Origin of the sequence: Pseudomonas sp. W22_MBD1_FP4, from assembly GCF_052113765.1 — a bacterium.
GTDB lineage: Bacteria > Pseudomonadota > Gammaproteobacteria > Pseudomonadales > Pseudomonadaceae > Aquipseudomonas > Aquipseudomonas sivasensis.
Map to the genome: position 1 here is coordinate 55,439 of NZ_JBGQOI010000023.1, position 55,602 is coordinate 111,040.

The following is a 55,602-nucleotide window of genomic DNA, read 5'->3' on the forward strand; positions in this document are numbered from 1 at the left end:
ACGCCTGACCCAGGAATTGCTGGACCTGGTGATGAGCAATGAATCGGTGCTGTACGCCGAGGTCGAAGTGGATAAGCCCCATGCGCTGCGCTTTGCCGAATCGGTTTCGATTACCCTGGCGGCCAGCCGCTGACATTGAAGTGGACCCTATGAACGATCAACAACGCCTCGAACTCGAAGCCGCCGCTTTTCGCCGGCTGGTAGCACATCTGGACAGCCGCAAGGATGTACAGAACATCGACCTGATGAACCTCTCCGGTTTCTGCCGTAATTGCCTGTCCAAGTGGTACAAAGCCGAGGCCGACGAGCGCCAGATCGAGTTAAGCCTCGATGACGCTCGTGAAGTGGTGTACGGCATGCCGTACGCCGAGTGGAAAGCCCAATACCAGAAAGAAGCCAGCGCTGACCAACAGGCAGCGTTCGCCAAAGGAAAAACCCATGACTGATTTGAACACCCTGCGCGCCAGCCTCAACAGCGGCGAACACGTCTTTGCCGACACCCTGGCATTTGTCGCGGCCGGTTACGATTACCAACCGCAGGCCTTCACCAATGGCACCGTGGAAAACGCGGCCGGGCAGAATGAAGGGTCATGCAAGACCTTGGGCTTGGCGGTGCTGGAAGGCTTGAGCGACCAAGAAGCGCTGCTGGCGTTTGGTGAGCATTACCGCTCGGTGGTGGCGACGCCTGAGGGCAGCGACCACGGCAATATTCGGGCGTTGATTGCCCATGGGTTGGCCGGTGTGAAATTCACCGCGCAGCCCCTGACCCGCAAATCCTGAGTCAGACGCGGATCAAAATGTGGGAGGGGACTTGCCCCTCCCACATTTAAATTGCACTCATAAAAAAACCGGCCTCGCAGCCGGTTTTTTATTCCAACGATTTAGAACGAAGCGTCCTTCAAACCGTCCAGGTAACGCTCGGCATCCAGTGCTGCCATGCAACCGGCACCAGCCGAGGTAATGGCCTGGCGGTACACGTGGTCAGCCACATCACCGGCAGCAAAGATGCCTTCGATATTGGTGGCAGTCGCATTGCCTTCACGGCCGCCCTGCACCACCAGATAACCGTCTTTGGCTTCCAGCACGCCTTCGAACAACGAGGTGTTCGGAGTGTGGCCGATGGCGATAAACACGCCGTCGACTTTCAGCTCGTCGAAGCTGCCGTCGTTGTTTTTCAGGCGCGCACCGGTCACGCCCATGTTGTCGCCCAGGACTTCGTCCAGGGTGGCGTTGAGCTTGAGGATGATCTTGCCTTCAGCGACACGGGCGTGCAGCTTGTCGATCAGGATCTTCTCGGCGCGGAAAGTCTCGCGGCGGTGAACCAGGGTCACGGTGCTGGCGATGTTGGCCAGGTACAGCGCCTCTTCAACGGCAGTGTTACCGCCGCCGACTACAGCGACCGGCTTGTTGCGGTAGAAGAAACCGTCGCAGGTCGCGCAGGCGGAAACGCCCTTGCCCATGAACGCTTCTTCCGATGGCAGGCCCAGGTAACGGGCGCTGGCGCCAGTGGCGATGATCAGCGCGTCACAGGTGTAGACGCCGCTGTCGCCGGTCAGGCTGTAAGGCTTTTTCGAGAAGTCGACTTGGTTGATGTGATCAAAAACGATCTCGGTTTCAAAGCGCTCGGCGTGTTCTTTCATACGCTCCATCAGCACCGGGCCAGTCAGGCCGTGGACGTCGCCAGGCCAGTTGTCGACTTCCGTGGTGGTGGTCAACTGACCGCCCGCCTGCATGCCGGTGATCAGCAGCGGCTTGAGGTTGGCCCGGGCAGCATAGACAGCAGCGCTGTAACCGGCAGGGCCGGAACCGAGAATAATCACTCGCGAATGACGGGTATCAGACATGACTCACTCCTATCGACCGCCCGGACTACAAGGCGGCTGGAATAAAAAAGGACTGCGAAGCACTTGGGGAAGGCTTTAACTCGCAGATCCTGAAAATAATGGGTGCAGCGTATAGAGGGGGGCAAGATTAAGGAAATACGGTTTAACAATCCAGCTCATAGGCGGTCTCTATGCTGTCAGACCAGCTAATCGAGGCGTTTGTTACTGTTGATGTCGCCGCTTTCGCCTCGGATACAAAGTCGGTAAGGTCGGCGCGTTCGTCATCCTGCTCGGAGTTCTCCATGCCTGCCCCTGTTCTTTCCGGCCCGCAATACCTGCGTGAAGGCCTCAAACTGGTGTTGAGCCCTGGCCTACGCCTGTTTGTGCTGCTGCCGCTGATGATCAACCTGGTGCTGTTCGTCGGATTGATTTACTTCGCCGGCCATCAGTTCAGCTTGTGGGTCGAGCACTTAATGCCGACGCTGCCGAGTTGGCTGAGCTTTTTGAATTACCTGCTATGGCCGCTCTTTGTCGTGTTGGTGGTGCTGATGGTGTTTTTCACCTTCACCATGCTCGCCAATATCATCGCGGCGCCGTTCAATGGCTTTCTCTCAGAGAAGGTAGAAGTGGTGGTACGCGGTACCGATGACTTCCCGGCCTTCAGTTGGGGCGAGTTGATCGCCATGGTCCCCCGCACCCTGGCCCGAGAAATGCGCAAGCTCGGCTACTTCCTGCCACGGGCGATCGGCCTGTTTATCCTTTCGTTTATTCCCGTGGTCAACCTGATCGCCGCACCGCTGTGGCTGCTGTTTGGCGTGTGGATGATGGCAATCCAATACATCGACTACCCGGCAGACAACCACAAACTGGGCTGGAACGAAATGCTCGCCTGGTTACGCCAGAAACGCTGGCAGAGCATGAGCTTTGGCGGGATCGTCTATCTGGTGCTGCTGGTGCCGGTGGTCAACCTGCTGATGATGCCGGCAGCGGTGGCTGGCGCCACCTTGTTCTGGGTGCGCGAGCAAGGCGCCGAGGCGATGGCGAACCCCAAGGTCACCAAGTCATAAATCCATCATCTGAATGACACAATGGCGACATGGCCCACACGGACACTGTGGGTCATGACGACAGCCTCGCTTCATATCACCCTCATCACCGAAACCTTCCCGCCAGAGATCAACGGGGTGGCCAATACCCTTGGTCGCCTGTGCGAGGGTTTGCGCGCGCGCGGCCATCAAGTCGAACTGGTACGCCCACGCCAAGGCGTCGATCAGAGCCGGCTCAGCGACGACGAACTCCTGCTGTGCCGCGGCTGGCCACTGCCGGGTTATCCGGGCCTGCAGTGGGGTCAGTCGTCGATGCACAAGTTGCTGCGCCGCTGGACACGCCAACGCCCGGACGTGCTCTACATCGCCACTGAAGGCCCGCTGGGCTTGTCGGCACTGCGTGCAGCACGGCGCCTGGGCATCAGTGTGGTCAGCGGCTTTCACACCAATTTCCAACAGTATTCGAACCAGTACGGCTTGAGCCTGCTCAGTCGAATGGTCACGCATTACCTGCGCTGGTTTCACAACCGTTCGACGTTGACCCTGGTGCCCAGCGCCAGCCAACGCCTGGAGTTGGAGCGTCGGCATTTCGAGCGCCTGGGAATGTTGTCGCGGGGTGTCGACAGCCAGTTATTCCACCCGACCAAGCGTGACAATGCACTGCGTGAAAGCTGGGGTTTAGAGAACGACGATATCGCTGTGCTGCACGTTGGCCGCCTGGCCCAGGAGAAAAACCTCGGGCTGCTCAAGCGCTGCTTTGATGCGCTACAGAAAACGTACCCATCCCGCCCAATGAAGCTGATTGTCGTCGGGGACGGCCCGCAACGTGCGCTGCTGGAGCGCGACCTGCCCGAAGCAGTATTCTGCGGCACCCAACGCGGTGAAGAGTTGGCACGGCATTACGCGTCGGGAGACCTGTTTCTGTTTCCCAGCCTGACGGAGACCTTCGGCAATGTAGTGCTGGAAGCCATGGCCTCAGGCCTTGGTGTGGTGGCGTACGACCAGGCAGCCGCAAGCCAGCACCTGCGGCACGGCTATAGCGGCGCACTGGCGATGCCGGGGGATGAAGAGGCGTTTTGCGATGCAGCCATCTGGCTGCTGGAAGAACGCGAAACGTTGCGCAGGGCCCGCCTGAATGCTCGCCAACATGCCAGTCGCCAGGGTTGGCCAGCGATTATCGAGCAGTTCGAACGCCAGTTGCGCGGTGTGTGCGAGGACGGGCACCTGGAGCCCGCCCTGACGCCACTTACACCAGAGTCGTCAACGCCTCACGACTGAATGGCAGGATGTCACCCTCACGTCCTTCACGCACCTTCACGGCCCAATCCGGGTCAACCAACAACGCACGACCTACGGCAACCAGATCAAACTCGTCGTTGTTCAGGCGCTCAAGCAGTTTTTCCAGGCTGGCCGGCTGCGCGACTTTGTCGGTGTTGACCATAAACTGCAGGAACTCGCCATCCAGGCCGACGCTGCCCACGGTAATAGTTGGTTTGCCGGTGAGTTGGCGCGCCCAGCCGGCCAGATTGAGGTCGGAACCTTCAAATTCCGGTTCCCAGAAACGTCGGGTTGAGCAGTGGAAAATATCCACGCCGGCGTCGGACAGCGGCTTGAGGAATTCACCCAACGCCTCAGGGGTTTGTACCAGACGCGCGGTGTAGTCCTGCTGCTTCCACTGGGAGAAACGGAAGATGATCGGGAAGTTCGGGCCGACAGCGGCGCGCGTAGCCTGGATCAGCTCGATGGCAAAACGCGAGCGGTTGGCCAGGCTACCGCCGTACTCGTCGGTGCGCTGGTTGCTGCCCTCCCAGAAGAACTGATCGACCAGATAACCGTGGGCGCCATGGATTTCCACGCCGTCCATGCCGATGCTTTGGGCGTCTTTGGCGGCTTGGGCGAAAGCGTTGATCACGTCCTTGATGTCCTGGGCGGTCATGCCGTGGACCACCACGTTGCCGTCCTTGAGTTTCTCCATCGGACCATAGGCCGGCACGCTGGCATCAGGCTCAGTGCCGATACGGCGCACGCTGCCGACATGCCACAACTGAGGGACAATCTTGCCGCCTTCGGCGTGCACGGCATCGACCACTTTCTTCCACCCGGCCAGGGCCGCTTCACCGTAGAAATGCGGGACATTCGGGTAGCCATTAGAGGCCTGGTGACCGACCACGGTGCCTTCAGTGATGATCAAGCCCACGCCAGCGGCCGCACGGCGACGGTAGTATTCGATGACGTTGGAATTAGGTACACCACCCGGAGAAAACGAGCGGGTCATCGGCGCCATGACCACGCGGGTCGACAGTTGCAGTGCACCGAGCTGGAAGGGTTTGAACAAGGCTTGGACGGGCATGGAGCACTCCACGGGAGACTGGGTTTATGATGCGGATAATATGAGGAGTGGAACGCGCCCGGTAGCACTATTGATTTTGGTGATTAAGGGGTAAAAGCGGTGGGGTATTTGGGCTGCTACGCAGCCCATAGCGGGAAAGGTCCGCTCACCACAAGAGAAGTGATTTAGCTCAAGGCTTTTTCGATGGCCTGGACGATCGAAGGGTCTTCTGGCGGGGTACGCGGTGAGAATCGAGCAAGGACCCTACCATCTTTACCCAGCAGGAACTTCTCAAAATTCCAGGTGATATCGCCGGGAAATTCGGCCCCCTCACCCGCCAGCAACCGGTAGAGTTGGTGACGCTCAGGGCCATTGACATCGAGCTTGCTGCCCAAGGGAAAGGTCACGCCGTAGTTCAGGCTGCAGAACTCGCGGATTTCTTCCTCGGTGCCCGGTTCCTGGCCGGCAAACTGGTTGCACGGCAGGCCCAGCACAGTAAACCCTTGGTCCTTGTACTGCTGATAGAGGTTCTCCAACGCCGCATATTGCGGGGTCAGGCCACATTTGGAGGCTACATTGACCACCAGCACTACTTGCCCCTTGAAGGGCGCCAGTGGCAACTCTTGTCCGTCCAAAGCTTTGAGTTTCAGGTCGTGGAAAGCACTCATGACGAACTCCAGATATCCCATGTTCTTAGCAAAGCGGCGCCTTGAGGTTACAACCCGCAAGCCTGCAATCATAGACGCCGATTACAAAACCCGCCTGCGGATTACTGAGCGGTCGGCCACGGCAAAATCGGAATTGCGGTCACGGCGTTCTGCGGGCTGCCCTCGATCAGGCGGTCGCTGTAGACCAGGTACACCAGGGTGTTGCGCTTCTTGTCGAGGAAACGCACCACTTGCATGGTTTTGAACACCAGCGAGGTGCGCTCCTTGAACACTTCGTCGCCGTCCTTCAGTTCGCCCTTGAAGCGGATCGGGCCGACCTGACGGCAGGCAATCGATGCTTCAGCGCGATCTTCGGCCAGGCCCAGGCCGCCTTTGACGCCACCGGTCTTGGCGCGGGACAAGTAGCAGGTCACGCCGTCGACCTTGGGGTCGTCAAACGCTTCGACGACAATTCGGTCGTTGGGGCCGACGAATTTAAACACCGTCGACACCTGGCCAACCTCTTCGGCGCTGGCCAGCAACGGCGTCAGCAACAGCAGGCCCAACGCAAACTTCACTAAACGCATCGTATATTCCTTTGGTTAGACCAGGATCAGGTTGTCGCGGTGAACCAGTTCAGGTTCGGCCATGTAACCTAATAGTCCGACAATCGCGTCAGACGATTGTCCAATAATTTTCTGTGCTTCCAGGGCACTGTAATTGGCCAGGCCACGGGCGATTTCACGACCGTCGGGCGCTACGCACACCACCATTTCGCCGCGGCGGAAGCTGCCCTGTACCAGCTTGACGCCCACCGGCAGCAGGCTCTTGTTGCCCTGGGACAGTGCCGATACCGCGCCTTCGTCCAGCACCAGAGTGCCACGGGTTTGCAGATGCCCGGCCAGCCACTGCTTGCGCGCCGCCAGCATGCCGCGTTCCGGCGACAGCAACGTGCCGATGCGTTCGCCAGCCTTGAGGCGGTCCAACACGCGCTCCAGGCGCCCACCGACGATAATGGTGTGGGCACCGGAGCGTGCAGCCAGACGCGCAGCCCGCAGCTTGGTCTGCATGCCGCCACGGCCCAGGGCACCGCCGACACTGCCGGCCACGGCGTCCAGCGCCGGGTCATCGGCGCGGGCCTCATAAATAAGCTGCGCATCGGGGTTGTTGCGCGGATCGGCGTCGAACATGCCGTCGCGATCAGTGAGGATCACCAGCAAGTCGGCTTCCACCAGGTTGGCTACCAGTGCGGCCAGGGTGTCGTTGTCGCCGAAACGGATTTCGTCAGTGACCACGGTGTCGTTCTCGTTGATCACCGGGATCACCTTGAGCTCCACCAAGGCGCGCAACGTACTGCGGGCGTTGAGGTAGCGCTTGCGGTCGGACAGGTCGTCGTGAGTCAGCAGGATCTGCGCCGTGTGGCGGCCGTGCTCGGCGAAGCTGGACTCCCAGGCTTGCACCAGGCCCATCTGGCCGATGGCGGCAGCGGCTTGCAGTTCGTGCATCGCGCTGGGTCGCGCGGTCCAGCCGAGACGGCTCATCCCGGCGGCAACCGCCCCGGACGACACCAGCACCAACTCGACACCAGCCTCATGCAAGGCCACCATCTGCTCCACCCAGACGCTCATTGCTGCGCGATCCAGGCCTTTGCCATCCGCCGTCAGCAGCGCACTTCCGATCTTTACGACCCAACGCTGCGCACCTGTCACTTTGCTCCGCATCATCTTCAACCTTAGATAGAGGGCCGCGCGACCCAGCGCTGCCCATAACGTTATTCGTGGCTACGTAATACCCAGATACCAAAACGCCGCTCATGTGAGCGGCGCTTAAGTTTACTGCAACGAATCAGTCGCGCACGTAAATGATTTCTGGACCGTCTTCATCATCCACGTCTTCTTCGTCCCAATCGTCGTCGCCGATGTCGTGGACCGACTTCACGCCGCTGCGGCGCAGGGCACGCTGGTCGTCCAGAGCTTGCAACTGGGCACGGGCTTCGTCTTCGATCTGCTGGTCGAGTTCGGCGAGTTCGGCCTTGAACACCGGGTCGGCCGCCAGGCGGTCAGCACGGTCTTCGAGGTAGCGCATGATGTCGCGGGTCAGGCGCTCGGTGCCTTCTTTGGCGATGGCCGAGATCACGTAGACCGGACCCGTCCATTCCAGGCGATCAACGATTTCCTTGACGCGCTCCTCGTGCTCTTCCTCGAGGATCTGGTCGCACTTGTTCAGCACCAACCAACGATCACGCTCGGCCAGGGCCGGGCTGAACTTGGTCAGCTCGCTGACGATCACTTCGGCGGCGTCTGGTGCACTGGTGTCATCCAATGGCGCCATGTCGACGAGGTGTAGCAGCAAACGGGTGCGGGACAAATGCTTGAGGAAGCGAATCCCCAGGCCTGCGCCGTCGGAAGCCCCTTCGATCAGGCCAGGAATATCGGCGATCACGAAGCTTTTCCAGCGGTCAACGCTGACCACGCCCAGGTTTGGCACCAGGGTAGTGAACGGGTAGTCAGCGACTTTCGGCTTGGCGGCCGATACCGAGCGGATGAAGGTACTTTTGCCTGCGTTCGGCAAGCCCAGCAGACCCACGTCTGCCAGTACTTTCATTTCCAGCTTGAGGTCACGCTGCTCGCCAGGCTTGCCCGGCGTGGTCTGGCGCGGTGCACGGTTGGTACTGGACTTGAATCGGGTGTTACCCAGACCGTGCCAGCCACCCTGCACAACCATCAGTTTCTGGCCGGCCTTGGTCAGGTCGCCAATCACTTCCTGGGTCGCGGAATCGATGATCGTGGTGCCAACCGGTACGCGCAGTACCAGGTCTTCGCCTTTTTTACCGGTGCAGTCGGTACTGCCGCCGTTGGAGCCACGCTCGGCATCAAAGTGCCGGGTGTAACGGTAGTCGACCAGGGTGTTGAGGTTTTCGTCGGCCATCATGTAGATGGAACCGCCGTCACCGCCGTCACCGCCGTTGGGGCCACCGTTTTCGATGAATTTTTCGCGACGGAAACTCATGCAACCGTTACCGCCGTCGCCTGCTTTTACTCGGATGGATACTTCATCAACGAACTTCATAACAAAACGCCTCTCGCCGCATGGACGAGCTTAAGAAACCAAGACATAAGACTCTTGCAAAAATGAGCGCAGCGACCTCAATCAGCGACCGCAAATCCAGCGCCGGAGCCCATCACAAACAGCTTTGCAAGAGACTCACCCCACAAACGAAAAAGCCCCGTCGCGAGACAGGGCTTTTCCAGCGATTTCGCAATTAAGCTGCGACAACGCTCACGTAACGGCGGTTGAACGCGCCTTTTACTTCAAACTTGATCACGCCTTCGATTTTCGCGAAGAGGGTGTGATCTTTGCCCATGCCTACACCGTAACCGGCGTGGAATTGGGTGCCGCGCTGACGCACGATGATGTTGCCCGGAATGATTTTCTGGCCGCCATACATCTTAACGCCAAGGCGTTTGGCTTCTGAGTCGCGACCGTTACGGGTACTACCACCAGCTTTTTTGTGTGCCATGAGTCAATTCTCCTAGTGAGGAATTAGGCTGAAATTAAGCCTGAATACCGGTGATTTTGATCTCGGTGTACCACTGGCGGTGGCCCATACGCTTCATGTGGTGCTTACGACGACGGAACTTGATGATGCGGACTTTATCGTGACGACCTTGGGAGATCACTTCAGCCACAACGGTAGCGCCAGCAACAACTGGAGCGCCGATGTTCACGTCATCGCCATTGGCGACCAACAGAACGCGATCAAAAGTAACGGATTCGCCGGTAGCGATTTCCAGTTTTTCGATCTTCAGGTATTCACCTGGGGCGACCTTGTATTGCTTGCCACCAGTAACAATTACTGCGTACGACATGGTATTTCTCCGATAATCCTGCTCACCCAGCGCTTTATAAGAAGAGGTATTGGCTGGCATGGCTGCATGGGATGGACGTCCCGAATGCAATTGCGTAAGGCAGGTGCTGCCCAGGAAGTTCAGGGTGCGCGATTGTACGCAAGGTAAATGGGGGTTGCAAGTGGCCGTCCATCGCGCCTTGACACTACGGGGTCAGGGTCCTAGCATGCCGCGCAACCCTTCTGGAGCGACTGTCGCTGATGCAACCCCAAGCTTTCTACCGCGCGGTCGCGGACGATTTTAGCGCCGTCGACGGCATCATCAAGCAGCAGCTGACGTCTAAAGTGCCGCTGGTCTCCAAAATTGGCGACTATATTACGTCGGCGGGCGGTAAGCGCCTGCGTCCTTTATTAGTGTTGCTGTGCGGCAAGGCCCTGGGCCGCGAAGGCGATGACCTGCGCCTGCTGGCCGCCACCATCGAGTTCCTGCACACCGCCACCCTATTGCATGACGACGTGGTCGACATGTCCGGCATGCGCCGTGGCCGCGAGACCGCCAATGCGATGTGGGGTAACGCACCAAGTGTGCTTGTCGGCGACTTCCTGTATTCACGCTCGTTCGAAATGATGGTCGAACTGGGCTCGATGCCGGTGATGAAGATCCTGTCCCAGGCCACGCGCATCATCGCTGAAGGCGAAGTGTTGCAGCTGTCGAAGGTCCGCGACGCCAGCACCACCGAAGAAACCTACATGGAAGTGATTCGCGGCAAGACCGCGATGCTCTTTGAAGCCTCCACCCACAGCGCCGCGGCATTGTGTGGCGCGACCGCCGAACAGGCCGAAGCCCTGCGCACCTTTGGCGACCATCTGGGCGTGGCGTTCCAACTGGTAGACGACCTGCTCGACTACCGTGGCGATGCTGAAACCCTGGGCAAGAACGTCGGCGACGATCTGGCCGAGGGCAAGCCGACCTTGCCGCTGATCTACACCATGCGCGAAGGCACGCCAGAACAGGCAGCTTTGGTGCGCAAGGCGATTCAGAAAGGCGGCATAGAAGACCTCGAAAGCATCCGCGCAGCCGTGGAAGCTTCGGGCTCCCTGGACTACACCGCACAACTGGCGCGTGACTACGTGGCCCGTGCGATCAAGTGCCTGGAAGCCCTGCCTGCCAGCGAATACCGGGACGCCCTGGTTGAGCTGAGTGAGTTTGCAGTCGCACGCACGCACTAAGCCATACCTGCAGACACAGACCAATGTGAGAGGGGGCTTGCCCCCGATGACGGTGTTCAGTCGATATATGACTGGCTGATCCACCGCTATCGGGAGCAAGCCCCCTCTCACATTTGGATTTCATAGAGCCTGCAACACCACAAAACCCTATATAATGTGCGACTTTTAGCCATCCTGACCTTTAAGGAGCTTTAGTGAGCACGTTGCCACCCTGCCCGAAATGCAATTCCGAATACACCTACGAAGACGGCGCCCAGCTGATCTGCCCGGAATGCGCCCATGAGTGGTCCGCCAATGGCGAGGCCGAAGTGGCCGGCGATGAAACCGTGAAAAAAGACTCTGTGGGCAACGTCCTGCAGGACGGCGACACCATCACAGTGATCAAGGACCTCAAGGTCAAAGGCACGTCTCTGGTCGTTAAGGTTGGCACCAAGGTCAAGAACATCCGCCTGTGCGATGGCGACCACGATATCGATTGCAAGATCGACGGCATCGGCCCGATGAAGCTTAAATCCGAGTTCGTTCGCAAAGTCTGAATCTGCTGTATCCATCCCGCGCCAGCCGCGGGATGGCGTTTTGCCCTCCCCCTGACCTGCCTCAATATCCACACAGAAAAACCAAGAAACCGCCAATAGACGCTTGCTATTCTACGAATAAGAATTATTCTCATTGAAACCGATCAAGGAGATGCACCATGACTTATTTGATAGATGCCTGGCTGGACCGCCCACACCCTTACCTGCGGATACTGCATCGGGAAACCGGCGAAGTCTGTGCGGTACTGGAAGAAGAAGCGCTGAATGAATTGCAGGACCAGGGCGACCTGGACGTCAATGGCCTGAGTTCAAGTGAACCCGGTGTGCTGAAAGAGGTGGTGCGTAATTTGTTTCTGTTTTGCTATGCACGAGCGTTGCGCCCGGCGACGGAGCTCAATGGCAAGTTTCATCCATGAGCAACCCCCTAAAACACTGTGGGAGCGAGCAGGCTCGCTCCCACAGGTAATCAGCAGGTCTTACAGAACGTCGAGCAGCTCGACGTCGAATACCAGAACGCTGTGCGGCGGAATGCTGCCAACGCCTTGAGCGCCGTAAGCCAGTTCGCTCGGCACGTACAGGCGCCATTTGCTGCCAGCATTCATCAGTTGCAGGGCTTCGGTCCAACCGGCAATCACGCCACCAACCGGGAATTCTGCTGGCTGGCCACGCTCGTAGGAGCTGTCGAACACAGTGCCGTCGATCAAGGTACCGTGGTAGTGGGTACGGACTTGGTCTTCACGGGTCGGCTTGGCGCCTTCACCGGCAGTCAGCACTTCAAATTGCAGGCCGGAAGCCAGGGTGGTGATGCCATCACGCTTGGCGTTTTCAGCCAGGAAGGCCAGACCAGCGCCAGCAGCGGCTTCAGCCTTGGCGGCGGCTTCGGCTTGCATGACTTCACGGATCACCTTGAAGCTGGCAGCCATTTGCTCTTGGTCAACGCGGCTTGGCGAACCTGCGAACGCGTCGGTCAGGCCAGCCAGGATTGCGTCCAGGCTCACACCCGGTGGCGGGTTGTCGCGCAGTTGGTCGCCCAACTGACGGCCGATACCGTAGCTGACGCGGGTTTCGTCGGTGGACAGATTAACTTCGGACATGAAGAGGCTCCGCTGCAGGACAACGCGATTTCCCGCGCTGCCCAAAACTAAAAGGGCCCGCAGACTAGCACACAAGACCGCCCCTTGATGAGCCCTCAGTGGTTCTGCACACCGCTGACGACCCTTCGTCGCCACTTGAAATAAAACGCCCTTCAGATTCACATCCCGCCGCCGATACAGCGCTACACCTTGGCTGGCTCAAATAACAACACCGTCCAGCAAACAGACATCACTCTTGCGGAGCATTCGATGAACAGCTGGTTCGGTAACATCAGCGTCAACCTCAAACTGGGCCTGGGCTTCGGCCTGGTGCTTGTCCTCACCTCGATCCTGGCACTCACTGGCTGGACCAGCCTGGGCGGCCTGATCGACCGCAGCAACTGGATGAGCGACATCACCCAGCTCAACGCGTCGCTGACCAAACTGCGCATCGTGCGCCTTCAATACATGCTGGCCAACGGTGACGAAGCCGTGGCGCAGAACGTGCAGACCAGCCTCGATGCCTTCGTTGCCCAGCAACAGAAACTGCTGGACAGCTTCAAGAGCCCGGAAAACCTCAAGCTGCTCAATGAGCAGAAATCGGTCATTACCGCCTACCAGCAATCCCTGAACAAAATGCGCGAGGCTTACCGTAACGGCAATGCCTCTCGCCAAGTGATGGGCGACAAGGCCGACAGCGCCAACGCCCAGATCGACGCGCTGGAAGCCAGCGTGAAGCAGATGCCTGACAGCGCGGAGCACTTTGCTCAGTTCCAGGCCGTGGCCGACGCCAAGATGCAATTCCAACTGGCCCGCTACGAAGTGCGCGGCTACACCGGCAACGTCAGCCCGGATACCGAAGCCCGCGCTGCCGCACAGATCGACAAAGCCATTGCCAGCTTGAAAGACCTCAGTGCCGCTTTTGGCGCCGGCCAGCAAAGCGCGCTGACCGCGCTCGAAACCGCTCTTGGCGCCTACCGCACGGCTGTCCAGAACTACAAGGTGGCCAACGCCAATATCGTTGCTGCTCGCGCAGAAATGACCACCCAAGGCACTGATATCGTCAACATCAGCGACAAGCTCTACGAGATCCAGTTGGATCGCCGCGACGCCGAAAGCGCCCAGGCCCGTAGCCTGCAATTGATCAGCACCTTGCTGGCCCTGCTGGTTGGCATCATTGCCGCGCTGGTCATCACCCGCCAGATCACTCGCCCGATCCAGGAAACCCTGGCCGTGGTTGAACGCATTGCCTCCGGCGATTTGAGCCACAACATCCAGGTCACCCGCCGCGATGAGCTGGGCGTGCTGCAACAAGGCATCCAGCGCATGGGCACCACCTTGCGTGAATTGATCAGCGGTATTCGTGACGGCGTGACCCAGATCGCCAGCGCCGCCGAAGAACTATCGGCCGTGACCGAGCAGACCAGTGCCGGCGTGAACAGCCAGAAGATCGAGACCGATCAAGTCGCCACCGCGATGCATGAAATGACCGCTACCGTGCAGGAAGTCGCGCGCAATGCCGAACAGGCTTCCCTGGCCGCTGCCGATGCCGACGGCCAAGCCCGTGCAGGCGACAAAGTGGTGGCCGAAGCCATTGCCCAGATCGAACGCCTGGCCGCCGAAGTGGCGCGTTCCACCGACGCCATGAGCCATCTGCAACAAGAGAGCAACAAGATCGGCAGCGTGATGGACGTGATCAAAGCCGTGGCCGAACAAACCAACCTGCTGGCCCTCAACGCCGCCATCGAAGCAGCACGCGCCGGTGAAGCCGGTCGCGGGTTTGCCGTGGTCGCCGACGAAGTGCGCGGCCTGGCCCAACGCACGCAAAAATCCACCGAAGAAATCGAAGGTCTGGTCGCCGGTTTGCAGAACGGCACCCAGCAAGTGGCCAATGTGATGAACAACAGCCGCAGCCTCACCGACAGCAGCGTGGAGCTGACGCGCAAGGCCGGTGTATCCCTGGAAAACATCACCCGTACGGTGTCGAACATCCAGTCGATGAACCAGCAGATCGCCGCCGCCGCCGAGCAACAAAGCGCCGTGGCCGAAGAGATAAGCCGCAGCATCGTCAATGTACGTGACGTGTCGGAACAGACCGCCACCGCCAGTGACGAGACGGCCAAATCGAGTGTGGAACTGGCACGTTTGGGCAGCCAGTTGCAGCAGATGGTCAGCCATTTCCGGGTTTAAGAATCGCTGCGATACCTGACCCGCCACAGATGCAGCCCCAGCCAAAAGCTGGGGCTGCAATAAAAAACCGCCCTACTAAGGCGGTTTTTTTATTGCCTGCGATTGGCCTCTCAGCCCTCGCCTTCCTCAACAAACACCACACGATTCCCAAATGGATCCTTGATGCTCATCTCCCGCGATCCCCAAGGCGTTTCTTCAACGCTGGGCTTGGCATAACGGTAATCCTTAGCCTGCAATTGCTGCTGGTAGGCATCTACCCCTTGCGCCTGAATCCGCACCGCCGCGCCCGGCGAAGCGTCGCCATGATGCTCGGACAGATGCAGCACGCACTCGCCCAAGGATACTTGAAGGTACAGCGGGTAATTCGCCTCGAAACGATGCTGCCAATCAACCTTGAACCCAAGGAACTCCACATAGAATTCCAACGCCTTGGTCTCGTCGAAAATCCGCAGGATAGGGGTGACTTTTCCTAAGTGCATGGCAACCGCTCCGTTTTTGAGATCGCCCACTATAGAGCGCTGAACCCCCGACGCAAATCTCCCTGGCGAGCCAGGAATCGTCCTGGGCGCTGACCATTGGCCTGTCCATCGCTGTAGCTCAGCACGCCATTGACCCACACACCATCAATGCCCTCTGCCGCCTGCTCTGGATTTTTGAAATCCGCCACATCCCGCACCCGCAACGGGTCGAACAACACCAGGTCCGCCCAGTGCCCTTCGCGAATTTCACCCCGCTCGACCAGGCCGAAACGCGCTGCCGACAAGCCGGTCATCTTGTGCACGGCGGTATGCAACGGGAACAACCCGATATCCCGACTGAAATGCCCCAACACCCGTGGGAACGCGCCCCACAAACGTGGATGGGGAAACGGATCTTCAGGCAAGCCATCCGACCCCACCATCGACAATGGATGCGCGAGGATGCGTCGCACATCCGCTTCATCCATCCCGTAGTACACCGCACCCGCAGGCTGCAGACGGCGGGCGGCGTCCATCAAGGAGACGTCCCATTCGCCGGCAATGTCCTGCAAATCTCGCCCGCCCATGTCCGGATGGGGCGTGGACCACGTAATGGTGATGCGAAACGCATCGGTCACTTGCTTCAAATCCAGGGTCGAAGAACTGGCTGCGTAGGGATAACAGTCACATCCCACCGGATGGGTTTTCGCCGCCTGCTCCAGAGCGGCCAGCAGCTGCGGACTGCGCCCCCAGTTACCCGCCCCGGCGCATTTGAGGTGGGAAATAATCACCGGCACCTTGGCGTGCCGGCCGATCAGAAAAGCTTCGTCCATCGCCTCCAGCACTGGCTCGAATTCGCTGCGTAGATGGGTGGTGTACACGGCGCCGTAGGCCGTGAGTTCTTCACTCAGTTGCAGCACTTCATCGGTCTCGGCATTGAACGCGCTGGCGTAGGCCAGGCCTGTGGATAAACCGAGGGCGCCGGCTTCAAGACTCTCTTGTAACTGCACGCGCATGGCGGTGATTTCATCCGGTGTGGCGGTGCGATGCAGATCGTCCATGTGGTTGCTGCGCAGCGCCGTGTGGCCGATCAATGCCGCGACGTTGAGCGCTGGATGGGCGCTTTCAACGGCGCTGCGATAGTCGCTGAAACGGGGATATACAAACGCCGCAGCGCTGCCCAGCAGGTTCATCGGGTCCGGCGGGTCGTTGCGCAAACTCACCGGCGAAGCGCTGATGCCACAGTTGCCGACAATCACCGTGGTCACGCCCTGACTGAGCTTGGGCAGCATCTGCGGATGACGGATCACCACCGTGTCGTCGTGGGTATGGACATCGATAAACCCCGGCGCCAACACGCGGTCGGTGGCGTCGATTTCATGCTCGGCCGTCGCAGCAGACAGATCACCGATTGTCTCGATACGCCCATCGCGCAGCCCCACATCCGCGACATAACCGGGTGTGTTGCTGCCATCGATGATCAGCGCGTGGCGAATCAGCGTGTCGTACTTCATATCAGTCTCCAAGCGGCAAGCTATCGGGGCCGCCGCGATAATCGTCCAGGGCCAGTTTGATCCGGCGCAGGCGTTCCTGGTTGTCGTCCGGCAAGGCCAGCGCCAACTCGGTAGCGAGCAGGTCGATGGCCAGCAGCAGGCCGTAGCGCGCTGCGGTGGGTTTGTAGATAAAGCTGGTTTCGGCTGGTTGCAGCGGCAACAGGACATCCGCCAATCGCGCCAGGGGGGAATCGGCCAAGGTGATGGCGATGATGCGGGCGTCGTAGTTGCGCGCCAGGTCCACCACGTCCAGCAGTTCCGGCGTAATACCGGTCAGCGAACAGACGATCAGCGCATGTTCCGGCCCCAAGGTGGCGGCCGTGACACGCATCATCACCGGGTCATGGCAAGCGGCAATCGGGTAGCCCAGGCGGACAAGACGCACCTGTAACTCGTCGCTGCACAGACTCGACGGGCCGCCCATGCCGAACGCGTGGATCATCCGGGCCTTGCTCAGCAGGCTGACCGCATCGGCGAAACTCGCCTGGTTGAACCCCGACAAGTGCTGACGCAACGTCGCCTCGATATCACCGAGAATCTGCCGGTGAAACGCCGACTGTTCGGGCAACCCCGCCGGGTCCAGGAAACGGCTGCCGACGCCGCTGGCTTGGGCCAGTTGCAGGCGCAAATCGCGTAGATCGCGGCAACCGACGCTGCGTGCAAACCGCGACAAGGTCGCCGTACTGACTTCAGCCCGCTGGGACAACTCATCCAGGCTGGCCGACGCCGCAAAACCCACATCATCGAGCATCAGCTTGGCGATACGTCCTTCGCCGGCGCTGAAAGAAGCCTGGCGGGCGCGGATCTGGTAGAGGATGTCCATGGGGGCTCCGGGTTACAAAATACAGGACAGACCGTAAGTCAGACCGAAGGCAACCACAGAGATCAGAGTCTCCAATACGGTCCAGGTCTTGAAGGTCTGGATTACCGTCATATTGAAGTATTCCTTGATCAGCCAGAAGCCGCCGTCATTCACGTGAGAAAAGATCACCGAGCCCGCACCGGTGGCCAGCACCAGTAATTCAGGGTGTGGATAACCCAACCCCATGGCGACGGGCGCGACCACGCCGGACGCCGTCGTCATGGCCACCGTGGCCGAGCCGGTCGCAATGCGCATCAACGCCGCGAACAGCCAGCCCATCACCAGGGGCGACAGTTGGAACGCATTGGCAAGGCCGAGAATTTCATTGGTCACCCCAGCGTCCACCAGGATGCGATTCAAACCGCCGCCCGCCCCCACCAGCAAGGTGATGCTGGCCGTCGGCGCCAGGCATTCGTTGGTGAACTTGAGGATCGATTCGCGGTTGAAGCCTTGGGCCAGCCCCAAGGTCCAGAAGCTCACCAAGGTCGCCACCAGCAACGCGATGACCGAGTTGCCGATAAACAAGAGGAACTGGTTGAAACCGGTCCCCGGCGTAGAGATTACGTTGGCCCATCCGCCGATCATCATCAGCACCACCGGCAACAGGATGGTGCCCATGGTCAGGGCAAAACTCGGCAACCGGGTGCGCGGTTCACGCTCGATAAATTGGCGTTCCAGCGGGTTTTCTGCCGGCAGGTGGATGTGCGGCACGATGAACTTGGCGTAGACGGGCCCTGCAATGATCGCCGTGGGGATACCGATCAGAATCGCATACAGCACCGTCTGCCCCACCGACGCGTTATACGCCAGCACGGCCATCATCGCCGCCGGATGCGGCGGCACCAGCGCGTGTACCACCGACAAACCGGCGACCATCGGCAAGCCGACCATCAAAATCGACACGCCTACGCGTCGGGCGACGGTAAAGGCGATGGGCACCAGCAACACAAAACCCACCTCGAAAAACAGCGGCAACCCCACCAGAAAGGCAATGCACACCATCGCCCAATGGGCATTGCGCTCGCCAAAACGATTGATCAGCGTGCGCGCCACCTGCTCGGCGCCACCGGACTCGGCCATCATCTTGCCGAGCATGGTGCCCAGCGCCACAACGAGCGCGATATGCCCAAGGGTCTTGCCAACACCCGCCTCGTAGGAGCCCATGATGGTGTCCGCTGGCATCCCGGCCATCAGCGCCAGGCCTATGGATACCAGGGTGATGACGATAAACGGGTTGAGTCGGTAACGTGCAATCAGCACGATCAAAGCAATGATGGCGATGGCAGCGTATGCCAACAGCCCGAAGCCCGGTGATGCGGCCATGCGGTACTCCTCGGAAAGGGTCACGTCGAATTGGTTGTGAAACTCATAAATCATTACCGAGGAGCATTTTCAAATTTTATGAAAGTAAGTTTCGCCCACAGACAAGCGCTGTCGCGTTGGGACATGCCCTACACCTGCGTATGAAAATTGGGGGGCTGTTCTTACATGAAGATCAGAGAAGACCGGAAACTCAGCCCAGCGGGCTGAGTCATAGAATGCACACCCACTGTTGCCAGGAAAATCGAGCATGATTCGCACCACATTCGCCGCTGGCGTCCTGCTTCTCGCCGTATGCGGCACTGCCGCCGCTGCCGACAACCCGGCGCTGAAAAAATGCATGGACGGCGCCAACACCACTGCCGATATGGTCAGCTGCAACGTCAAGGAAACCAAGGTGCAAGACACGCGCCTGAACAAAGCCTACAAGACCGCCATCGCCGCCCTGGAAGGCACGCGCCAGCAGCAACTGCAGGACCTGCAGCGCCTGTGGATCAAATACCGTGACGCCAATTGCGCCTTCGCCGGCTCCGCCACCGGCGGCACCATCGACCAAGTCAACGGTTCCGGCTGCGTGCTGGACATGACCCAGACCCGCGCCCAGGAATTGGAAGACCTGGTCGGGCCGTAATGTTGTGGCGAGAGAGCTTGCTCCCGTTGGGCTGCGCAGCGGCCGCAAATCTTGGTAGTAAGCGCCCTCGCCAAAGAGGCTCAATTAGTCGTGATGCACCCGCGCACGCTTGAGCAACTTCTTGCAGCGCTCAGACAAATGCAACACCCGCAGATGCTTGCCGGCCTTGGTATAACGCTCGCGCAAGGTCATCAGCGCGGCAATCGCTGAGTAGTCGACAAAGCTCAGGTGACGACAATCCAGCGTCACCTGATCCGGGTCATTGGACGGGTCGAACTGGTTTAAAAACGGCGTGGTCGAGGCAAAGAACAACGTGCCGTGCAGGCGATAGAGCTTGCTACCGTCGGCTTCCAGGTGCTCATCCGCGTACAACTCACGGGCCTGTTGCCAGGCGAAGTTGAGCGCGGCGATCACGATACCGCACAGTACGGCGGTGGCCAGGTCGGTAAAGACCGTGATCACCGTAACCGCAATAATCACCAGCACATCATTGAGCGGCACTTTGTTGATCACCCGCAGCGACGCCCAGGCGAAGGTCTGCTGGGACACCACGAACATCACCCCCACCAGCGCCGCCAGCGGGATCCGCTCAATCAGCGGTGACAGAAACAGAATGAACAACAGAATCATCACCCCGGCAAACACCCCGGAGAAGCGCCCACGTCCGCCGGAGCTGAGGTTGATCACGGTTTGCCCGATCATCGCGCAACCGCCCATGCCGCCGAAGAGGCCCGAGACCATATTCGCCGCACCCAACGCCACGCTTTCGCGATCAGGATAGCCGCGGGTTTCGGTGATTTCGTCGGTAAGGTTCAGGGTCAGCAGGGTTTCCAGCAGGCCGACCATGGCCATCAAGAAAGCGTAGGGCGCGATGATGCCGAGGGTTTCCAGGGTCCAGGGGATCTGTGGCAACGCGAAGGTCGGCAGGCCACCGGCGATGTGGGCCATGTCGCCGAGGGTGCGGGTTGGCAGACCGAGCAGGTACACCGCCAGGCCCACGCCGAGGATCGCCACCAAGGCCGGCGGTACCGCGCGGGTGAGGCGCGGCAGCAGGTAGACAATGGCCATGGTCGCCGCCACCAGCCCGGTCATCACATACAACGGCGTGCCGCTGAGCCAGGTTTCACCGCTCTTGAAATGCTCCAACTGCGCCAGGGCAATGATGATCGCCAGGCCGTTGACGAACCCGAGCATCACCGAATGCGGCACCATGCGCACCAGCTTGCCCAGGCGCAGCAGGCCGAAGGCGACCATGATCAACCCGCCCAGCAGCACCGTTGCCAGCAAATATTCCACGCCGTGCTGCACCACCAACGCGACGATCACCACCGCCATCGAGCCCGCCGCGCCGGAGACCATACCGGGCCGACCGCCGAACAAGGCCGTCAGGGTGCAGATGATAAAGGCGCCGTATAGGCCCATCAGCGGATTAAGGTGAGCCACCAGAGCAAAGGCGATGCATTCGGGCAGCAGCGCGAAAGACGTGGTGAGGCCGGCCAGGGCATCGGCGCGCAGACGGGTGAGGTTCATGAGGTACCAGGGAGTTGCGGGGGATAAGGCGGGGAATGGTACGGAAATGAGCGGGGTGGGGCTAGTCTGGAAGACCGAGTGGTCGCCATCGGGGGCAAGCCCCCTCCCACACTTGGCCGTGTTCCAGTTTTGGAACGCATTCTAATGTGGGAGGTGGCTTGCTCCCGATGGCCGACTCGGTCTCAAGCGAACATCACACCATTTCGTGACGAATCCACTCGACCACCGACGTGCGCTTTGGTGCCCAGCCCAGCAGTTCTCGGGCGTGCTTGCCGCGCACCCGGCTGTTCGAACCCAGGCCGTAATTGGCCATTTCATAACCCCACTCGGCTTCAGCCTCGGCCAATGGCCAGTCCTGCGGCTTGCCCAGCTTCAGCGCGTCAGCGATGGCCGTGGTCATGTCGACAAACGCCGCTTCGCTGCTTTCCACAAAGTAGAACGTGCCCGGTACGTTCTTCGTCAGCGCCAGCAGGTACAACGCAACCACGTCTTCGATGTGCACGTTGGACCAGATGTTCTGCCCTGTGCCCACATGGCGCACCACCCCACTCTTGCGCGCCTGCTTGAGCAAGCGCGGCAATTGCACGCTGTCACGCTGTACGCCCAGGCTGTGGCCGTAGATCAGGGTGTTGCAGATCACCGCCGAATTCACGCCGTCCTGGGCAGCAGCCAGGATCAGGTTGTCGATGGCCACACGCGCGGCCTTGTCGACGGTCGGCTCCGGCAGGTTGTCTTCGAAATAGATCACGTCGCTGGCCTTACCGCCCGATGCATCGCCCACGATGCTCGAACCGCTGGTGTGCAGGAACGGCTTGTTTGATCCCTGCAAGGCGGTCAACAGCGTTTCTACCGCAGCACGATGGTCGCTGCTGGCGGCGTTGATCACCGCATCGGCCTTGTGCGCTTGCTCGGTAAGCACGGCAGCGTCATCGAGGCTGCCGATCACCGGAGCGATGCCCAGGGCCGTCAGCTCAGCCGCTTGCTCAGCGCTGCGTACCAGGCCGGTGACGTGATGGCCGGCCTTGACCAGGCCGGTGGCAATCGAACCGCCGATAAAACCTGCGGCGCCGGTAACGAATACGTTCATGGAGATTTCTCCTGACTAGGTAAGTGATAGGCCCAGTATCCCGGCCCCACCCTTACCGAATAAGCCCCTGACGCCCAATTCAATCTTGCGTGGCAGTCACGAATCAGCAGGCATACCGCGCCAGTTTGGCCTGGATAAAGTCCAGGAAGCACTGGATGCGCAACGCCAACTGCGAGTTACGGTAGAAGACCGCGTGGATCGGCTGGCGATAACCGCTGTTGAAGGCTTCCAGCACCGGCAACAGGCGGCCGGCGTCGATGTCGGCGCTGGTCATGAAGTTCGACAGGCAACAAATACCCTGCCCCTCCAGCGCCAACTGGCGCAGGGTTTCGCCGCTGGAGGCAGCGATGCTCGGCTGAATCAGCCAGCGGTCACCCTCCACATGGCGCAGCGGCCAGTGGTTGAGGGTTTCGGTCTGACTGAAGCCGAGCAACGTGTGGTCAGCCAACTCGGCCACCGTGGTGGGCGCGCCGTGTTGCTTAAGGTATTCAGGGCTGGCCAGGATATGCAGCGGCGTACAACCGAGGGAACGCGCATGCAAGGTCGAGTCGGCCAGGGCGCCGATGCGAATGGCGATGTCGGTGCTCTGTTCCAGCAGGTCGATGATCAAGTCATCGCTGTTCAACTCCAACTGGATCTGCGGGTACAAGCTGCGAAACTCGGCAATGTACGGCACGATCCCATGCAGCATGAACGGCACGGCCGCGTTGATACGCAGCCGCCCGGCAGGGTTCTTCTGACGTGACGACAGGCGCTCTTCCAGCTCATCCATCTGCGCCAGGATCAGCTTGGCCTGTTCGAAGAAATACTTGCCCTCTTCGGTCAGGTCCATGCGTCGCGTGGTGCGGTTGATCAGCGTGGTGTCGAGCTTGGCTTCCAGGCGCGACAAGGTACGGCTGACCGCCGACGGCGTCTGCCCGACCTGCTCCGCCGCCGCGGAAATCGAGCCGCACTCGATGACGCTGACGAAGATCTGTAGCTCATCGGATCGGGCTTTCACGGACGGTCCTCGTTATCGGTTCAGTGCAGCTTATTACACCGAGAGCTTGAACACCTGCGCCAGATGCTGCTCATAGCGCGCCACGTCTGCCTCGATGGCTGGGCGTTTCATCACATCCACGCACAGGAACGTGGGCAGGCCGGTCATGCCTAGGAACTCGTGGGCCTTGTGGAATGGGAAGTACACCGCGTCCACGCCCTTGGCTTCGAAGAAATCGCTCGGGTCGTCGAAGGCTTGCTGCGGTGCGTTCCAGGTCAGGGACAGCATGTACTGCTTGCCCTGGATCAGGCCGCCACTGCCGTATTTCTGCGAGGCATCGGAACGGGTGCGACCGTCGCTGGCGTACAGGCTGCCATGGCCTTCGGTGAAGACTTCGTCGATGTACTTCTTGACGATCCACGGCGCCCCCATCCACCAACCGGGCATCTGGTAGATGATCACGTCGGCCCAGAGGAACTTGGCCACCTCTTCGGCCACGTCGTAGCCTTCGTCGATATGGGTGACTTTAACGTCGATACCGCCTCGATCCAGCACAGCCAGGGCGGTTTCATGCAGGGTGGTGTTATAGCGGCCATCGGAGTGGGCGAACTTTTTGCCGCCGTTGAGCAGGAGTACTTTTTTCATGGGAGGGGATCCAGAAGGTTGAAAATGTCTGGACGCAGACTATCGGCCCTGACCCTTCGGAATAAGCCGTCACCCGGCAAAATACCTTTGATCAAAAAGCACGAATACCCATGAGATTGTTAACCACTGATCAGCAGATGACCGCCCAACAGGGCCATGCCGATGAAAAATACCCGCTTGAATAACACCGCACTGATGCGCTGGCGCAGCGCTTGGCCCAGCCACATGCCCAGCAGCGCCGGCACCAGCGCGAGCAGCGAGGCACTCACTTCACCGCCGCCCAAGGTGCCACGCCAAGCCAATCCCGCCGCCAGCGCCAGCGTCGACACGGTGAACGACAGGCCGAGGGCCTGTACCAACTGATCGCGACTCAGGCCCAAGGCTTGCAAATACGGCACCGCAGGAATCACGAACACGCCAGTGGCCGAGGTGATCAAGCCGGTGATCAGCCCACACAACGGGCCCAACCAGCGTTCGGTCTGCGGCTTGACCTTGAAGGTGGGCAAAAACAACCCGCTCAACGCATACACCAGCAACGCCGCGCCCAGCGCGCGCACCACCCAGTGCCCACCTTCCATACCAAGCCACACCGTACTCAGCCCGGTGCCGAGGAAAATCAGCACGAGCATCGGCCAAAGGCGTTTGAGCAAGCCACTCAGGTGCCCGCCGAATGCCAGTTGCCAAAGGTTGGTGACCGTTGAAGGAATGATCAGCAACGCCGCAGCCTGCGCCGGCAACATAGCCAAGCCGAGCATGCCCATGGCGACTGTCGGTAAGCCGAGGCCAATTACTCCTTTGACGGTGCCCGCCAGCAGGAACGTGCCAATCACCAGCAAAGTAAAGGCGGGACCGAGGTTTTGGTAGAACGCAAGGAAGGTAATCATGGGCAGAGTGTGCGACTTTTCGATGCGTTCTGAAATTCGCCATATACTGAGGCAGCCTCTTGTTTAGCAAGAGCCTTGGGGCCTCATCGGGGCAAGTCCCCTCCCACTTAGACTGTGTTCACCCATCCAAATGTGGGAAGGGGCTTGCCCCCGATGCGGCCAGTAGAGCCATCCGAGAACCCCACCCATGCACGTTGACCTGATCGATCTGCGCCTCTACCTGCATACCCTGGACACCGGCAACATCACCGCCGGCGCCAGCCGCAGCCATTTATCCCTGGCAGCCGCGAGCGCACGCATCCGCGCTATGGAAGCATCGCTGGGCATCGAATTGCTTGAGCGGGGCCGTCGGGGTGTTACGCCGACACCTGCAGGTAAAGCCCTCGCGCGCCACGCTCGCCTGCTGCTGCAACAGGCCGACCATCTGCAACAGGACCTCGCCGAATACGCCAACGGCATCAAAGGCCAAGTGCGCCTGCTGTGCAACACCACTGCGCTCAGCGAATACCTGCCGGAACTGCTCGCGGACTTTCTACGCGAACACCCCAACCTCGATATCGACCTGCAGGAGTTGCCCAGCCTGCGCATCATCCAGGCCCTGCGTCAGGGCACGGCCGACCTGGGGATCATCTCCGATGCAGTAGACACCCACGGTTTGCAGACCCTGCCCTTTCGCGATGACCCGCTGGTGCTGATCATGCCCCTGGATCATCCCCTGTCAGCGAGCCCGGTGAGTTTTATCGACAGCCTGCAACACGATTACGTCGGCCTCGCGGCCCACAGCGCACTGTCGGTGTACCTGGAAGAACAAGCGCTGCACGCGGGGTTCCGCTTACAGACGCGCATCCGCGCCGAGGGCTTTGATGGGGTGATTCGGATGGTCGCACGAGGTGCTGGCCTGGGCATCGTGCCCCAGGCCGCGTTGGATCGCTGGCCCTTGGCGCGCCACTTCAAGGCCCAGCCTCTGGGAGAAGACTGGGCCCGCCGACAGCTGTTGCTTTGCGCACGTTCGTTCGAGCAACTGCCGGGTTACGCCAAAGCCTTGTTCAACGCCTTGGCCCTGCCCTTGCGGAAGAACCCGTAATACACCGCCGACAGAATCAACAGGAACGGCACGCCAAACACCAACGTCATCTTGAACGCCTCGGTGAAATACGTGGTGATCATCACCGCGCCCATGAGCACCAGACCCAGCAATGTGCTGTAGGGAAACAGGCGCAGTTGGAATGACAGCTTCGCCCCGCCGTGACGCTTGCGATAGCGACGGAAAAACAGGTGCGTGAGGAAGATCATGAACCAGGTGAAGATCGCGCCAAACATCGAGATCGCCATCATCAGGGTGAACGAGCTTTCCGGGTACACCACATTCAACAAGGTCGCCAGGGCAATGCCCGAACTGGACAGCAGCAGTGCATTCAGCGGAATGCCGCTTTTGCTCAACGCGCCCATGGACTTGGGTGCGAAGCCCGCGCGGGACAGGCTGAACATCATGCGTGTAGTGATGTAGAGCTGGCTGTTCATCGCTGACAATGCGGCGATCAGGATCACGAAATTCATCACCCCGGTGGCACCGGGAATGCCGATCGTCTGCATCACTGTGACGAACGGGCTTTGGGTCTGCCCGGCCTGATTCCACGGCACGATGGCCAGCATCAGCGCCAGGGTCAGCAGGTAAAACACCACCAGGCGCACGATGGTCGCGCGAAAGGCCTTCTTCACCGCCTGCTCCGGGTCGGCGGCTTCACCGGCAGCCACAGCGATCATCTCGACGCTCAGGTAACTGAAGATCGACACAATCACGGCAATCCACATGCCGCTCAAGCCATGGGGGAAAAAACCGCCGTGTGCGGTGTAATTCTGCACGCCATACTCCGGGTTGCCGGAGCCGAACACCAAATACACGGCCAGGATGATGAAGCCGACGATGGCGCTGATCTTGATGGTGGAGAACCAGTATTCAAAGTTGCCAAACGTCTTCACGCTGATCGCATTAAGCAGGATCAGCACACTGGAAAACGACACAATCCACACCCACTCCGGCACGTTGGCGAACCAGTACTTCATGTACATCGCCACCGCCGTGACCTCGGCGCCCACCGCCAGCACAATCGCCGCCCAATAGGCATAACGCACCAGAAACCCAGCCAGCGGGCTGATGTAGAACTCGGCATAGGCGCCGAAGGAACCCGAGGTGGAGTGCGCAACGGTCATCTCCGCCAGGCAGCCCATCAACAGCAAGGTGATCAGTGCACCAATGGCGTAGCTCACCAGCACGCTCGGCCCGGCATAACCGATGGCATAGGCGCTGCCCATGAACAACCCAGTGCCGATGGCGCCACCGATGGCGATCATGCTCATCTGGCCGGAAGTGAGCTGGCGCCGAAGGCCCAGTTCGCGTTGGGTGATCTCGGCAAAGCCGGTGTCTGGCGTAGTCACGTGGGGTGCCCCTTTATTATTGTGGTCGCACTATTTGTCTGTTGCCGCAGATCCCTGTGGGAGGGGGCTTGCTCCCGATGGAGGTGTATCAGCTTGCCAATCCGGCGACTGACACACTGCCATCGGGAGCAAGCCCCCTCCCACATGAGGCCTGTGGTGTTTATCCATTGTGTATCTGATGCAAGCCCTCTCCCATAATGTTGTCTGCGTTTATTCAGGTGACGCTGTGGCGGACTTTGAATTGCGGCTGGTCCCAGGTGTTCTCGTCGAGAATCTCACCGAGGATTTCCACAGCGTCCCAGACCTCAGTAAAGCTCGTGTACAACGGCGTAAACCCAAACCGCATAATCCGCGGCTCGCGGTAATCGCCGATCACGCCACGGGCAATCAGAGCCTGAATCACTGCATAACCTTCGGGGTGCTCAAAACTCACATGGCTACCGCGCCGGGCATGCTCACGCGGGGTGATCAACACCAGGCCATGAGCCGCGCAACGGGCTTCAACCAACTCGATAAACAGATCCGTCAACGCCAGGGATTTAGTGCGCAGGCTGGCCATATCAGTCTGCTCAAAAATCGCCAGCCCACATTCCACCATCGCCAGCGAGGTGATCGGTTGGGTGCCGCACAAGTAGCGGGCAATACCGGCGCTCGGCGCATAGTTGGCTTCCATGGCGAACTGCCGGGTATGCCCGAACCAGCCCGAAAGCGGCTGGCGTACGAGGTCGACCAACGCCGGATTGACCCACACAAACGCCTGGGAGCCTGGGCCGCCGTTGAGGTATTTATAAGTGCAGCCAATCGCGTAATCGGCCCCGGCGTTATGCAGATCGATGGGCACCGCGCCCGCCGAGTGCGCCAAATCCCAGATACTCAGCGCGCCACATTCATGGCTCAAGGCCGTAAGCGCCTGCATGTCATACATGTAGCCGGTCTTGTAGTTGACGTGGGTGAGCAGCACCACCGCCACGTCGGCGTCGATGGCCTGGTGCAGTTCGTCCGGGCTGTTCACCAGGCGCAGGGAGTAACCCTGTTGCAGCAATTCAGCCAGACCTTCGGCGATGTACAGGTCGGTGGGAAAGTTGCTTGCTTCGCTGACGATTACCTTGCGCTCTGCTGCGCGTTGGCGCTGCACCGTCAGTGCAGCGCTGAGCACTTTGAACAGGTTAATGGAGGTGGTATCGGTGATCACCACTTCGCCGTCCCGCGCACCGATCAGCGGCGCAAGGCGATTGCCCAGGCGCTGGGACAAGCCTGCCCAACCGGCGCTGTTCCAACTGCGGATCAAGCCATTGCCCCACTCCTCGGCAATCACCTGTTGCGCCCGCGCCAGCGATGCCACCGGACGCGCGCCAAGGGAGTTACCGTCGAGGTAGATCACACCCTCCGGCAAGGAAAATTGATTGCGCAACGGCGCCAGCGGGTCCTGGGCGTCGAGGGCTTGGCAATGGCTTCGGGTGGTCATGGATAGTCCTGGTTTTTATAGGCGGGAATGAACCAAATAATGAACGAAGCTTTAGAGAATTTTCGTGCAAAGTGGTGGGTAACAGGCTAATTAAGCAGTAGGAAATTCGAATTTAACCCCTAAACACGCGGATTTATTCAAACCATGATTCTTGACGCCACCGACCTGCGCCTCCTGCATTTCCTGCAACAGGATGGCCGTATCAGCAACCAGGAACTGGCGGAAAAAGTCGCACTGTCGCCCTCCGCCTGCCTGCGCCGTTTGCGTCTGCTGGAGAGTGAAGGAATCATCAGCGGCTACCGCGCAGTGCTGAATGCCGAGCAATTGGGGATCGAGCTGGAAGCCATCGTCCACCTGTCGTTGCGCCAGGATGTGGAGGATTGGCATGAGACGTTTATCAAGAAGGTGCAAGGCTGGCCGGAAGTGGCCAGCGCCTATGTGATCACCGGCGCCAGCAACTATGTGCTGCGGGTGCAGGCGCGCAACCTCAAGCACTTTTCGGACTTTATCGTGAACCACCTGAACCGCACGGCGGGGGTGATGGATATACGCTCGGAAATCGTGCTGCAGAAGATCAAGGATAAGGATGAGGTGCTTGATCTCGTCGTACGCAAATAGTCAGCCACGCCTAAGTTCAAATGTGGGAGGGGGATTGCCCCCGATGGCGGTGTGTCAGTCACTTAAATGTTGACTGATCCGCCGCTATCGGGAGCAAGCCCCCTCCCACATTTTTGACCGAATTTAGTCTTCGAGGGCGCGGACTCGCTGCATGCGTTTCTGTTCTACCGGCGCATCAGCCGTCTGCAACTCAAAATCAAAATCAATCTGTGCAAACCGCCCTTCCACCCCAAACTCCCGCGCCAGTTGCTGATCGTCGCTGAAGCGAATCTCGGCAATTAATTCATCCCGCGTCGCGTAGGCAAAGTCATCGTGCAGGTACGGGTCATCCGACAGGTTGATCTGTGTCGTCAGGTGCCGATGCCCCGGCGCCGAGATGAAGAAGTGGATATGTGCCGGCCGCTGCCCGTGGCGCCCCAGTTGATCGAGCAGTTGCTGGGTCGGTCCAGTCGGCGGGCAGCCGTAGCCCGACGGCACGATGCTGCGAAAACGGTAGTTACCCTGGGCGTCGGTCTCTATGCGACGGCGCAGGTTAAATTCCGACTGGGTGTTATCGAACCAGGAATAAGTGCCGCCCGTGTTGGCCTGCCACACATCCACAATCGCCCCAGCCAACGGTTTACCGTTGGTGTCGCGCACTTGTCCGCGCATGAACAGCGGCACTGCGGCATCCGTCCCGTCATCCAACCGCGCTTCGTACTGGGACAGCGGCGCACCGGCCACGTACAGCGGGCCTTCGATGGTACGTGGCGTGCCGCCGGATTTGCCGGCTTCTTCATCGGCGGCGTCCATCAACATGTCCAGGTAGTGCTCCAGGCCCAACCCGGCGGCAAGCAGTCCGGCTTCCTGGTTCTTGCCCAGTTCGTTGATGTAGTTGACCGCCTTCCAGAACTCTTCCGGCGTCACGTCCAGGTCTTCGATGATGTTCACGGTGTCGCGCAAAATCCGGTAGATCAGCGCTTTGGTGCGCGGGTTACCGCCGTCATTAAGGTTGCCGCTGGCTTCTTCGAGAAACTGTTGGGCGTGGGCAGTCTGGGACAGTCGGATGGACATGGTGCGATCCTCATCTTGTAATTGTTAGGTGTAGAACAGGCTTAACGGTCGTCCTCATGGATCGACGAAGGGTGCCGGCACAGGGCGTTCACTTCGATGGCCATGTAGGGATAAAGCGGCAGTTGCATCAGCAGGTCGTGCAGCTCTTGCACGCTGTCGACATCGAACACGCTGTAGTTGGCGTAAAGCCCAGCGATGCGCCACAGGTGGCGCCATTTGCCTTGCTCTTGTAAACGTCGAGCCAGGGCTTTTTCGTCGGCCTTGAGGCGGGCGGCGCGCTCCGGATTCATGTCGACGGGCAGATTCACGGTCATTTTTACGTGGAACAACATGGCAAGCGCCTCTTAGTGTTTGTCACGACGGAAGAACGCCAGACGCTCTTCATCGATGGCCAGGCCCAGGCCCGGCGCAGTGGAGACATGCAACTGAAAATCTCGGTACACCGGCGGTTCGGTGAGGATGTCTTCGGTGAGCAGCAGCGGACCGAACAGTTCGGTGTCCCACGCCAGCTTGTTCAAGGTCAGGAACGCATGGGCCGAGGCCAGGGTGCCGATGCCGCCTTCGAGCATGGTGCCACCGTACAGGCCGATACCCGCCGCTTCAGCAATCGCGGCCGTGCGCAAAACCGCACGCGGGCCGCCGTTCTTGGCGATCTTCAGGGCGAACACTGACGCCGCACCTTCACGGGCGAGGTTGAAGGCATCCTCGACACATTCGATGGATTCATCCGCCATGATCGGCGCCGGGCTCGACAGGTTCAGCCGGGCCATGCCGCTACGGTTATTGCGCGAGATCGGTTGTTCGATCAGGTCGATGCCGTTGTCGCCAAGCACCTTGCACGCGCGCAGGGCGACGGCCTCATCCCAGGCCTGATTGACGTCGACACGCACACTGGCGCGCTCGCCCAAGGCCTTTTTGATCGCGATCACATGAGCGAGGTCGCGACCGACTTCACCGGCGCCGATCTTGAGTTTGAAGATGCGGTGGCGACGCAGGTCGAGCATCTTTTCGGCTTCGGCGATGTCTTGTTCGGTGTTGCCGCTGGCCAAGGTCCAGGCCACCGGCAACGCGTCACGTACACGGCCGCCGAGCAGCTCGCTCACCGGCAGGTTCAGGCGCTTGCCCAATGCATCGAGCAACGCGCTTTCAATACCGGACTTGGCAAAGGTATTGCCGCGAATACTGCGCTCCAGGCGCAACATGGCGGCGTTGATGTTGCTGGCGTCCTGGCCGATCAGCAGCGGCGCGAAGTGGCGGTCGATATTGATTTTGATGCTGTCGGGACTCTCGTTGCCGTAGCTCAGACCGCCGATGGTGGTGGACTCACCGATGCCTTCGATGCCGTCGGCGCAACGCACGCGGATGATCACCAGGGTCTGGTTCTGCATCGTGTGCATTGCCAGCTTGTGCGGGCGAATGGTGGGGAGGTCGACGATAATGGTCTCGATCGACTCAATGGCGCAAATCGGCATGGCAATACCCGCTGGGTTCTTTATAGGTCTGCGCTGATTCTGTTCCCGCTCTTTGCGTGGAGCCAATATAGAATTAGTCTCGAACAATACTCTCAAGGTATGAAAGGAGCCGTCATGGAACTGCGTCATCTGCGCTACTTCCAGGTGCTGGGCGAAACCCTCAACTTCACCCGGGCCGCCGAACGCCTGCACATCGCCCAACCACCGTTGAGCCGGCAGATCCAGCAACTGGAGGATGAGCTGGGGGTGATTCTGCTGGAACGCGGCCGCCCACTGCGACTGACCGAAGCCGGGCGGTTTTTCTATGAACACGCCAATGTGCTGCTCGAACAGTTGAACAAGGTCTGCGACAGCACCCGGCGCATCGGCCAGGGCGAAAAGACCTGGCTGGGCATCGGCTTTGCGCCGTCGACTTTGTATGGCGTACTGCCCGAGCTGATCCGGCGGCTGCGCAGCCATGACGCGCTGGAGCTGGAATTGGGTTTGTCCGAGATGACCACCCTGCAGCAGGTCGAAGCGCTCAAGGCCGGGCGCATTGATGTCGGCTTCGGGCGTATCCGCATCGACGACCCAGCCATTGACCAGCGTGTACTGGTGGAGGATCGACTGGTGGCGGTACTGCCTGCCGGCCACCCGCTGCTGGCGGCGCCGGCCACCCTCGCCCAATTGGCCGCCGAGCCGTTTGTGCTCTACCCCGGCAACCCACGCCCCAGTTATGCCGACCATGTGATCGCGCTGTTCGATACCCACGGTTTAAGCCTCAAGGTGGCGCAGTGGACTAACGAGCTGCAGACCGCGATTGGCCTGGTTGGCGCTGGCATGGGCGTGACGCTGGTGCCTGCGTCGGTGCAGGTGCTGCATCGGGCGGATATCGGTTACACGCCGATTGTGGAAACCACCGCGACCTCGCCGATTATTCTCAGCCGAAGGGTGAATGATCAGTCGCCGGGGCTTAGTCATTGCCTGCAGTTGGTGGAAGAACTGATCTGAAACGCTATAAACACTGCGATCTCCCTGTGGGAGGGGGCTTGCCCCCGATTGCGCTGGGCCAGTTAACGAATGGGCTGACTGATCCACCGTTATCGGGGGCAAGCCCCCTCCCACATTTTGCTCTTCATCAGGCTCAAGTACTGCGCAGGCGATTGCGCTGCAGCGTCTGGCTGGGCGACTCATCAAACAGCTTGCGATACTCCGCCGAAAACCGTCCCAAGTGAGTAAAGCCCCAGCCCAAGGCAATCTCGGAGATGGTACGAATTGAACCGTGCTCAAGGATTTCCTGGCGCACCGCGCCCAGTCGGTACTTCTTCAGGTAGGCCATCGGCGACAGGGCAAAGTACTTGCGGAAAGCGTCGAACAGCTTGAAGCGCGACACGCCTGCTGCGGCTTCGAGGTCTTCCAGGTGCAGCGCTTCGCGGGCGTTGTCGTGAATGTATTGGCGCGCGCGGATCAAGTAATGCGGCAGTTTCACGCCCAGTACGTCGCGCAGTTCTTCGGAGTAATTATTGGGCTGGGCCAGGATCAACCCCTTGATCAGCGAGCTTTCCAGATCCCGGGTAAACGCGGCCTGTTCATACAACTCGCTGCTGCGCTCCAGTTCGGCAATGAAGTAACGCGCCATGCGCCACCACGAGGCCGGGGCGCCATCCACCGCATCCATCACCGACTCAAAGCGCAGCGGTGCGTCGATGGGCCGTTGCAACAAACCTTCCAGTGACTCACTCATCGCTGCCCGCGTAATCACCACTTGCAGCTTGCGACAGTCCCCGGAAATCGCCAGCACCTGGTGCTCGTTGGGCGAGATGATCACGCCTTGGTCGCGGTTGGAACTCAGGCGCTCACCGTTCTTGCTCAACTCCTGCTCACCCACCAACGGAAGGCTGAGGCTGTAGCTGCTGAAGTGCTCGGCATCCTCGATATCGATGGTCACGTCGGTGCCGTATTCGATCACGCCCAAGGTGGTCGCGCGGGACTTAAACACATTGGCGCTGTGGTGAAAACGCAGGCGCTCCGGGGTCGTCGTCGCCAGGCGGTGCGGCCCGCAGATGCCGGACATCCAGCTGCGGGCGCCTTCGAGGTCGAAGCGTTGGATATGGATATCGCGTGTCTGGCTGCTCATCAGGGTGCACCCACGGCGGTTAGGCGTTTGCGCGCTCTGACGGCGCGTCGTTATCGTTGTTGGACAGCAAGTTCTGCGCCACGCCGGTGGTAGCGCCACTGGGTGGATAGCAAGGGCCGACTATGTGGATAAGTCACCGGTTTTCATGCCCCTCGCGCCCTATGACAGTAGCGCATGACGTTACCTCGCCGCACCGTATTGGGTACTCCGCGCCCAACTTTGCGGCCCATCTTCCCCCATTAAGCGGATAGCCCACGCCCTGCCCCGCTGCCTCTAATAAACCACCGATTAGCCCTATCAAAAAGGTGCCTCCCATGAGTGGTGCAAGAAGCGTCGAGCAGTGGAAAAGTTTTATCGAAAGCTGCCTGGATTTTCGTCCGGCAGACGAAGTGTTCCGTATCGCCCGGGACATGTTCACCGAGCCGCAACTGTTCGACCTGGAGATGGAACTGATCTTCGAAAAGAACTGGATCTACGCCTGCCACGAAAGCGAACTGGCCCATAACCATGACTTCGTGACCATGCGCGCCGGGCGCCAGCCGATGATTATCACCCGCGATGGCGAAGGCCAGCTCAATGCGCTGATCAACGCCTGCCAGCATCGCGGCACCACCCTCACCCGCGTCGGCAAGGGCAACCAGTCCACCTTTACCTGCCCGTTCCACGCCTGGTGTTACAAGAGCGATGGCCGGTTGGTGAAGGTCAAGGCGCCGGGGGAATACCCGGAAGGTTTCGACAAAGCCACCCGCGGCCTTAAAAAAGCGCGAATCGAAAGCTACAAAGGTTTTGTGTTTATCAGTCTGGACGTGAACGGCACGGACAGCCTGGAAGACTTCCTCGGCGATGCCAAAGTGTTCTTCGACATGATGGTCGCGCAATCCGCCACCGGTGAGCTGGAAGTGCTGCCGGGAAAATCCGCCTACACCTACGACGGCAACTGGAAGCTGCAGAACGAAAACGGTCTGGACGGTTATCACGTGAGCACCGTGCACTACAACTACGTGGCCACGGTGCAGCATCGCCAACAGGTGAATACCGAGAACGGCACCGGTTCCGGCACCACACTGGACTACAGCAAACTCGGTGCAGGCGACGCGAATACCGATGACGGTTGGTTCGCCTTCAACAACGGCCACAGCCTGTTGTTCAGCGACATGCCCAACCCGACCGTGCGTTCCGGCTACGCCACCATCATGCCGCGCCTGGTGGAAGAACACGGCCAGCAAAAAGCCGAATGGATGATGCACCGCCTGCGCAATCTGAACATCTATCCGAGCCTGTTCTTCCTCGATCAGATCAGCTCGCAACTGCGCATCATCCGCCCGGTTGCGTGGAACAAGACCGAGATCATCAGCCAATGCCTGGGGGTGAAAAACGAGTCCGACGCTGACCGCGAAAACCGCATTCGCCAATTCGAGGATTTCTTCAACGTATCGGGCATGGGCACGCCGGACGACCTGGTGGAATTTCGTGAAGCCCAGCGTGGTTTCCAAGGCCGCCTGGAGCGCTGGAGCGATATCTCCCGTGGCAGCCATCGCTGGGAGACCGGCCCGACACCGAACAGTGAAGCCATCGGCATCCAACCGGCCATGACCGGCACTGAATTCACCCACGAAGGGCTGTACGTCAACCAGCACCGCAACTGGCAGCAGTTCCTGCTCAACGGCCTTGATCGACAAGCGCTGACACTGCGGGAGGTGCAATGATGAATGCCCAACTGCAATACAGGATCGAGCAGTTTTTCTACCGAAAATCCGAACTCTGCGACGCCCAAGACTGGGACGCCTATGTGCAGCTGTTCGACCCGCAGAGCGAGTTCCATCTGCCGCAATGGGACTCGGAGCATGTGTACACCCGCGATCCCAAACGCGAGATGTCGTTGATCTACTACGCCAACCGCTCAGGCCTGGAAGACCGAGTCTTTCGCCTGCGCACCGGCAAGGCAGCCTCGGCCACGCCAATGCCGCGCACCTTGCACCTGATCAATAACGTGCGCATCGCAGAACAGGCGGATGGCTCGCTGGAAGTGAAGCTGAACTGGCACACGCTGTTCTATCGGCTGGCGACTTCGGAGCAGTTTTACGGACAGGCCACTTACCGCCTCAAACCTGAGGGAGACAGTTGGCTGATCACTCGCAAGCATGCGCTGCTGCTCAACGACACCATCAACTCGGTGCTGGATTTCTATCACCTCTAAAGCACCCTTGTTGTGGTGGTGAGCGGGCTTTTTGTGGTGAGCGGGCTTGCCCCGCGCTGGGGCGCGCAGCGGCCCATGGTGCAAGCACTGCGGTTTGACGGGAAAAATGCGGCGACTCTCATGTGGCTGCTTCGCAGCCCAGCGCGGGGCAAGACCGCTCACCCCAACAGGCCGTACATACGTCATAAATATGCAGAGAACAACACATGAATCACAAAGTGGCCTTCAGTTTTGCCGACGGCAAGACCCTGTTTTTCCCCGTGGGCGCCCATGAAATCCTATTGGATGCGGCCCTGCGCAATGGCATCAAGATCCCCCTGGATTGCCGCGAAGGTGTATGCGGCACCTGCCAGGGTCGTTGCGAATCGGGCGACTACACCCAGGACTACGTGGACGACGAAGCCCTCTCAAGCCTCGACCTGCAACACCGCAAGATGCTCAGTTGCCAGACGCGGGTGAAGTCCGACGCCACCTTCTACTTCGACTTTGATTCGAGCTTGTGCAATGCACCGAACCCGGTGCAGGTGCGCGGAACGGTCAGCAAGGTGCAATTGGTGTCGGCCAGTACGGCGATCCTCAACGTGCAGTTGGACGCGCCACTGGATTTTCTACCCGGCCAATATGCACGCCTCTCGGTGCCAGGCACGGACAGTTGGCGTTCCTACTCTTTCGCCAACCTGGCGGGCAATCAGGTGCAGTTTCTGATCCGCTTGCTGCCCGATGGGGTGATGAGCAACTACCTGCGTGAGCGCTGCCAAATCGGCGATGAACTGCTGATGGAGGCACCGCTGGGTGCGTTCTACCTTCGGCACGTCACCCAACCGCTGGTGCTGGTCGCCGGCGGCACCGGGTTGTCGGCGCTGCTGGGCATGCTCGATCAACTGGCCGCCACTGGCTGCGACCAGCCGGTGCATCTCTACTATGGCGTGCGCGGTGCCGAGGACTTATGCGAAGCAACACGCATCGCGGCCTACGCGGCGAAACTGCCGGGTTTTCGCTACACCGAAGTCCTCAGCGACCCCGCAGATGACTGGCCCGGAAAGCGCGGCTACCTCACCCAACATTTCGACTTGGCCGAATTGCGGGACGGATCGGCGGATATGTATGTCTGCGGGCCCCCTCCAATGGTCGAATCCATCCAACAATGGCTGGCGGATCAGGCACTTGATGGCGTTCAGCTGTATTACGAAAAGTTTACGCAGAGTAATATCTGACTCCTCAGCACTTCTGAGGGGCTGGTGCGGCGTGCAATCAACCCCAAGAAAAACAAGTAGAAGGGAACGTTAATGGCGGATGACATGGTTAACCCGGTGGGCCTCAAGCGTGGCCTGAAGAACCGGCATATTCAGCTGATCGCCTTGGGAGGGGCGATTGGCACGGGGTTGTTCCTCGGCTCGGCCGGGGTGCTCAAGTCGGCGGGCCCGTCGATGATCCTGGGCTACGCGATTGCGGGTTTCATTGCGTTCCTGATCATGCGCCAGCTCGGTGAAATGATCGTCGAAGAGCCGGTGGCCGGCTCGTTCAGCCACTTCGCCCACAAATACTGGGGCGGCTACGCGGGCTTCCTGGCCGGCTGGAACTACTGGGTGCTGTACGTACTGGTGGGCATGGCCGAACTGACGGCCGTGGGCAAGTACATCCAGTTCTGGTGGCCGGAGATCCCGACCTGGGTCAGCGCGCTGGTGTTCTTTGTCGCGGTGAACCTGATCAACACCCTGAACGTGAAGTTCTTCGGTGAAACCGAGTTCTGGTTCGCAATCATCAAGGTGGTGGCGATTGTCGGCATGATCGTGCTCGGCTGCTACCTGCTGTTCAGCGGCACCGGCGGCCCGCAAGCGTCCATCAGTAACCTGTGGAGCCACGGCGGGTTCTTCCCGAATGGCGGCATGGGGCTGTTGATGTCGATGGCGTTCATCATGTTTTCGTTCGGTGGCCTGGAGCTGGTGGGTATTACCGCCGCCGAAGCCACCGAACCGCGCAAAGTGATTCCCAAAGCGATCAACCAGGTGGTCTACCGGATCCTGATCTTCTACGTCGGTGCCCTGACCGTGCTGCTGTCGCTGTACCCATGGGACCAACTGCTGCAAACCCTCGGCGCGTCGGGCGACCCCTACAGCGGCAGCCCGTTTGTGCAGATCTTCTCGCTGATCGGTAACGACACCGCCGCGCACATCCTCAACTTCGTGGTGCTGACCGCGGCGCTGTCGGTGTACAACAGCGGCGTGTACTGCAACAGCCGTATGCTGTTCGGCCTGGCCGAGCAAGGCGATGCGCCAAAAGCGCTGATGAAGCTCAACAAGCAAGGCGTGCCGCTGCGTGCCCTGGCGATCTCGGCGTTGGTGACGATGCTGTGCGTGGTGGTCAACTACGTGGCGCCGCAGAGTGCGCTGGAGTTGCTGTTTGCGCTGGTGGTTGCGTCGCTGATGATCAACTGGGCGCTGATCAGCATCACCCACATCAAGTTCCGCAAGGCCATGGGCGAGCAAGGCGTGACGCCATCGTTCAAGACCTTCTGGTTCCCGTTCAGCAACTACCTGTGCCTGGCGTTCATGCTGATGATCATCAGCGTGATGCTGGCGATCCCGGGTATTCGCGAGTCGGTGTATGCGATGCCGATTTGGGTGGGGATTATCTATGTGGCTTACCGTTTGCGAGTGAGTAAGGCGAAAGCGGTAGCCGCCACGCAGTAATACCCATGTGGGAGGGGGCTTGCCCCCTCCCACATTTGATTGCATTGCAAATGAAAAGCCCCGGTAATCCGGGGCTTTTTGTTTACAGCGTGGAGCGCACTCGCCACAACTCGGGGAACAGCACGGTGTCGAGCATCTTGCGCAGATACCCCACGCCTTCGGTGCCGCCAGTACCGGGTTGGAAACCGATGATGCGCTCAACGGTGGTCACATGCCGGAAGCGCCACTGGCGGAACGAATCTTCCAGATCGATAAACTTCTCAGCCAACTGATACAAATCCCAATAACGGCTCGGATCGCGATACACCTCGCGCCACGCCGCCTCCACCGACTCATCGTGAACGGTCGCCGCCGTCGGGTCGCGCTCGGCGCGTTGGGGATCAATCGCAAGGCCCGCCTTGGTCATCAAGTTGATCGCTTCGTCATACAGCGACGGCGTGGCAATCGCCACTTTCAACTCGTTCAACAACTCCGGCCGATGGGCGTGAGGCCGCAACAGCGCCGCGCTTTTATTGCCGAGGATAAATTCGATCTCGCGGTACTGGAACGACTGGAACCCGGACGATTGCCCCAGGAACGGACGAATCGCTTTGTATTCCGAAGGCGTCATGGTCGCCAGCACGGCCCAGGCGTGCACCAGTTGGTCAAAGATCCGCGACACCCGCGCCAGCATCTTGAACGCTGGCGGCAACTCGCCCAGTCGCACATGCTCACGGGCGGCCTTGAGTTCGTGGAGCATCAGTTTCATCCACAGCTCAGAGGTCTGGTGCTGGATGATGAAGAGCATTTCGTTGTGGTCCGGCGACAGCGGGTGCTGGGCGCTGAGGACTTTGCCCAGGTCCAGGTAGTCGCCGTAGCTCATGGACTCGGAAAAATTCAGCTCGGCGTTATGCCATTCTTCCGGCGGTTGGTAGTCAGCAGAGAAGGGACATTGGCTCATCGCGTGGGCTCCTTGAGCGGACGGAGAATAGCGCGGACCGGGCTGGCGTCCAGGTTGGCAAAGCGCAGCGGCAGCGCGATCAGTTCGTAGTCGCCTTCCGCTACCTCGTCGAGCACGATGCCTTCGAGAATCGCCATCCCATGCCGGGCCACGGCGTTGTGGGAATCCATGGTCTTGGACTGTTGCGGATCCAGCGAGGGCGTGTCGATACCGATCAGGCGCACGCCCAGGCTGGCGAGCAGCTCAATGGTTTGCGGCGCGATGGCGGTGAAATTCGAATCCCATTCGGTCAGCGGCGCGTGTGGATAAGTACGCAGCAACACACGCTCCGGCAAGTTATCCACACGTCCTTCTAATTGATGCGGTTGCACCAGCGCGCCGCTGCCGAGGCAATGCAGCACCCGACACGGGCCCATGTACACGTCCAACGACACTTCACCGATGGGTGCACCGTCCGCGCTGTAGTGCAGCGGCGCATCCACGTGGGCGCCAGTGTGCGGTGACAAGGTAATGCGCCCTACATTCACCGGGCACTCCGGGCCGAACTGCCACACGCGCTCTTCCTGGAACGGCGTATCACCCGGCCAGGTCGGGGTCGCCGTACTCAAGGGCGGGCTGATATCCCACCACGTTTTTATTGGGTTCATTTAAAGGCTCTCGGCGGTTACTGGGGTGAATGATACGAGGGCCAGGGCTGAATTTTCTTGCGAATTCCTGCGCCAAGCGGGAAATCTTTCGCACTTACTGCGAGGAAATTACTTATTTACGCTCAGAAGTGTCGCCTGGCCACGGTGGAGCTGCCACCAAGGATTAATGTGGGAGGGGGCTTGCCCTCGATGGCGGTGGGTCAGTTGACACAAGTGCAGGCTGACCCGGCGCCATCGGGGGCAAGCCCCCTCCCACATTGACTGCACATAGCCTGAGGAGTCGCATTCACCTGCGCTTCTGGGCATCCCGATGTCGAGTTCAGACCACTGGCGCAACGCACAAGGCCTTAGGGTGCATCTTCCCATTACCTGCCTCGGAGCCATCATGTCCACGCCCATTACCGTACTGCGCGACACCCATCCCCTGCCGGTCCTGGATGCCTGCAAATGGGAAAAACTCGAAGGCGATCCGCACACCGTCAACCTCAACGCCTACACCAGCGAAGACGGCAGCAAGATCATGGGCACCTGGATCTGCACCCCGGGCAAGTGGTACGTGGATTATGTGAAGTGGGAGTACTGCCACTTCCAGGAAGGCTACTGCATCATCACCCCTGAAGGGATGGAGCCGATTCACCTGCGGGCTGGGGATATCTTTGTGGTAGAGCCGGGGATGAAGGGGACATGGGAAGTGGTCGAGACGGTGCGCAAGTATTTTGTATTCGCCTGAGTTTTTTGTGGTGCACCGGTTTACCGAGCTGAGCCACTTATTGAGGTGCTCCGATTTACCGAGCTGACCCACTTATTGTGGTGCTCCGGTTTACCGAGCTGACCCACTTATTGTGGTGCTCCGGTTTACTGAGCTGAGCCACTTATTGTGGTGCTCCGGTTTACCGAGCTGAGCCACTTATTGTGGTGCTCCGGTTTACTGAGCTGAGCCACTTATTGTGGTGAGCGGGCTTGCCCCGCGCTGGGCTGCGAAGCGGCCCTGACGACAAACGCCGCATTCTTTCTGAAAGAATGCGGCGTTTTCATTGGGGCCGCTTCGCAGCCCAGCGCGGGGCAAGCCCGCTCACTACAATTGCCGTCCCACCGGTGGGTTATTTGGGCTTGCGATAGCTGTTGATAATCGCCGAGAAGTCCTGCCCCCCTTCCCCACGCTGACTCATCGATTGGTACAACTGCTGAGCCACTGCACCCAAAATCACGGGTTGTTTCGCCTGGCGAGCCGCTTCGGTAGCCAGGCCCAAATCCTTGAGCATCAGGTCGGCACCAAACCCGCCTGTGTAACCTCGGGATGACGGCGCCGTTTCGATCACGCCCGGCCATGGGTTGTAGGTGTCCGAACTCCAGCAGCGCCCGGTGGAGCTGTTGATGATCCCGGCCAGCACTTGGGTGTCGATGCCCAGTGCATCACCCAATGCCATAGCCTCGCTGACGCCAACCATGCTGATGCCCAGCAGCAGGTTGTTGCAGATCTTGGCGATTTGCCCCGTGCCCACGTCACCGCAATGCACGATGTTGCGGCCCATCTGCGCCAGCACCGGTTGCAGGGTGGCGAACAGTTCCGGGGTGGCGCCGACCATGAAGGTCAACGTCCCTGCGCCAGCGCCGCCGGTGCCGCCAGAGACTGGAGCATCAGCTATCACCACGCCTTGCTTGGCCGCAGCAGCGGCAACATCGCGGATGGTTTGCGGGTCGATGGTGCTGCAATCCACGGCGGGCACGCCTTTGCCGATGCCGGCCAGCACGCCGTCTTCATTCAGCCAGACGCTACGTACATGGGCAGCGGCGGGCAGCATGGTAATCACCAGCTCGGCGCCTTGTGCAGCTTCACGCGGTGAGCCTGTGACGGTGGCGCCCAGTTCTGCGAACTCCTTGAACACGCCTGGATTAACGTCGAATACATTCAGCTTATTCCCAGCCAAAAGCAGGTTACGGGCCATTGGCGCGCCCATATTGCCCAAGCCGATAAATGCAATCTTCATGGTCGTCTCCCGAATCAGCGCAGGTTGATGGTGGTGTTGACGCCATCGTTGACCGTGTCGTCATCGAACCAGCGGCTGGTGACGGTTTTGGTCTGGGTGTAGAACTGCACCACTTGCTTACCGTACGGGCCGAGGTCGCCGAGCTTGGAGCCACGGGAACCGGTGAAGCTGAAGAACGGCACCGGCACCGGAATCGGGATGTTGATGCCGACTTGGCCTACATCGATTTCACTCTGGAACTTACGCGCCGCCGCACCGCTTTGGGTGAACAGCCCGGTGCCGTTGCCAAACGGGTTGGCGTTGACCAGCGCGATGGCTTCATCGAGGGTGTCGACTTCCAACACCACCAGCACCGGGCCGAAAATTTCCTGGGTGTAGATCTGCATGTCGGTAGTCACGCCCGAGAACAGGGTCGGACCGACGAAGTTGCCTTGCTCGAAGCCCGGCACCTGAATGTCGCGGCCATCCAGCTCCAGCTTGGCGCCTTCTTTCACGCCGCTTTCGATCAACTCCAGGATACGGGCCTTGGCGCGCTTGGAAATCACCGGGCCGACATCCGTGCCCGCTTCACTACCGGCGTTGACCTTGAGCTTTTGCGCCAGCGCCTTGAGATCCGGCAGCCACTGTTTGGACGCCCCCACCAGCACGACCACCGAGGTGGCCATGCAACGCTGGCCCGCCGCGCCGAAACCGGCACCGACCAGAGCATTGAGGGTGTGTTCGCGGTTGGCATCCGGCAGCACCACGGCGTGGTTCTTGGCGCCCATCATCGATTGCACGCGCTTGCCGTGCTTGCCCGCCAGGTCGTAGACGTGGGTACCGACGGCCGTCGAACCGACGAAGGACACGGCCTTGATGTCTTTATGGGTGCACAGCGCATCCACCACAGCCTTTCCGCCGTGCACCACGTTCAGCACGCCAGGCGGCACACCAGCTTCCAGCGCCAGCTCCACCAGCAGTAGGGTCGACAGCGGGTCTTGTTCGGACGGCTTGAGGACGAAGGTATTACCGCAGGCGATGGCCATCGGGAACATCCACAGCGGAATCATTGCCGGGAAGTTGAACGGGGTAATGCCGGCACACACGCCGATGGGCTGACGCAGGGTGTAAGTGTCGACACCACCCGCGACGTTCTCGGCGAACTCGCCCATTTGCAGGGTGCCGATGGAACAGGCGTGCTCCACCACTTCCAGGCCACGGAAAATGTCGCCCTCGGCATCGGCAATGGTCTTACCCTGCTCGGCGCTGAGGACTACGGCGATGCGTTTGGAATGCTCGCGGATCAAGGCTTGTAGCTTGAGCATGATGCGCATGCGCGCGCCGATCGGCGTCAGCTTCCAGGTCTGGAAGGCGCGATGGGCTGCGTCGATGGCGGCGTTGACTTCATCGGCCGTGGCGAACGGGACTTTGGCCAGCACTTGCTGGGTAGCCGGGTTGACGATGTCTTGCCACTCGGTGGTCTTGGACTCGACCCACTCGCCGTTGATCAGCAACTTGACCTGTTGCACGGAAATATCGGCAGATGCGTTCATGTGGTCTCCAAATCTTATATTTATGCTAGAGAACCAAGGCGTTGAATCGCCTTGAAGAATGAGGCGTTCGGACTGTTTTTGGAGTATAGATGTGCAAATCTCTAATAAGAACGCACATAAAAGCCGGTCCAATATGCAAAAAAACATCACATCACTGGGCTCCCTGAACTGGGACGACCTGAAGTTTTTCCTCGAAGTGGCCCGCACGCGCAAGGCCAGCGTCGCCGCCAAACGCCTGGCGGTGGACTACACCACCGTGTCGCGGCGCATCAGTTCACTGGAAGTGTCCCTCGGCACGTTGCTGTTCGAAAAATCCCGGACCAACGGCTTCGTCCTGACACCCGAAGGTCAGCGTCTGCTGGGTTACGCCGAGTCCATCGAAAGCACCCTGCACATGGCCTGCGAGCAAGTCTCGGGCTCCGGCGTTGCGCTGTCCGGCCATGTGCGCATGGGCTGCACCGAAGGCTTTGGCAGCTTTTTCGTGACCCCGCAGTTGAGCCACTTTGTCGACACGTATCCCGCGATCTCGGTAGACATCCTGCCCCTGCCCCACTTCATCAGCCTGTCCAAACGCGAAGCCGACATCGTCATCGCCCTGGAACGCCCGGAACACGGGCCCTACGTGTGCTGCAAACTGTGCGACTACAAGCTGCAGCTGTATGCGACCCAGGAATACCTCGACCAACATCCGCCCATCCGCAAACCCGCGGATTTGGCCGAGCATCCGTTTATCAGCTACGTGGACGACCTGGCGTTCAGCTCCGAGCTGCTTTACTTGGCCAACGTAGTGCCCGGCGCCAGCGCCAGCCTGCGCAGCACCAGCGTGATTGCGCAGTACGTGGCCGCGCAGCAGGGCCGGTCGATGGCGATCTTGCCGTGCTTTCTGGCAGCGCAAGATCCACGGTTGTTGCCCGTGCTGGGGGAGCAGATTGCGATTACGCGGCAGTTCTGGATGTATTGCCGGGAAGATTTGAGGAAGCTGAAGCGGATTACGTTGTTGTGGGATTACATCAGGGAAGTGACGGAGCAGAACCAGGGGTTGTTGATGGGGGAGACGCGGGAGATCACGTTCGCGGATTAAAGGGCCAGCGCCGACGATTTTTTAAGAAGCGGTTTGCTTACTTTTGCGCTTTTCAAAAGTGAGCCGCCGTAAGGGCGGAACCCTGAGTCGCCGTTACCGCAGCAACGGGTATGTACTCGGCCAGCATCCTGGGTCGGCTATCAGGCCGCTATCAAGACATGGGTATCTACTCATTTATCACGCGGGGAGTTTCCTGTTAGAACTCAGCGGCTGGTTTTGGGGCCGCTTCGCAGCCCAGCGCGGGGCAAGCCCGCTCACCACAGAGTTAGGTGTCAGCCTTTGGGAGTTAGGTAGAGGCCTATGCCCCGATCGCAGTGGATCAGTCAAAAATGCATCAACTGATACTCCCTCATCGGGGGTAAGCCCTCTCACACATTTGATTGCATCGCAAAGTGCTGTCGCGCTGAGTCCAGTCAGTCGGCGATGACTACAATCGACACCCGTCGATTCTCGGTGCGCCCCGCCGCTGTCGCGTTAGACGCGACGGGCTCAGCGCTGCCCAGCCCGCGCAGTTGGATGTTTTCTTCTTTCATGCCCACGCCTTGCAGCACCGTCGCCACGCTTTTCGCGCGGCGCAGGGACAGTTGCTGGTTGTAGGTTTCCTTGCCCGAGGTGTCGGTGTGGCCGTCAACGCGCACGCGTTCGATGCCCACGCCCAGCAAGGCCTTACCGATTCGCTGCACGATATCGGTGCTGGGTTGGTTGAGGGTTTCTACGTCGCTGCCAAACAGGACTTTGCCCGACAGGCCGAATGCCCAGCCTTCGTCGGTGAGTTCGAAACCCTGTTGTTTGAGGACTGCGACCTGCGCCGGGCTCAGGCCTTTGGGTGGAGCTGTCTGGCACCCGCCGAGGGCGAGAAAGGCCACGAGCAACGAGATAAGTAAAACGCGCGCGCTAGAAAACAAGGGATCAACTCCTGTGTTGAACATTGGCGGTAGAGTGCTCCGACTCTGCCGTTTGCTGGCCGCCCTGGGAAAACCGTTTGGCCTGGTACATCGCCGCATCGGCGGCATTGAGCAAGGTGCCGGGGGTGACACCGTGTTCGGGGTAGATGGCGATACCAATACTGAGGGAAGTAAACACCTGGGTGTCGCCAGGCACGGCAATCGGTGTGTCCATGCTGGCGATGATCTTGTCGGCGATGCGCTGGGCGTCTTCGACCTTGTGCAGCGGCGCCAGCAGGATGGCGAACTCATCGCCGCCCAGGCGTGCTACTAGGTCGTCTTCTCGCAGTTGCGCACGCACGCGCTCGGCGACGGCCACGAGCACGGCATCCCCTGCCGCATGTCCAAAGCTGTCATTGATCTCTTTGAAGCGGTCGCTGTCGAGGTAAAGCACCGCCAATTGTTCCTTGGCCTTGGCAGCGCTGCGCAGGGCACGGATCAACCGGCCTTCGAAGAACGCACGGTTGGGCAAGCCGGTAAGGCTGTCATGGTTGGCCTTGTGTGCGAGGGTTTCGTTTTCGCTTTGCAGGTGGCTTTGCCAGGCCTCCATCTCGCCAAGCAAAGCATTGAAGTCGCTGCCCAGGCTATCGAGTTCGGCGATGCGCGCCGGCGGCACGCGACGGTCGAAGTCGCGTTCGCTGCGCGCGGCGTGGGCCACGGCGGCGAGGCTTTGCAGCGGCCCGGTGATGCCCTTCAGCAAACGGCGCGCGAGGTGCAGGGCAACCCAAGCGCTGAGAGCGGTACAGATCAGGATCCCCGCCAGACCACTGAGTAGAAAGCGCAGCAGGCTGCCACCGTGGCCGGTCAGGTGGATGCTGCCGATGGTCCGCCCCTGGTGCAGGATCGGCTGATTGATGGGCTGTTCAAGCAGGGTATGCGCCAGTGCCAGTTCAACCCGCGAGAGCATGCCGGTTTCCGGGCGTTCCCAATGCGCCAACAGCCTGCCGCTGGCGTCGAACACATCGGCCTGGGCCACTTCTTCAGTTGAAGCAATCAGGCTAAGGGCTTCGGTGGCCGCAGCGCGGTCGTTGAACACCACCGCCGCTTCGACGGTGTAATTGATGGAACGCGCGATCAGGTGCAGGTTGTGTTCGGCGTAGACCCGCAGCGCCAAGACGCCGAGCAGAGTCAGGGACACGCTGGCCAGGGTCACCGCTACCAGCGCCAGGATCATATGCCCGCGGCCGATAACGGAGCGCAGAGTGGGTCGCACAGTCACGGCTGTCATGAGGCCGGCGCCCGACGACGGGACAGTTGCAGCACGCTGGGGTGAATACGCACGCCGCTGCGCGCCACCGAGTCGAGGTTGACCTCAAACGACACCTGCTCATCGCCCACGCGCAGGCAGAACAGGCTGCCCACGGTGCACTGGTCACCGCCTTCGCTGATGCTGAGCACCGGATGGCCGATCAACGAGTCAAACAGGCGGCTGCGTTCGTCAGTGCTGAGTTTGCCGATGTACACGGCATCGCAGGCGTTGACGACATCGGGGTGGTCGACCAGCAGGCGTCGCACCACGACCGGACGACCGGTGGCCTGGGTGGTGCCCTTGATCAGATCGTCGGTGTATTGAGTCGGGCCGAGGATGCACAGGCGCAGTTGCTCAGGCTCCACGGGCCAGCGGGCATAACTGAGAATACCAAGTACCACTTGGGTGACCGCCTGGGCGCGCTGATCAGCCGGGCCCGGGGCTTCGGCAAATACGCGAGGTGCCAGCAGGCATAGAACCGCCATCAGCAGTAGGCGTCTCCAGCTCAAACTACGCTCAGTGGGCGAGACGGCCACGTTCATGCAGCGATACTCTCAGGTGTTATCGGGGTGATGCCGCAACGATAGCACAGCGTCAGATATTTCTGACTCCGGACCCAACTCCAGCATCAGCCCACTCAAGCGTTTGACCTTGCGCCGCACGGCCTCCTCAAACACACCGCCACGGGGCTCGATCAGGCTGAACCAGCGTTTGGCGCGGGTGATGCCGGTGTAGATCAGTTCCTTGGTCAGCACCGGGTTCAAGGCGTCCGGCAGGATCAGCGCGGTGTGGGTGAATTCCGAGCCTTGGGATTTGTGCACGGTCATGGCGTATACGGTTTCCACATCATTCAGACGGCTGGGCAATACAAATCGCACGCCGCCTTGGCCGTCGTTACGTGGGAAAGCGACGCGCAGCACCTGAGGGCCGCCGTCACTTTCGGGCAGCTTCAGGGCGATACCGATGTCGCCGTTCATCAAGCCCAGGCCGTAATCGTTGCGTGTCATCAGCACCGGGCGACCTTCGTACCATTGCTCGTCACCCTCGATCAGCCGCACTTTGCGCAAGGCTGCAGTGATGCGCACGTTCAGCCCTTCCACACCCCAAGGGCCCTTGCGCACGGCGCAGAGCAGTTGGAACGCATCGAAGGCTTGCAGCAGTTGTTGCGCCCACTGGGTCCAGGCGAGATCGTCGCGCGGGGTTTCGAGGGCCGGACGCGCGCTGTGCAGCAAGTTGAGGTAATAGCGATAACCCTGGGCGCCATCGCCCTGCCCATCCAGCACCAGCCGTTCCAGGGCGTGGTCATGCTCACCTTTAAGGCCGACGCAGAACAGGTCGTTATGGCTACGCGCGGCCAATAACTTGCGGGCCTCTTCGGCGTTTTGCTGGTTGACCCAGCGCGCCAATTGGCCGATGCCGCTGCCTTCGCCGAAACGTCGCGAGTAACGCAGCATCACCACTTGCTGGGCCAGAGGATGGCTGCCGTCGAGGTCCTCCAGCAGGCCGCTGGCGTCGAGGTCTTCACCGCTGACGGCTTGCAGCCATTGACGAGTCTGAGGGCTGTACCAGCCGGCTTCGGCGTCGCGGCACAAATCACCCAGTACGGCGCCAGCCTCTACCGAGGCGAGTTGGTCCTTGTCGCCTAGTAACACCAAGCGGGCATGGGGCGGTAACGCGTCCAGCAGATTGGCCATCATTTCCAGGTCGATCATCGAGGCTTCGTCCACCACCAGCACATCCAGGGGCAACGGGTTACCAAGGTGATGGCGAAAGTGCCGAGTGCCCGGACGGCTGCCCAGCAAACGATGAACCGTGGTGACCTGGGTCGGAATCTTTTCCTTCACGCTTTGCGGCACTGTCAGCGACAGCACTTGCTGGCTGATGGATTCGGTCAAGCGCGCGGCGGCTTTACCGGTAGGCGCGGCCAAGCGGATACGCAACGGGCTGCCGGTTTCTACCGCTGGCGCTTGCAAGAGTGCGAGCAGGCGCACCACGGTGGTGGTCTTGCCGGTGCCGGGGCCACCGGTGACGATGCTGAAGGCACCGCGGGTGGCCAATGCGCAGGCGAGTTTTTGCCAGTCGATCACGCCGTCGGGCGGCGGCTGGTCAAACAAGCCATTCAAGCGCTGGGGCAAATCCGCGGCGACGCTTTCCTGGGTGGCGAGACGCAAGCGCAATGCGGTGTCGATGCGCCTTTCGTAGGTCCAGTAGCGGCGCAGGTACAGGCGTGTGCCCGACAGTACCAAGGGACGACTGTGTGCCGATTCGCTGCCGTCCACCGCCAGGGCGACCAACGGGCTGGCGGCCAATGCGTGACACCAGTGGGCGCCGTCGAGGCCGTCGAGCAACTGAGACGGCAGCAGCATGGCGCCGGTTTGCAGGTCGCCTTCGGGCGGCAAGGACAATGCAAAGTCTGGCGCTTTGAGGGTTTCGAACAGATCCAGGCACACATGGCCGTGGCCCAGTTGATGGCTGGTCAGCGCCGCGGCCAGTAACACCAAAGGGTCGGCGTGTGGGTCGAGTTCGTGCAGGAAACCGACGAAGGCTTTGTCCAATGCGCGCAGCCAACCGCGGTCAACCCAACGCTCCAGCAACTGCACCAGGTCGGCAGCGCGGCTCAGAGGTTCCAGTGCCTCAAGCGGTGATGGCAACAGGCTCATAACAACACTCCTTGTTCCCAGGCGGGCTCAACCTTGGGCGGGATGGGCTTGCCCTGGAACAGCAGGTCCAGGCCTTCGATCAGCTCACGCGGCGGCCGGGTGAAAAACGCTCCTCGGCTGACGGCTTGGGTGCCCCGCAAGAACACATACAGCGCGCCACCGACGTGGCGGTCGTAGTCGTAGTCCGGCAGACGCGCCTTGAGCTGGCGATGCAGCGCCAGCAGGTAAAGGACGTATTGCAGGTCATATCGATGCTCAAGGATCGACTGCTCCATGGCCGCTTGGGTGTAGGCCAAGTCGTCAGGGCCGAGCCAGTTGGATTTGTAGTCAGCCACGTAGTAGCGGCCATCGTGTTCGAAGGTCAGGTCGATAAAACCTTTGAACATGCCGTTGAGCAGCACCGGCTCGGCAGCGACACGGGAGACACCGTTATGGGTGTACTGGCAGACCAGCTTGTCGAGGGCAAGCACGTCGACTTTGTGGCTGGCGAACCAGAACTCCATTTCGATCTGATACTGCTGCAGGCTGCTCAAGGTGACGTGGTCGTTATCCACAGGCAACGGCGTGTGCAGTAAGTGGCCCAGCCAATCGCTGAGGGTGATGATCCAGCCTTCCCAGTTGCGGCGATTGCAGCGCGCACCTACAGCGTTCTCGATGGCTTGCGACGTCGCGTTGAAACCTTCTTCGCCGGCCCACTCCAGCAGGCCGTGAAGGAAGGTGCCTGGGTTAGGACCGCGTGGGAAACGGTGAATATCGCCGCCGGAAGCCGCCACTTCACGCGGTGCGTCGGGGTCGAGGCGTTCGTCATCAAACAGCTTTTGCGCTTGTGGGCTTTCTGGCGCTTCGAGGTTGGCGACGCTCATGCTTTCACCCATTCGCAAGGCGCTGTAGGACGCGATCCACCAGTTTTCGGCAGCTTTGCGCTTAGGCAGCAACGGTGCGAGCAAAGTCGCTTGGTTGCGCGGCGGGTGAAACATGATCTCTTGGGCATCGGGCACGTGGGCATAGTGGATGGCCGGGCAGCCTTCCTGCAGATCCAGCAGCCAGCGCGCCAGTCCCGCAGACTCGCCCAACGAAGCTCCAGCGCCGAGCAAGTAGCCCAGCGCCGACAGGTGCAATACCGAGCTGCTGCTGTTGCCGCGCTTGAGGTCGGCAACGCCAAGCCAGCAGGCATGTTTGGCGCGGGTCAGGGCCACGTAGAGCAAACGCAGGTCTTCGGCCAGGCGCTCGTCATCGGCCTGGGCGATTAACTCAGGCGTAGGACGCAGGCTGACTTGGGACTTGCCGTGTTCATCGTGGTAATGCAGCGGCAGGCGACTGCCGTCGACCGGCTTGGCCGAACAGATGAAGGGCAGGAAGACCAGGTCGTACTCCAGGCCCTTGGACTTGTGGATGGTAACGACCTTGACCAGTTGCTCATCGCTTTCCAGGCGCAGGATTTGCTCTTCCCCGGCTTGACCTGACAACGCGAGGTGTTCGGCCAGGTGGCGGATCAACGCCTGTTCACCGTCAAGTTCCGACGCGGCTTGTTGCAACAACTCGCTGAGGTGCAATAGGTTGGTCAGCACACGTTCGCCGTCGCTGCGGGCAATCAGGGTTTGCGGCAGTTTGAAGTCGTGCAGCAGACGACGCAGCATCGGCAGCACGCCTTGGGTGCGCCAGATCACGCGGTAGCCACGGAACTGCATCACGCGGCGTTCCCACGCCAGTTCGTCCTGGTTCAGACGCTCCAGTTCAGGCAGTGATAGGTTCAAGGTGACGCAAGCCAGGGCAGCCCGTAGCGGCCGCTCGACGTCCGGCTCGGCACAGGCCTTGAGCCAGGCCAGCAAGTCGTGAGCTTCCTGGGCGGCGAACACCGAATCCTTGTCGGACAGGTATACGCTGCGCACACCACGAGCGGCCAACTCGGCGCGCACCGCTTGGGCTTCCTTGCCGTCGCGCACGAGGATGGCGATGTCTGACGGCAGTACGCCTTTGAAGCTGTCATCCGGCCTTAAAAAACCGGCCGTGCCTTGCTGGCCGCCGTTGAGCAACTCAACAATCTGCGTAGCACAGGCGGCGGCCAGTTGTTGGCGGTACACCGCGTTGGACACCGGCTGGTCGGTGGGCAGGTGCCAAAGGTGCATGGCCGGTAGCGTTTGGCCGTCGACCTGCAGTTTTTCCTTGCGGCCTTGGGATAACACCGGCTGGAACGGCACCGGGTTATCGCCATTCGGCTCGCGGAACAGGAACGCGCCCCGGCCCGTTTCTGCGCGCTGGAACACATGGTTCACCGCCTCGACCATCGCATGGCTGGAACGGAAGTTGGTACCCAAGGTGTGGTGGCGGCCGGTGGTGGATTGGCGGGCGCGCAGGTAGGTGTAGATGTCGGCGCCACGGAACGCGTAGATCGCTTGCTTGGGGTCGCCGATCAGGAACAGGCCACTGTCGAGGTGGTTCTCTTCGATGCGGTAAATGCTGTCGAAGATGCTGTACTGCACCGGGTCGGTGTCTTGGAACTCGTCGATCAGAGCCACCGGGAATTGCTCGCGGATCACGCTGGCCAAGCGTTCGCCACCCTCTGCCTGCAGAGCGGCATTCAGGCGGATCAGCATGTCGTCGAAGCCCATTTCTGCGCGACGGCGTTTTTCTTCTTCGAAGCGTTTACCCACCCAACCGGCAGCGTGTTGCAACACGGCGGCGTCAGGGGTTGGTAAGGCGTCGAGAGCGGCTTTGAGGCCGGCCATGGCGTCGATGCCGGGGTGCTGCGGCGGGTCGCCCTTCCATGCTTCGGCCATGCCGTCGGGGGTGAGGCGGGTGAAGCCGGTGCCGATGTCCAGTTGTTCCAAGGTTTCATCAGCGGCCCAGGCGCTGATTTTTTCGAACCAGGGCTCGAAGTAACGCGCTTGCATCTTGCGCCCGTCAACGGCTTTCGCGGCCACGGCTTGCAGGCAGATGTCACGCAGCTCTGCGGCCCATTGCTGCCAGGGCGCCTTGAGTTCTATCAGGGCTTCTCGGCGCTCCCGCAAGCAGGCATTGATCAGCTCCGCGGGTTCGCGGGTTTCATCGGTGGGCCTATCGCTGCCGAACAGCGCGCGCACCCGAGGCATCAATGCGGCAGGACCGCCCCAGTTGTTGCGCACCCAGTTGAGCGCGTCGTCACGCATTGGGTAGCAAAACAGCCGCCAGTAGTCGCGCAGCACTTCGCCGAGCAGGTCGCTGTGGTCGGTTTCAAGGGTTTGGGTGAACAAGCTACCGCTGTCAAACGCGTGCTCGCGCAGCATGCGCTGGCACCAGCTGTGAATCGTGGAAACCGCTGCTTCATCCATCCATTGCGCGGCGATGTCCAGGCGGTTGGCGCAGGCGGGCCATTGCTCCGGGAGGTATTGCGCGCGCAGGTCAGCGATCAGCGCGTCGGGTTGTTCGATCTCATCGCGGAAGAAACGAGCGGCTTCGGCCAGACGAATGCGGATACGCTCGCGCAGTTCTTTGGTGGCGGCATCGGTAAAGGTGACGACGAGGATTTGCGGTGGCAGCAACTCGCGACCGAACCCGGCTTCATCACCACCATGACCCAGTACCAGACGCAGATACAAGGCAGAAATAGTGAAGGTCTTGCCGGTACCGGCGCTGGCTTCGATCAGTTGGCTGCCGCTCAGCGGGAAGGCCAGGGCCAAGGGTTTGCTGCTCATGCGCCGGCCTCTTCGCCTGTAAGTGATCGCCATGGGGCATTGATCAGCGGTCGATATAAGGTTTCGCACCAGCCTTCGAATTCTTCGCTGGCAATCAAGGCTGCGTAATCGGGGAACTGCCGGGTAAGCGCCGGAGTTTCGCGGCGTTCGCCGTCGGTGGTCAGGCCGTCACCTTCATAGGCTTTGCTCGCTGCCGCCTGCGCTTTGGCCGGGTCGGTTTGGCTAAGCCAGGCGAAGGCCGTTTTGACGGCTACCGGCAGCGGTTTTCTCATTCCACTGTGCCAGGCCAGCAGCAGGTTGCTGAGGATTTCTTGGGCGACGGGCTTATCCAGCGGGGCCAGTAGCAACGTATCGTCACTGGCCACCAGACCCGTGCTCAACGGTAGGCCACAGGCGCACGCCACCACATGGTTGACCCAAGGGCGGATCAGTCGATGCCACTTGCGTGCCTTGATCGATCCAATGCTATTGGGGATGGTGGTGACGCTAAGCAATCCGCCATCACTGCGTCGGTGCAGGCCGCTGATCCAGCCTTCCAATGCAATGCCTTGATGCTCAAAACTGATCGGTTCGGCACCGATGTGTGGAGTGGGCCAGAGCGCCAGTAATTGTTGGTAGCGTTGCAGCAAACCCGGCAGGGGCTCGATCAATTCGTTGCGCAGGCACTCGCCAAAACCGACCATGGGCAGTAAGCCACTTCCTTGCAAACGCAGGGCCTGGGCATTGAGGGCTTGGTCCAGGTGATCGGGTTGGGACAGCGCCGCATTCAACAGGCTATCGCTCAGGCTGTAACGTTGCAGCGCATCGAGAACGAAGGGTTCCTCATCGGCCAGCGGCACTTCGGCGGCCTCGAAGAACACTTTCAGACGCTGACTGAAGAAGTGTTTGACCGGGTTGCGTAGGAAATCTTGCAACTGGCCGAGGCTCAGGGGTTCTTCCTGATGGTGTTGTGCCAGATCATCTTGCTCAGGTGCGGCTACCTGCGCTTCGTGCAGCAACTGCCATTCGCGGGCGTAGCTGAACAGCGGATCGCCTTCGTGGAAGTAGCGGGCGCTGAAGGGTTGGAGTGGGTGTTCCTGAGTCATCGCGTCCAGCAGTGGCTTTTCTGCTTCTGCGTTATGCCAGCCGCTGGCGATATGGTCGCGCAGTTGGCCGATCAAAACAGAGGCAGGACGCTCGCTGTTATCGCGGATGCTTCGGCCGACCCAACTGATGTAAAGCTGGTCTCGGGCCGATAGCAGTGCTTCAAGTAGTAGGTAACGGTCGTCTTCGCGGCGCGAACGGTCGCCTGGGCGATAGTCGCTGCCCATCAGGTCGAAATCCAAGGGTGGTTGGGCTCGCGGGTAGTCGCCGTCGTTCATACCAAGCAGGCAAACCAGCTTGAACGGAATCGCGCGCATAGGCATCAAGGTGCAAAAATTGACAGCCCCGGCAAGGAATCGCTGGGATAGACGACCTTGGTCCAGGCCGGCGAGCCATGCTTCACGGACTACGGTGAGCGGTAACTCATCCTGTAGGCCTACTGACTCGCAGGTTACCAGCCAGGTTTCCCTTAGTTGCTCAAGCTGACCCAGCAGGTAATCGTCGTGCTCACTGCTGGGCAGGAAAAACAGTTGTATCAGGCGTTGCAAACGTTCGCCCCACTCGTGGGGAGCCGCGGGTTGGGACAGCGCCTGATGGGCATCGCCGAGTGCGTCGAGTAAAGCCACCAGCGGGCCGATTAATGCCGCATCGAGTCCGCCAATTTCGTCGTAAGGTTCAATGCCGTTACAGGCAGCACCGGTGCCGACGGCGTAACCCAGCAGCATACGGCGAAGGCCGAAACTCCAGCTGTTTTGTTCCAGCTCACTTGGCAGACCGAGGCCGGCCCGTTGTTCCGCGTTGAGCCCCCAACGGATACCGGCACCTTCAATCCAGCGGTGCAATGTGGGCAGGTCGCGCTCCTTGATGGCAAAGCGTTCACGCAAGGCCGGGACGTCCAGCAGATCAAGAATTTCGCTGACGGGAAAGCGACTGTCGGGGAGTTTGAGCAGGTGTTCGACGGCGATCAGCAGAGGGTCGCGGCCACGTTGACCTTGGTCGGTCAGGGTAAAGGGGATGAAGCGTGAATCACTTCTTTCCAACTGGCCGAAGACCGCACGAATATGCGGTGCGTAGCTGTCGACGTCGGGGA

At 60.2% G+C, this 55,602-nt stretch carries 53 protein-coding genes and 2 pseudogenes (2 of these 55 only partly in view); 20 read left to right on the plus strand and 35 right to left on the minus strand.

The window, feature by feature from the left end; all coding sequences use genetic code 11:
* The 3 genes in view from folX to ACEN2T_RS24530 are tightly spaced (at most 16 nt apart) and all read left to right on the plus strand, a layout consistent with a single transcriptional unit that may run on beyond the window.
* A protein-coding gene (gene folX / locus ACEN2T_RS24520; protein WP_032857710.1) for a dihydroneopterin triphosphate 2'-epimerase crosses the window boundary here: on the plus strand, window positions 1-133 show its 3' portion. Its footprint begins 239 nt before the window's first position; the window shows 133 of its 372 coding nt (coding positions 240-372); the start codon falls outside the window, past its left edge; the stop codon is at window positions 131-133.
* Window positions 134-149: 16 nt separating this feature from the next.
* Window positions 150-446 (plus strand): DUF1244 domain-containing protein, encoded by a 297-nt coding sequence (locus tag ACEN2T_RS24525; RefSeq protein WP_010206472.1) that lies wholly within the window; start codon window positions 150-152, stop codon window positions 444-446.
* On the plus strand, window positions 439-780 hold the full coding sequence (locus ACEN2T_RS24530) for a HopJ type III effector protein (protein ID WP_032885601.1): 342 nt from the start codon (window positions 439-441) through the stop codon (window positions 778-780). Before ACEN2T_RS24525 ends, ACEN2T_RS24530 begins: the two co-directional genes overlap by 8 nt.
* A 101-nt stretch (window positions 781-881) precedes the next feature.
* On the opposite strand, the gene trxB is transcribed toward ACEN2T_RS24530, so the two are convergent.
* Both trxB and ACEN2T_RS24540 read right to left on the minus strand, forming a co-directional pair.
* Window positions 882-1,844, minus strand: coding sequence for a thioredoxin-disulfide reductase (gene trxB, locus ACEN2T_RS24535; protein WP_010206474.1), 963 nt, complete (start codon window positions 1,842-1,844; stop codon window positions 882-884).
* A gap of 142 nt (window positions 1,845-1,986) precedes the next feature.
* Entirely contained in the window at window positions 1,987-2,127 is a 141-nt protein-coding gene (locus tag ACEN2T_RS24540) for a hypothetical protein (RefSeq protein ID WP_442117711.1), read from the minus strand.
* On the opposite strand from ACEN2T_RS24540, the gene cysZ reads away from it, so the two are divergent.
* Both cysZ and ACEN2T_RS24550 read left to right on the plus strand, forming a co-directional pair.
* Window positions 2,126-2,890 carry a sulfate transporter CysZ gene (cysZ, locus tag ACEN2T_RS24545; protein WP_032885600.1) on the plus strand — a complete coding sequence of 255 codons (765 nt, stop codon included), beginning with the start codon at window positions 2,126-2,128 and terminating at the stop codon, window positions 2,888-2,890. The two genes, ACEN2T_RS24540 and cysZ, sit on opposite strands and share 2 nt — an antisense overlap.
* A gap of 54 nt (window positions 2,891-2,944) precedes the next feature.
* The gene (locus ACEN2T_RS24550) at window positions 2,945-4,147 is read left to right on the plus strand and encodes a glycosyltransferase family 4 protein (protein ID WP_442117712.1); all 1,203 of its coding nucleotides are present in this window, start codon (window positions 2,945-2,947) and stop codon (window positions 4,145-4,147) included.
* Here the strand turns inward: ACEN2T_RS24550 and ACEN2T_RS24555 are convergent.
* The 7 genes from ACEN2T_RS24555 to rplU form a co-directional block, all read right to left on the minus strand.
* Window positions 4,116-5,219: an NADH:flavin oxidoreductase gene (locus ACEN2T_RS24555; protein ID WP_032885598.1), complete on the minus strand. Its 1,104-nt coding sequence runs from the start codon at window positions 5,217-5,219 to the stop codon at window positions 4,116-4,118. The genes ACEN2T_RS24550 and ACEN2T_RS24555 overlap by 32 nt on opposite strands.
* 164 nt (window positions 5,220-5,383) lie before the next feature.
* A complete protein-coding gene (locus ACEN2T_RS24560; protein ID WP_099602207.1) occupies window positions 5,384-5,866 on the minus strand; it encodes a glutathione peroxidase in 483 nt (160 codons plus the stop codon).
* Window positions 5,867-5,967: 101 nt separating this feature from the next.
* Window positions 5,968-6,432 carry a CreA family protein gene (locus tag ACEN2T_RS24565; RefSeq protein ID WP_032885596.1) on the minus strand — a complete coding sequence of 155 codons (465 nt, stop codon included), beginning with the start codon at window positions 6,430-6,432 and terminating at the stop codon, window positions 5,968-5,970.
* Window positions 6,433-6,447: 15 nt separating this feature from the next.
* Window positions 6,448-7,566 carry a glutamate 5-kinase gene (proB, locus tag ACEN2T_RS24570; protein WP_005791305.1) on the minus strand — a complete coding sequence of 373 codons (1,119 nt, stop codon included), beginning with the start codon at window positions 7,564-7,566 and terminating at the stop codon, window positions 6,448-6,450.
* A 124-nt stretch (window positions 7,567-7,690) separates the two neighbouring features.
* Window positions 7,691-8,914 (minus strand): Obg family GTPase CgtA, encoded by a 1,224-nt coding sequence (gene cgtA, locus ACEN2T_RS24575; RefSeq protein WP_015885843.1) that lies wholly within the window; start codon window positions 8,912-8,914, stop codon window positions 7,691-7,693.
* A 193-nt stretch (window positions 8,915-9,107) separates the two neighbouring features.
* Complete coding sequence (gene rpmA, locus ACEN2T_RS24580; protein ID WP_003176049.1) at window positions 9,108-9,365, minus strand: 50S ribosomal protein L27; 258 nt, start codon at window positions 9,363-9,365, stop codon at window positions 9,108-9,110.
* Window positions 9,366-9,399: 34 nt separating this feature from the next.
* A complete protein-coding gene (gene rplU, locus ACEN2T_RS24585) occupies window positions 9,400-9,714 on the minus strand; it encodes a 50S ribosomal protein L21 (protein WP_003176051.1) in 315 nt (104 codons plus the stop codon).
* Window positions 9,715-9,953: 239 nt separating this feature from the next.
* Between rplU and ACEN2T_RS24590 the strand changes: the two genes are divergently transcribed.
* From ACEN2T_RS24590 to ACEN2T_RS24600, 3 genes are all read left to right on the plus strand, one after another.
* A complete protein-coding gene (locus ACEN2T_RS24590; protein WP_032885595.1) occupies window positions 9,954-10,922 on the plus strand; it encodes a polyprenyl synthetase family protein in 969 nt (322 codons plus the stop codon).
* A 194-nt stretch (window positions 10,923-11,116) separates the two neighbouring features.
* Window positions 11,117-11,458, plus strand: a complete 342-nt coding sequence (locus tag ACEN2T_RS24595; RefSeq protein WP_003230858.1) for a zinc ribbon domain-containing protein YjdM — start codon at window positions 11,117-11,119, stop codon at window positions 11,456-11,458.
* Window positions 11,459-11,616: 158 nt separating this feature from the next.
* Entirely contained in the window at window positions 11,617-11,874 is a 258-nt protein-coding gene (locus tag ACEN2T_RS24600) for a PA4570 family protein (RefSeq protein ID WP_003194088.1), read from the plus strand.
* 60 nt (window positions 11,875-11,934) lie between these two features.
* On the opposite strand, the gene ACEN2T_RS24605 is transcribed toward ACEN2T_RS24600, so the two are convergent.
* Complete coding sequence (locus ACEN2T_RS24605; protein WP_032885594.1) at window positions 11,935-12,552, minus strand: FKBP-type peptidyl-prolyl cis-trans isomerase; 618 nt, start codon at window positions 12,550-12,552, stop codon at window positions 11,935-11,937.
* 249 nt (window positions 12,553-12,801) lie between these two features.
* Between ACEN2T_RS24605 and ACEN2T_RS24610 the strand changes: the two are divergent.
* Window positions 12,802-13,866 (plus strand): annotated as a pseudogene (locus ACEN2T_RS24610) (methyl-accepting chemotaxis protein); the annotation flags it as partial.
* A 261-nt stretch (window positions 13,867-14,127) separates the two neighbouring features.
* Window positions 14,128-14,721: pseudogene (locus ACEN2T_RS24615) on the plus strand (methyl-accepting chemotaxis protein); the annotation flags it as partial.
* 110 nt (window positions 14,722-14,831) lie between these two features.
* Here the strand turns inward: ACEN2T_RS24615 and ACEN2T_RS24620 are convergent.
* From ACEN2T_RS24620 to ACEN2T_RS24635, 4 genes are read right to left on the minus strand one after another with little or no spacing between them, the layout of a single operon-like run.
* Window positions 14,832-15,200: a glyoxalase superfamily protein gene (locus tag ACEN2T_RS24620; protein ID WP_032885592.1), complete on the minus strand. Its 369-nt coding sequence runs from the start codon at window positions 15,198-15,200 to the stop codon at window positions 14,832-14,834.
* 29 nt (window positions 15,201-15,229) lie between these two features.
* Entirely contained in the window at window positions 15,230-16,693 is a 1,464-nt protein-coding gene (locus tag ACEN2T_RS24625) for an N-acyl-D-amino-acid deacylase family protein (protein ID WP_442117713.1), read from the minus strand.
* 1 nt (window position 16,694) lies between these two features.
* Window positions 16,695-17,555, minus strand: coding sequence for a MurR/RpiR family transcriptional regulator (locus tag ACEN2T_RS24630; protein ID WP_032885590.1), 861 nt, complete (start codon window positions 17,553-17,555; stop codon window positions 16,695-16,697).
* Between the two features lie 12 nt (window positions 17,556-17,567).
* Complete coding sequence (locus ACEN2T_RS24635) at window positions 17,568-18,971, minus strand: GntT/GntP/DsdX family permease (protein ID WP_032885589.1); 1,404 nt, start codon at window positions 18,969-18,971, stop codon at window positions 17,568-17,570.
* A gap of 193 nt (window positions 18,972-19,164) precedes the next feature.
* On the opposite strand from ACEN2T_RS24635, the gene ACEN2T_RS24640 reads away from it, so the two are divergent.
* Entirely contained in the window at window positions 19,165-19,545 is a 381-nt protein-coding gene (locus ACEN2T_RS24640; protein ID WP_032885588.1) for a lysozyme inhibitor LprI family protein, read from the plus strand.
* An 84-nt stretch (window positions 19,546-19,629) separates the two neighbouring features.
* Here the strand turns inward: ACEN2T_RS24640 and ACEN2T_RS24645 are convergent, their stop codons facing one another.
* From ACEN2T_RS24645 to ACEN2T_RS24665, 5 genes are all read right to left on the minus strand, one after another.
* Window positions 19,630-21,075, minus strand: a complete 1,446-nt coding sequence (locus ACEN2T_RS24645) for a SulP family inorganic anion transporter (RefSeq protein WP_032885587.1) — start codon at window positions 21,073-21,075, stop codon at window positions 19,630-19,632.
* A 193-nt stretch (window positions 21,076-21,268) separates the two neighbouring features.
* Window positions 21,269-22,162 carry an NAD-dependent epimerase/dehydratase family protein gene (locus tag ACEN2T_RS24650; protein ID WP_032885586.1) on the minus strand — a complete coding sequence of 298 codons (894 nt, stop codon included), beginning with the start codon at window positions 22,160-22,162 and terminating at the stop codon, window positions 21,269-21,271.
* 103 nt (window positions 22,163-22,265) lie between these two features.
* The gene (locus tag ACEN2T_RS24655) at window positions 22,266-23,162 is read right to left on the minus strand and encodes a LysR substrate-binding domain-containing protein (RefSeq protein WP_442117714.1); all 897 of its coding nucleotides are present in this window, start codon (window positions 23,160-23,162) and stop codon (window positions 22,266-22,268) included.
* 33 nt (window positions 23,163-23,195) lie between these two features.
* Window positions 23,196-23,786, minus strand: a complete 591-nt coding sequence (locus tag ACEN2T_RS24660) for an NAD(P)H-dependent oxidoreductase (RefSeq protein WP_032885584.1) — start codon at window positions 23,784-23,786, stop codon at window positions 23,196-23,198.
* A 119-nt stretch (window positions 23,787-23,905) separates the two neighbouring features.
* The gene (locus ACEN2T_RS24665; protein ID WP_442117715.1) at window positions 23,906-24,670 is read right to left on the minus strand and encodes a sulfite exporter TauE/SafE family protein; all 765 of its coding nucleotides are present in this window, start codon (window positions 24,668-24,670) and stop codon (window positions 23,906-23,908) included.
* Between the two features lie 187 nt (window positions 24,671-24,857).
* Here ACEN2T_RS24665 and ACEN2T_RS24670 point away from each other — a divergent pair, with 187 nt between their 5' ends.
* Window positions 24,858-25,754, plus strand: a complete 897-nt coding sequence (locus ACEN2T_RS24670) for a LysR substrate-binding domain-containing protein (protein WP_122680714.1) — start codon at window positions 24,858-24,860, stop codon at window positions 25,752-25,754.
* Here the strand turns inward: ACEN2T_RS24670 and ACEN2T_RS24675 are convergent.
* Together ACEN2T_RS24675 and kynU are read right to left on the minus strand one after the other, a co-directional pair.
* Window positions 25,700-27,106, minus strand: coding sequence for an amino acid permease (locus ACEN2T_RS24675; RefSeq protein ID WP_442117716.1), 1,407 nt, complete (start codon window positions 27,104-27,106; stop codon window positions 25,700-25,702). The two genes, ACEN2T_RS24670 and ACEN2T_RS24675, sit on opposite strands and share 55 nt — an antisense overlap.
* A gap of 214 nt (window positions 27,107-27,320) precedes the next feature.
* On the minus strand, window positions 27,321-28,571 hold the full coding sequence (gene kynU / locus ACEN2T_RS24680) for a kynureninase (RefSeq protein ID WP_442117717.1): 1,251 nt from the start codon (window positions 28,569-28,571) through the stop codon (window positions 27,321-27,323).
* 144 nt (window positions 28,572-28,715) lie between these two features.
* Between kynU and ACEN2T_RS24685 the strand changes: the two genes are divergently transcribed.
* Window positions 28,716-29,189, plus strand: a complete 474-nt coding sequence (locus ACEN2T_RS24685) for an Lrp/AsnC family transcriptional regulator (protein ID WP_032885579.1) — start codon at window positions 28,716-28,718, stop codon at window positions 29,187-29,189.
* Window positions 29,190-29,312: 123 nt separating this feature from the next.
* On the opposite strand, the gene catA is transcribed toward ACEN2T_RS24685, so the two are convergent.
* From catA to ACEN2T_RS24700, 3 genes are read right to left on the minus strand one after another with little or no spacing between them, the layout of a single operon-like run.
* Entirely contained in the window at window positions 29,313-30,242 is a 930-nt protein-coding gene (gene catA, locus ACEN2T_RS24690) for a catechol 1,2-dioxygenase (protein WP_442117718.1), read from the minus strand.
* A gap of 41 nt (window positions 30,243-30,283) precedes the next feature.
* Complete coding sequence (gene catC, locus ACEN2T_RS24695; protein WP_032885577.1) at window positions 30,284-30,574, minus strand: muconolactone Delta-isomerase; 291 nt, start codon at window positions 30,572-30,574, stop codon at window positions 30,284-30,286.
* Between the two features lie 12 nt (window positions 30,575-30,586).
* Window positions 30,587-31,714, minus strand: a complete 1,128-nt coding sequence (locus tag ACEN2T_RS24700; protein ID WP_442117719.1) for a muconate cycloisomerase family protein — start codon at window positions 31,712-31,714, stop codon at window positions 30,587-30,589.
* 114 nt (window positions 31,715-31,828) lie between these two features.
* On the opposite strand from ACEN2T_RS24700, the gene ACEN2T_RS24705 reads away from it, so the two are divergent.
* Window positions 31,829-32,704, plus strand: a complete 876-nt coding sequence (locus ACEN2T_RS24705; protein WP_095186358.1) for a LysR family transcriptional regulator — start codon at window positions 31,829-31,831, stop codon at window positions 32,702-32,704.
* A gap of 133 nt (window positions 32,705-32,837) precedes the next feature.
* On the opposite strand, the gene ACEN2T_RS24710 is transcribed toward ACEN2T_RS24705, so the two are convergent.
* Window positions 32,838-33,830, minus strand: coding sequence for an AraC family transcriptional regulator (locus ACEN2T_RS24710; protein ID WP_032885652.1), 993 nt, complete (start codon window positions 33,828-33,830; stop codon window positions 32,838-32,840).
* 314 nt (window positions 33,831-34,144) lie between these two features.
* Between ACEN2T_RS24710 and antA the strand changes: the two genes are divergently transcribed.
* The 4 genes from antA (at window position 34,145) to ACEN2T_RS24730 (ending at window position 38,717) form a co-directional block, all read left to right on the plus strand.
* Complete coding sequence (gene antA, locus ACEN2T_RS24715; protein WP_032885574.1) at window positions 34,145-35,536, plus strand: anthranilate 1,2-dioxygenase large subunit; 1,392 nt, start codon at window positions 34,145-34,147, stop codon at window positions 35,534-35,536.
* Window positions 35,536-36,027 (plus strand): anthranilate 1,2-dioxygenase small subunit, encoded by a 492-nt coding sequence (gene antB, locus ACEN2T_RS24720; protein ID WP_032885573.1) that lies wholly within the window; start codon window positions 35,536-35,538, stop codon window positions 36,025-36,027. The genes antA and antB overlap by 1 nt, the downstream gene beginning before the upstream one ends.
* A gap of 206 nt (window positions 36,028-36,233) precedes the next feature.
* The gene (gene antC, locus ACEN2T_RS24725) at window positions 36,234-37,241 is read left to right on the plus strand and encodes an anthranilate 1,2-dioxygenase electron transfer component AntC (protein WP_442117720.1); all 1,008 of its coding nucleotides are present in this window, start codon (window positions 36,234-36,236) and stop codon (window positions 37,239-37,241) included.
* A 72-nt stretch (window positions 37,242-37,313) separates the two neighbouring features.
* Window positions 37,314-38,717, plus strand: coding sequence for an amino acid permease (locus ACEN2T_RS24730; RefSeq protein WP_099602219.1), 1,404 nt, complete (start codon window positions 37,314-37,316; stop codon window positions 38,715-38,717).
* An 82-nt stretch (window positions 38,718-38,799) separates the two neighbouring features.
* On the opposite strand, the gene kynA is transcribed toward ACEN2T_RS24730, so the two are convergent.
* Together kynA and kynB are read right to left on the minus strand one after the other, a co-directional pair.
* Window positions 38,800-39,657, minus strand: a complete 858-nt coding sequence (gene kynA / locus ACEN2T_RS24735) for a tryptophan 2,3-dioxygenase (protein WP_032885570.1) — start codon at window positions 39,655-39,657, stop codon at window positions 38,800-38,802.
* The gene (kynB, locus tag ACEN2T_RS24740) at window positions 39,654-40,304 is read right to left on the minus strand and encodes an arylformamidase (RefSeq protein ID WP_442117721.1); all 651 of its coding nucleotides are present in this window, start codon (window positions 40,302-40,304) and stop codon (window positions 39,654-39,656) included. The genes kynA and kynB overlap by 4 nt, the downstream gene beginning before the upstream one ends.
* Before the next feature lie 385 nt (window positions 40,305-40,689).
* Between kynB and ACEN2T_RS24745 the strand changes: the two genes are divergently transcribed.
* Window positions 40,690-41,034: a cupin domain-containing protein gene (locus ACEN2T_RS24745; protein ID WP_032885568.1), complete on the plus strand. Its 345-nt coding sequence runs from the start codon at window positions 40,690-40,692 to the stop codon at window positions 41,032-41,034.
* A gap of 370 nt (window positions 41,035-41,404) precedes the next feature.
* Here the strand turns inward: ACEN2T_RS24745 and mmsB are convergent, their stop codons facing one another.
* Entirely contained in the window at window positions 41,405-42,292 is an 888-nt protein-coding gene (gene mmsB, locus ACEN2T_RS24750; RefSeq protein WP_122681293.1) for a 3-hydroxyisobutyrate dehydrogenase, read from the minus strand.
* A gap of 14 nt (window positions 42,293-42,306) precedes the next feature.
* Window positions 42,307-43,824: a CoA-acylating methylmalonate-semialdehyde dehydrogenase gene (locus ACEN2T_RS24755; protein ID WP_032885566.1), complete on the minus strand. Its 1,518-nt coding sequence runs from the start codon at window positions 43,822-43,824 to the stop codon at window positions 42,307-42,309.
* Between the two features lie 133 nt (window positions 43,825-43,957).
* On the opposite strand from ACEN2T_RS24755, the gene ACEN2T_RS24760 reads away from it, so the two are divergent.
* Window positions 43,958-44,905, plus strand: a complete 948-nt coding sequence (locus tag ACEN2T_RS24760) for a LysR family transcriptional regulator (RefSeq protein WP_095186354.1) — start codon at window positions 43,958-43,960, stop codon at window positions 44,903-44,905.
* A gap of 413 nt (window positions 44,906-45,318) precedes the next feature.
* On the opposite strand, the gene ACEN2T_RS24765 is transcribed toward ACEN2T_RS24760, so the two are convergent.
* The 6 genes in view from ACEN2T_RS24765 to recC are tightly spaced (at most 12 nt apart) and all read right to left on the minus strand, a layout consistent with a single transcriptional unit that may run on beyond the window.
* The gene (locus ACEN2T_RS24765; RefSeq protein WP_032885564.1) at window positions 45,319-45,810 is read right to left on the minus strand and encodes an OmpA family protein; all 492 of its coding nucleotides are present in this window, start codon (window positions 45,808-45,810) and stop codon (window positions 45,319-45,321) included.
* Window positions 45,811-45,814: 4 nt separating this feature from the next.
* A complete protein-coding gene (locus tag ACEN2T_RS24770; protein ID WP_032885563.1) occupies window positions 45,815-47,077 on the minus strand; it encodes a diguanylate cyclase domain-containing protein in 1,263 nt (420 codons plus the stop codon).
* On the minus strand, window positions 47,074-47,640 hold the full coding sequence (locus ACEN2T_RS24775) for a YfiR family protein (RefSeq protein ID WP_032885562.1): 567 nt from the start codon (window positions 47,638-47,640) through the stop codon (window positions 47,074-47,076). Before ACEN2T_RS24775 ends, ACEN2T_RS24770 begins: the two co-directional genes overlap by 4 nt.
* A gap of 12 nt (window positions 47,641-47,652) precedes the next feature.
* A complete protein-coding gene (gene recD, locus ACEN2T_RS24780; RefSeq protein ID WP_099602223.1) occupies window positions 47,653-49,758 on the minus strand; it encodes an exodeoxyribonuclease V subunit alpha in 2,106 nt (701 codons plus the stop codon).
* Window positions 49,755-53,429: an exodeoxyribonuclease V subunit beta gene (gene recB / locus ACEN2T_RS24785; RefSeq protein WP_442117722.1), complete on the minus strand. Its 3,675-nt coding sequence runs from the start codon at window positions 53,427-53,429 to the stop codon at window positions 49,755-49,757. The genes recD and recB overlap by 4 nt, the downstream gene beginning before the upstream one ends.
* On the minus strand, window positions 53,426-55,602 hold the 3' portion of the coding sequence (gene recC / locus ACEN2T_RS24790; protein ID WP_442117723.1) for an exodeoxyribonuclease V subunit gamma. It continues 1,276 nt past the right edge of the window; 2,177 of the gene's 3,453 nt are visible here — the last part of the coding sequence; the start codon falls outside the window, past its right edge; the stop codon is at window positions 53,426-53,428. The genes recB and recC overlap by 4 nt, the downstream gene beginning before the upstream one ends.

What these genes read in the sequence shown, in the direction of transcription:
- ACEN2T_RS24770 (WP_032885563.1), bottom strand. Translation starts at nt 47,077, where the DNA reads ATGACAGCCGTGACTGTGCGACCCACTCTGCGCTCCGTTATCGGCCGC.
- ACEN2T_RS24565 (WP_032885596.1), bottom strand. Translation starts at nt 6,432, where the DNA reads ATGCGTTTAGTGAAGTTTGCGTTGGGCCTGCTGTTGCTGACGCCGTTG.
- rplU (WP_003176051.1), bottom strand. Translation starts at nt 9,714, where the DNA reads ATGTCGTACGCAGTAATTGTTACTGGTGGCAAGCAATACAAGGTCGCC.
- ACEN2T_RS24625 (WP_442117713.1), bottom strand. Translation starts at nt 16,693, where the DNA reads ATGAAGTACGACACGCTGATTCGCCACGCGCTGATCATCGATGGCAGC.
- ACEN2T_RS24560 (WP_099602207.1), bottom strand. Translation starts at nt 5,866, where the DNA reads ATGAGTGCTTTCCACGACCTGAAACTCAAAGCTTTGGACGGACAAGAG.
- ACEN2T_RS24730 (WP_099602219.1), top strand. Translation starts at nt 37,314, where the DNA reads ATGGCGGATGACATGGTTAACCCGGTGGGCCTCAAGCGTGGCCTGAAG.
- ACEN2T_RS24665 (WP_442117715.1), bottom strand. Translation starts at nt 24,670, where the DNA reads ATGATTACCTTCCTTGCGTTCTACCAAAACCTCGGTCCCGCCTTTACT.
- ACEN2T_RS24700 (WP_442117719.1), bottom strand. Translation starts at nt 31,714, where the DNA reads ATGCCGATTTGCGCCATTGAGTCGATCGAGACCATTATCGTCGACCTC.
- kynA (WP_032885570.1), bottom strand. Translation starts at nt 39,657, where the DNA reads ATGAGCCAATGTCCCTTCTCTGCTGACTACCAACCGCCGGAAGAATGG.
- ACEN2T_RS24645 (WP_032885587.1), bottom strand. Translation starts at nt 21,075, where the DNA reads ATGAACCTCACCCGTCTGCGCGCCGATGCCCTGGCCGGCCTCACCACG.
- ACEN2T_RS24670 (WP_122680714.1), top strand. Translation starts at nt 24,858, where the DNA reads ATGCACGTTGACCTGATCGATCTGCGCCTCTACCTGCATACCCTGGAC.
- ACEN2T_RS24705 (WP_095186358.1), top strand. Translation starts at nt 31,829, where the DNA reads ATGGAACTGCGTCATCTGCGCTACTTCCAGGTGCTGGGCGAAACCCTC.
- ACEN2T_RS24710 (WP_032885652.1), bottom strand. Translation starts at nt 33,830, where the DNA reads ATGAGCAGCCAGACACGCGATATCCATATCCAACGCTTCGACCTCGAA.
- trxB (WP_010206474.1), bottom strand. Translation starts at nt 1,844, where the DNA reads ATGTCTGATACCCGTCATTCGCGAGTGATTATTCTCGGTTCCGGCCCT.
- ACEN2T_RS24775 (WP_032885562.1), bottom strand. Translation starts at nt 47,640, where the DNA reads ATGAACGTGGCCGTCTCGCCCACTGAGCGTAGTTTGAGCTGGAGACGC.
- ACEN2T_RS24640 (WP_032885588.1), top strand. Translation starts at nt 19,165, where the DNA reads ATGATTCGCACCACATTCGCCGCTGGCGTCCTGCTTCTCGCCGTATGC.
- ACEN2T_RS24685 (WP_032885579.1), top strand. Translation starts at nt 28,716, where the DNA reads ATGATTCTTGACGCCACCGACCTGCGCCTCCTGCATTTCCTGCAACAG.
- kynB (WP_442117721.1), bottom strand. Translation starts at nt 40,304, where the DNA reads ATGAACCCAATAAAAACGTGGTGGGATATCAGCCCGCCCTTGAGTACG.
- ACEN2T_RS24590 (WP_032885595.1), top strand. Translation starts at nt 9,954, where the DNA reads ATGCAACCCCAAGCTTTCTACCGCGCGGTCGCGGACGATTTTAGCGCC.
- cgtA (WP_015885843.1), bottom strand. Translation starts at nt 8,914, where the DNA reads ATGAAGTTCGTTGATGAAGTATCCATCCGAGTAAAAGCAGGCGACGGC.
- mmsB (WP_122681293.1), bottom strand. Translation starts at nt 42,292, where the DNA reads ATGAAGATTGCATTTATCGGCTTGGGCAATATGGGCGCGCCAATGGCC.
- ACEN2T_RS24760 (WP_095186354.1), top strand. Translation starts at nt 43,958, where the DNA reads ATGCAAAAAAACATCACATCACTGGGCTCCCTGAACTGGGACGACCTG.
- ACEN2T_RS24630 (WP_032885590.1), bottom strand. Translation starts at nt 17,555, where the DNA reads ATGGACATCCTCTACCAGATCCGCGCCCGCCAGGCTTCTTTCAGCGCC.
- ACEN2T_RS24530 (WP_032885601.1), top strand. Translation starts at nt 439, where the DNA reads ATGACTGATTTGAACACCCTGCGCGCCAGCCTCAACAGCGGCGAACAC.
- ACEN2T_RS24650 (WP_032885586.1), bottom strand. Translation starts at nt 22,162, where the DNA reads ATGAACGTATTCGTTACCGGCGCCGCAGGTTTTATCGGCGGTTCGATT.
- antB (WP_032885573.1), top strand. Translation starts at nt 35,536, where the DNA reads ATGAATGCCCAACTGCAATACAGGATCGAGCAGTTTTTCTACCGAAAA.
- recB (WP_442117722.1), bottom strand. Translation starts at nt 53,429, where the DNA reads ATGAGCAGCAAACCCTTGGCCCTGGCCTTCCCGCTGAGCGGCAGCCAA.
- ACEN2T_RS24745 (WP_032885568.1), top strand. Translation starts at nt 40,690, where the DNA reads ATGTCCACGCCCATTACCGTACTGCGCGACACCCATCCCCTGCCGGTC.
- catC (WP_032885577.1), bottom strand. Translation starts at nt 30,574, where the DNA reads ATGTTGTTCCACGTAAAAATGACCGTGAATCTGCCCGTCGACATGAAT.
- ACEN2T_RS24660 (WP_032885584.1), bottom strand. Translation starts at nt 23,786, where the DNA reads ATGAAAAAAGTACTCCTGCTCAACGGCGGCAAAAAGTTCGCCCACTCC.
- ACEN2T_RS24600 (WP_003194088.1), top strand. Translation starts at nt 11,617, where the DNA reads ATGACTTATTTGATAGATGCCTGGCTGGACCGCCCACACCCTTACCTG.
- ACEN2T_RS24525 (WP_010206472.1), top strand. Translation starts at nt 150, where the DNA reads ATGAACGATCAACAACGCCTCGAACTCGAAGCCGCCGCTTTTCGCCGG.
- catA (WP_442117718.1), bottom strand. Translation starts at nt 30,242, where the DNA reads ATGTCCATCCGACTGTCCCAGACTGCCCACGCCCAACAGTTTCTCGAA.
- ACEN2T_RS24620 (WP_032885592.1), bottom strand. Translation starts at nt 15,200, where the DNA reads ATGCACTTAGGAAAAGTCACCCCTATCCTGCGGATTTTCGACGAGACC.
- rpmA (WP_003176049.1), bottom strand. Translation starts at nt 9,365, where the DNA reads ATGGCACACAAAAAAGCTGGTGGTAGTACCCGTAACGGTCGCGACTCA.
- kynU (WP_442117717.1), bottom strand. Translation starts at nt 28,571, where the DNA reads ATGACCACCCGAAGCCATTGCCAAGCCCTCGACGCCCAGGACCCGCTG.
- antC (WP_442117720.1), top strand. Translation starts at nt 36,234, where the DNA reads ATGAATCACAAAGTGGCCTTCAGTTTTGCCGACGGCAAGACCCTGTTT.
- ACEN2T_RS24555 (WP_032885598.1), bottom strand. Translation starts at nt 5,219, where the DNA reads ATGCCCGTCCAAGCCTTGTTCAAACCCTTCCAGCTCGGTGCACTGCAA.
- ACEN2T_RS24755 (WP_032885566.1), bottom strand. Translation starts at nt 43,824, where the DNA reads ATGAACGCATCTGCCGATATTTCCGTGCAACAGGTCAAGTTGCTGATC.
- ACEN2T_RS24550 (WP_442117712.1), top strand. Translation starts at nt 2,945, where the DNA reads ATGACGACAGCCTCGCTTCATATCACCCTCATCACCGAAACCTTCCCG.
- ACEN2T_RS24540 (WP_442117711.1), bottom strand. Translation starts at nt 2,127, where the DNA reads ATGGAGAACTCCGAGCAGGATGACGAACGCGCCGACCTTACCGACTTT.
- ACEN2T_RS24605 (WP_032885594.1), bottom strand. Translation starts at nt 12,552, where the DNA reads ATGTCCGAAGTTAATCTGTCCACCGACGAAACCCGCGTCAGCTACGGT.
- proB (WP_005791305.1), bottom strand. Translation starts at nt 7,566, where the DNA reads ATGCGGAGCAAAGTGACAGGTGCGCAGCGTTGGGTCGTAAAGATCGGA.
- cysZ (WP_032885600.1), top strand. Translation starts at nt 2,126, where the DNA reads ATGCCTGCCCCTGTTCTTTCCGGCCCGCAATACCTGCGTGAAGGCCTC.
- recD (WP_099602223.1), bottom strand. Translation starts at nt 49,758, where the DNA reads ATGAGCCTGTTGCCATCACCGCTTGAGGCACTGGAACCTCTGAGCCGC.
- ACEN2T_RS24635 (WP_032885589.1), bottom strand. Translation starts at nt 18,971, where the DNA reads ATGATTTATGAGTTTCACAACCAATTCGACGTGACCCTTTCCGAGGAG.
- antA (WP_032885574.1), top strand. Translation starts at nt 34,145, where the DNA reads ATGAGTGGTGCAAGAAGCGTCGAGCAGTGGAAAAGTTTTATCGAAAGC.